We start from the raw sequence: 57,671 nt of genomic DNA on the forward strand, positions 1-57,671 counted from the left end.
AGTTGTGCAATTAACCCTCACCATTAACGATTTATGATTCACAGTTAACAATTCAATATCAACGATCAACCATTAACCATCAACAATTCACCATTCACCATTCACAATTCACCATTCACAATTAAAAATCCTACCCATCTTTCAACAACAAATTCTGTTCTTTTCTAAGTTTTACAACTAATTGGTCAACATAGGTTTTTATTTTCTGCGGAAGCGTATTCCAATTTTGATCTTTCTTAAAACTTCTGCAATCATCTAAGTCACATTCAACTGCACGAATTACGTATTTTTTATTTTTGTAAATCGTAATAATTTTTACGCGTCTTATATAACCATCTTCATTGCGAGTTCCATAAACAATAATAGGTTCAATATAACCGTCACCATCAATATCTTTTGTACTGCAATATTTTGTCCAGAACCAAATGTTTATTTCTTTCGGAATAGTATTTTCAAGCAAATCATTAATTTTCCATTTTTCTAAGAATCCGCCGTGGTCATTCATTACACAGACAGCTTGTATTTTGGTGTTCAAAGTGTCCTTTTTAGAAATTGTTTTATGGTTTTCACCCAAAACCAATTCGTATACACCTCCTTTATCTTGGTATTCAAATGCTTTGTAAATAGGGAAATCATTAACGTTATCAAGTTCTCTTTCTGAAATTTCTTGTTTGGTTAATCGACGGCTGTCCGTTTTTTGAGAAAAAATAAATGTAGAATAAAAAGAAAGAAGAACTAAAATATACTTTTTCATGTTGGCGCTATACTTTTAATACATCAAAGATATTTAAAAGCTTTCGAGTTCTGCTAACTTTATGTTTTTTAAAAACAGTTTTTGTTGTATTTTTCTAAATTAAAACTACAACAAATATTTTTATTAAAATTCATCAATTAGAACCAAAAAATTGAAACTTATAAAATGACTACAACAAACTGCCGAAATTTTCTTTTAGGAATATCAATTTCAATACTTGGTTTTACTAATTTTTTAAACGGTCAAAATAAAGTAAGTGAAAAACGAAATCTTATTCAATATGTTGACCCGATGATAGGAACCGCAAAGATGGGACATACCTATCCTGGAGCAACAGTACCTTTTGGAAGTGTACAGCTTAGCCCGGAAACCGATACAATTGCCTACAGTTTAAACGGAAAATATAATGGAGAAGTCTATAAATATTGTGCAGGATATCAATACGAAGACAAAACAATTGTAGGTTTAAGCCATACGCATTTCAGCGGAACAGGACATTCTGATTTAGGTGATTTTTTAATCATGCCGACGACGGGCAAATTACAATTAAATCCTGGAGTGGCTTCAAAACCTCTGTCGGGTTACAGATCGGCATTTTCTCATTCTACAGAAAAAGCAGAACCGGCATATTACAGCGTTTTTCTAGAAGATCATAAAATAAAAGCAGAACTTACAGCGACAACTCGTGTTGGAATGCATCAGTATACTTTTCCAAAGTCAGATGAAGCGCATATTATTTTGGATTTAACTTCCGGTATTTACAATTACGACAAAAAGAATGTCTGGACCTTTGTACGAGTAGAAAATGATACTTTAATAACAGGTTATCGCCAGACAAACGGCTGGGCAAGAACCAGAACGGTTTATTTTGCCATGTCGTTTAGTAAACCTATTAAAAGCTATGGACAGGCTGCACAGGAAAAAAGTGTTTACAGAGGCTTTTGGGGAAGATTTGACCAAACCAAAAATTTCCCAGAAATGGCAGGTCAAAACTTAAAATTGTTTTTTGATTTTGATACCAATGAAGGAGAAAAAATTAAGATCAAAATGGCTTTGTCTCCAGTTAGTTCCGCTGGCGCATTAGAAAATATGAAAAAAGAAACTCCAAATTGGGATTTCGAAAAAGTGAAAAAACAAAGCCAGGAAGTTTGGAATACAGAACTGAATAAAATTCAGATAGAAACTATTCAAAAAGAGGATTTGGTTAATTTTTATACTGCGATGTACCATGCGTTTCTTGGACCAACAGAATACATGGATTTAGACCGCAATTATAAAGGTTTGGATATGAATGTTCATAAAGCAGAAAACTTCACAAATTACACCAGTTATTCGCTTTGGGACACTTATCGTGCTCTGCATCCTTTATTTAATATTGTACAGCCCAAACGAAATGCAGATATGGTAAGTTCCATGCTTGTACATTCAGATCAAAGCGTTCATAAAATGCTTCCAATATGGTCGCATTATGCCAATGAAAACTGGTGTATGATTGGCTATCACTCTGTATCTGTAATTGCCGATGCCATTGTAAAAGGAAATATTAATTTTGATGCTGAAAAAGCTCTGCAGGCTTGTGTAAATACGGCAAAAGTCCCCTATTACGATGGATTGGAATATTACATAAAAAAGGGCTACGTTCCAGAAGATAAAAACGGTTCATCGGTTTCTAAAACTTTAGAATATGCTTATGATGACTGGGCAATTGCTCAGGCAGCGAAGAAATTAGGAAAAACGGAAATCTATAATGAGTTTATAGAAAGATCTAAAAACTATAAAAATGTTTACGACGAAAAAACAGGTTTTATGCGTCCTAAATTAAACGACGGAACTTTCAAAAAAGAGTTTGATCCACTAGACACGCACGGGCAAGGTTTTATTGAAGGAAATTCATGGAATTACAGTTTGTATGTACCGCAAGATCCAGCCGACATGATTAAAATGATGGGTGGAAATGAGAAATTTAAAGTTCGTTTAGATTCATTGTTTAATATGCATCTTCCAGACAAATATTTTGAAAACACTGAAGATATTACAAGAGACGGAATTATTGGAAATTATGTTCATGGAAATGAGCCTTCACACCATGTAGTGTATTTGTACAATTGGACAGATTCTCCATGGAAAGCACAGGACAAAATAAGAATGATCTTGAAAAAAATGTACAGAAATGGAGCAGACGGTTTAGGAGGAAATGACGATTTCGGACAAATGAGTGCTTGGTATATTTTCAGCAGTTTAGGATTTTATCCTGTTGCGCCTGGCTCTGATGAATATGCTTTAGGAAGTCCGCTGGTTAAAAAAGCGATTTTTAATTTAGAAAATGGAAAAAACTTTGAAGTAGAAACCGTTAATCAATCGGATAAAAATGTATTTGTGAGCAAAGTACTTCTGAATGGAAAACAATTAGAAAAACCATTTTTAAAGCATAGTGATGTTTTAGCTGGCGGGAAGATTACGTTTTATATGAGTTCAAAACCGAATAAGAAGAAGTATTAGTTATTAAGGTGTTGAGGTTCTAAGATTCTAAGATTCTAAGATACTAAGGTGCTAAGTCTAAGGGTTTACTCATAATGAAAATACAACCTAACAGTTTTTTTTAAAACCTGTTAGGTTTTTAATATCACTGTCACCCTGAGCGAAGTCGAAGGGCTTTTGCAGTTAATAAGAGGCTTCGACTTCGCTCAGCTGACAAATGAGTTTACAAAGCCTGACAATTCAAATTAATTAGTATAATTCGTGAATTCGTGGCAAATAATTAAAAAACTTCACGAAATTTGCATTTCAAATAAAGACAATTAAATATGAAAATAAATTTAAAATCAGGAATTGATAAACTGCTTTTCGGAATGAAGCAGAATGATGTAACAGCTGTTTTAGGAAAACCTGATAAAAACTATAAAGACGAAGATGACAATGTAATTTTTGTGTACAATGCACACAAAATGAGATTGACTTTTTATGAAGAAGAAGATTTGAAATTAGGATACATTGTCGCTTCAAGTACTGATTTAGAAGTTTTCGGATTCAAATTAATCGGAAGAAAAATTGCTGATGTAAAGAAAGATTTAGCCACTAAAGGTATTACGAAATACAATCAGGAAACTTTTGATACTTTCGAGAATTATTTCAACGAAGACAATTGGTTTATTCTCCAAACAGAATTTGATGAGGTTGTAAAATTCGAAATCGGGGCGATTATCAATAACAAAGACGAATTTGACTGGAAGTTTCCAGTGAAGAGATAAAGCTTTAAAAAACATACAAGAATTAAATAAAACATTGTCAGACTGAGCGAAGTCGAAGTCCTTTGAGATAAAACACTTTGTGGTGGCTTCGACTTCGCTCAGCCTGACAAACTTAAAACATAAAAAAAAAACCGACAATCACTTGTCGGTTTTTTTATATTTGAAAAAGAAATTATCCTTTTAACCATGCATTTTTAAGTTTATCTTTTGAAGCATCAGTTGCTTTAAAAGTTTCAGACTCTTCGTATGGTAATTTTACAGTTCCTTTAATTGTTTCTTCTTTAGTACCGCGTTTTACTTTCAGAGTAATAGGATCATTTTCTTTCCAGTTTTCACTTTCCGTAATCAAATCGTAGATATTATCTAAAGAATATGGTTTGTTATTAACAGTTAGAATTTTATCCCCGCCTTTTAAGTTTAAGTTTTTAAAGAATTCGTTGGTTTCGATATCAGAACGAACAGCGATTTCTTTAGTAGCTTTATCAATAGTGATATATGGATTTTGTCCTTTTATGAAAACACTTCCAGGTTTTTTCTCAGTCGCTTTGGTAACACCAACTTTAGCCAAATAGAAATCGTAAGGAATTGGAGTAGTTCCTGCTACATATTTGTTCAAGAATTCGCCCACTTCTGGGTATGTTAATGAAGTAATTTTTGCAAAAAGCTCATCATCATTAAATGGTTTTTCAATACCATATTCAGTAGATAATTTATGCATTAAGTCAAGAATACCTCTTTCTCCGTTGCTTTTCTCTCTAATGATAATATCAATACACATTCCGATTAAAGCTCCTTTTTGATATACGTTTAGGTATTGGTCTTTATACGGCTGCTCTAATACATTTTTACTCATCAAAGTAAATGACATAGTATCGTTTAGCTGTTTAGATTGTTGAATTTTATCAGCAATACGAGTGTAAAATTCTGCTTCATCAATTAAACCTTGGTTGATTTGGAAAAGATTTGCAAAGTATTCTGTTACACCTTCATACATCCATAAATGCTCAGACATTTTAGGTGCGTTATAATCAAAATACTGAATTTCTTTTGAGTGAATTGTCAATGGCGTAACAATATGGAAGAATTCGTGCGAAACAACATCTTTCATAGTCTCAACCAATTTTTCTTTTGGCATTGATTCTGGAAGAACTACTGTTGTAGCTGTAGGATGCTCTAATGCTCCAAAACCATGTGCATCGTCTTTTGCCATGCTTGATAGATAAACTAAAACACTGTACTTTTTAGTAGAGTTTACTTTTCCTAAAAAGTTTTTCTGTGCCGTCATCATCGTTTTCATTTCTGGCGTGATACTTTCTGCAGTAAATTTTCCAGTAGGAGAGTATACAGCAATCAAAATATCCATCCCGTTTACATTAAATGTAGTGTAATCAGGTTTAGAATACATAATTGGATTCTCTACTAAAATTGCATAACGAGAAGTTTTAAATACATCAGATGTATTGCTTGCATCTTCATCTGTCATAGAAGTAGCGCCCCAAAGTGTTTCAGGATGTGTAATTGTAACTTTGTAAGGAACATCTAATTTATTTTGAAAATACCCCACAAAACCATGGGTATTAACCATAAAATTTTTCCCGGCATCAATGTTAGTCCCTGCAGGAGAGAAAACATCATCATTACCAAATCCAGTTCCTTTTTCAGTATCAAAAGTATCGTTTACTAAATACGTTACCTTTTTTAATGCTTTTGCATTAGAAATCGACCAAGAATTATCATCTATTCTTTTTACAGTAAGAGCGGCTCCTTTAGCATCAAATGCTTTAAAGTCTTCAGAATATTTTCCATAATTATCTGTAGAATAAGTACCTGGAACTGTTTTAGGAATGCTATAAACAATTTCATCTGTTTTAATGGCTGGCGGAGTAACGGTCACCAAAACTTTATCGTCTTTAACGTCAGTCAAATTGATGTTAACCTCTACGGTATTGCTTTTTGCGGCTCCAGTGCTACCTGTTTTACAGCTCCAAAATGTTACCGCTAGAGCTAAGGTGTAAAGTATTTTTTTCATATGTATATGTTTAGTTATTTGTATTTGTCACAAAAAACATAGAAAAGTTACTAAAAAAATTACATTAATTTAGAAATAAAAAAAAACTCCTGAAAAACAGGAGCTCTAGTTTAGTCTAGTTTATTTTTTATATAATATTTTCCGTCCAAATCTTCATCAAAATCATCTATTTTTACTGGTTTTGGTTTTGGTTTGTTTGCTACTGCCTTCTTTTTCCACATTTCAAATTTTTCAAGAGGCATTTTCTTCTTCATGATCTCCAAGACTTCTTTTTCTGCTAATCCAAATTCTTTTTTTATAATTTCGAATGGATTTCTTTCTTCTAAAGCTAACGAAACAAGTTTTTCAGTTTGCTCCCAAGTCAATTCTTTACGGTTACTCTTTTTCATCTCGTGAAAATTAATTCAAAATAGGGTGTTAATGATTAATAGATTGATTTTCAATTTCTGTATCAATATTAAAAAAAAAATTAATAAGTTGTTTCAGTAAAGTACACTTTTTTTAGTGATTTTAACTGTTTTTGAAAGATCTTGATTTTTGAAATGGAATTTTTAGCAGATTCTTCAATTTGTTATTTTCCTCAGGCTGCATATGTGTATCTACACCATAAATAAGTTGTTCTTTGGGCAGATAAGTAAAAGTTCCGAAAATTCTGTCCCAAACAGAAAAAATATTTCCATAATTACTGTCCGTATATGGCAGTACATAATGATGATGTACTTTATGCATATTTGGAGAAACGATAAAATAACTCAAGAGAACATCTAATTTTTCGGGAAGCGAAATGTTGGCATGGTTAAATTGTGAAGCGATAACTGATAAAGATTGATAAAGAAATACCATCCACATTGGTGTTCCGATAATTAAAACTCCTAAAGTGGTAAATATAAAACGAACAACGCTTTCGCCGGGATGATGTCTGTTCGCAGTCGTGGTATCGATCCAAGTATCGGTATGATGTACCAAGTGAAACTGCCAAAGAAATTTTACTTTATGTTCTACTAAATGTGCTAAATAAGCACCAATTAAATCGAGAAGCAATAAACCAATTATGGTATAAAGCCAGATTGGCATTTTAGGAAGCCATTGCAAAAGACCAAAATTATGTTCAATTGTCCATGCCGCGGTTCTAATTAGAATAAATGCTAAAATAAAATTGACAACAATAGTTGTGAAGGTAAAAAAGAAATTTATTCCCGCATGTGGCCATTTTTTATACTGCATTCGGAACAGCGGGAAAGAGTTTTCAATCAACCAGAAAATGGTTATACCGCCAACTAGAATCAAACTTCTATGAGAAGATGGAATCGTACTGAAGTAAGAAATAATTTCGTTCATAAATATAAATATTTGAGTTGAAATACTGTTTTCTTATCGATTTTATCCAAAGCAAAAAAGAGAAAATCAATTATAAATATATTTGATTTTCTCTTTTGAAATTAATTATAGGCTAATTTATAATTATTATTAACTAATTATAAAACTATTTTTTCGGGTTCGCCCTCTTGCTGTAATAAATTTTTGTAGATAAATCCTGCCGCTATTGCACCCAAAATTGGAGCTGCCCAAAAAAGCCAGACTTGAGATAATGGTTCGCCTCCCGTAAAAACTGCCTGAGAAAGTGATCTTGCAGGATTTACAGAAGTATTTGTAATTGGAATACTAACTAAATGGATTACAGTTAGTGTTAAACCAATCGCAATACCGCAAAAATTACTATTAGCAAATTTGTCTGTTGCACCAAGAATAATTAAAATAAAGAACAAGGTAAGAACAAATTCTGCAATAAAAGCAGCTTGTAGAGAATAGCCGTCAGGAGAAAATGCTCCAAAACCATTTGATGCAAATGCTCCAGCTTTAGTGTTGTCAATTACGAAACCAGCTTTTCCAGAAGCGATTGTATACAATGTACCAGCTGCAGCTATAGCTCCAATACATTGAGCTATTATATATGGGATAAGATCTTTAATTGGAAATTTTCCTCCTGCCCATAATCCAAAAGAAACCGCAGGATTAAAATGTCCTCCAGAAATGTGTCCAACTGCATAAGCCATTGCCACTACTGTTAGACCAAAAGCAAGTGCAACACCGGCAAAACCGATTCCTAATTCTGGATAACCGGCAGCAAATATGGCACTTCCACAGCCCCCAAAAACAAGCCAATAAGTCCCGAAGAACTCTGCAAATAATTTTTTCATAATAAATTAAATTTAATGGTTAAAGTTATAATGTATACTGGTAAGCCCAATAAATTAAAACAATTTGTAAGGGCAAACGTACAAATAAAATCCATAATGGTAAACCAAAACCTGCTTTTTTATTTAGAAACATGTAGATATTTGCAGGAAAAACAGCGATCAGTAAAGCTATAATTCCCCAGGCGGCGAAAGTTTTTGTGGCAGGTAAAATCAGGAGAATGCCTAAAATGATCTCGGCAGCTCCGCTTAAATTATTTATTAATTTTGGGTTTTTAAATGCGGGTGGAATGATTCTTATGTACATTCCAGGTTTTCTAAAATGATTAATTCCAGCAAGTATATACAATAAAGCCATTAAATATAAATGCCAGGGTAAACTCATAATAATTGATTGTTTATCACGAATTTATAAAAAAATTAACAATTATTACATTACAGAAGATCTTTTTTTAATAATGCTCAAATTCGGCTATTTTTTTGACTTGAAATTTACGTTCATAATGATTATTGCAAGTATAATTAAAACGATTCCAACCCATTGAGAGAAGATAACTTTTTCATTCAATAAAACGTACGCCATCATCACAGAAACGGGTAATTCTAAGGCAGAAACAATACTTCCAAGTCCTATACCAGTAAGAGGAAAACCAATATTCATTAACATAGGCGGAATTATGGTGCCAAATAAAGCCAGCACAATTCCCCATTTTAAGAAAATTTCGAAATTAAACGCGGTAACCTGAGTTACAAAGGCAAATGAAAAAACAATAATAGAACCGCCCAAAAGCATATAAAGACTTCTTTGAGCAGATGAAATTTCTGTAGCAACACGATTTGCAGTAAACATAGTTGTGGTAAAAGACGCAGCGGCCAAGATTCCCCAAACCAAACCTCTCCAGTCTAGTTGTATGTCATTGTTAATGATATTTGTCGCTAAAACAGTTCCAAAAAGCACAATCAAAACTGCAATTACTTTTTGTTTAGAAGGTAGTTTTTTTTCTAAAATCATTTCTAATAAAACGCCCATCCAAACAGTCTGCATTAATAAAACGATCCCAATAGAAACTGGAATAAATTTTACAGCTAAATAGTAAAATAAACTTGTCATTCCTAATGAAGTTCCGGCAAGCATTAAACTGAAAATATTTTTTGGAGTTGCTTTTACAGCTTGATTTTTATTTTTTATTCTTTGAAAAAGATTGATTAGTAGAATTCCTGTAATTCCATAAATAAATTGTGATGTCGTAACTTCTGCGGTTGTATATCCTTCAGAATATGCCATTTTTACAAATGTTGCCAGCATTCCGTATGTAGTAGCACCTAGAGCAACCAGAAAAACACCTTTTAATACATTATTTTGCGACGTCATAATTTACTTGTTTTAAAAAATTAAAGCCGGCAAAGGTAAGTTATTTTGTTTAGGATTTAATAGAAATAAAGGCAAAATCGTGAACTTAATAATGAAAATAGTTGATTTTCAACGTTCAAAATAATAATTCTTTAAAGTTTTACATGGTCTTAAAACAAAAAAACACCAAAAGTATCTTTTGATGTTTTTTTGTATTTAATAGAAATTGAATTCTAGTTATTTAGTTGGCTGATTTTGATAAGTTTCAATTTCAAAAACTAAAGTTGCATTTGGAGGAATTACGCCGCCAGCTCCTTTTTCGCCATACGCTAAGTTAGAAGGAAGAAAGAAAATAGCTTTTTCTCCGTCTGTCATCATATCAAGAGCTTCAATAAAACCAGGAATCATTCCGTCTTTTTTACCAACTGTAAAAGGAAAAGCTTTGTATCCGCCTTGTGCATCTCTGTTTGCATCATACTTTCCGTAAGCTTTTGCAACTTCAGCGATACTGCTGTCGAATAAAGTACCATCTTCGAAGTATCCAGCATAATGAAAATAGATATTTGAACCTTCAGCGCCTTTTACACCAGTTCCTTTTTTGGTAATAACATATTTTAAACCAGATGCAGTTGCTGTAGCTTTTGCTTTTGTTGCAGTAAAATAAGCAGCTTTGGCAGCAACTACTTTTTTAGCCTCTTCTTTTTTAGCTTCACCTTTTTTCATTTCATCACTAAAAACTTTTACAGCATCAAACTTTTTTGCTGCTGCGCCTTTGCGTGTAATGGTAATCTTGTTCATGATATCATCTTGAACAATTTTATTGACATTGTCCATTCCAGAAACTACATGACCAAAAATAGTATGTTTACCGTTTAACCATGGCGTGTCTTTATGTGTAATGAAAAATTGGCTTCCGTTTGTAGCAGGTCCAGAATTTGCCATTGCCAAGACACCGCCTTTTTCAAATTTCAATTCTGCAACAAATTCATCTTTAAATGAATATCCTGGATCTCCAGCCCCAGTTCCCTGCGGATCACCACCTTGAATCATAAAATCGTTAATTACTCTATGGAATTTTAAACCATCATAAAATGGCTTTCCTTTTAATTTTTCCACTTTTACATAAGGATTTGTTCCTTCTGCCAAAGTGATAAAGTTGGCAACAGTTACGGGTGCTTTTGTGTATTCTAAAGAAACAACAATATCTCCTTTTGAAGTTGAAATTGTAGCAAAAATCCCTTCGTTAGGATTTGTATTTGGCTTAGCAGCAGGTTTTGCTGCAGTTGTTGTTTTTGCTTTTGCAGCAGGTTTTGCTACGGGTTTTTTAGTTTGAGCCTGAATATTTACTATTGCTAAGCAAAATAAAAATAAAAATTTAAACTTCATTACTTTTCAGATTTAAGTCTATGATGAATTGTTTTATTGTTTCTCTAATAATTGAACTTCGAAAATAATATTTGCATTTGGCGGAATTACACCTCCTGCACCAGTTTCTCCGTATGCCAAGTGAGATGGAATAAAAAGAATTGCTTTATCGCCAAAAGAAAGCTGCTCAAGTCCTTCAATAAAACCAGGAATCATTCCGTCTTTGCTTCCTGCTTTAAATGGAATTGGCTGATAAGCTTTTGCTGCAGCTCTTGCAGGATCAAATTTTCCGAATTGTTTTGCAACATCTTCTATGCTTGTGTCAAATAAAGTTCCGTCTTCAAGAAAACCAGCGTAAGCAATATATACTTGAGTTCCTGCTGCAGGTTTTTTGCCCGTCCCTTTTTCAGTAATAAAATATTCTAAACCGCTTGTTGTTTTAGTAACTTTTGGTTTAATAGAAGCATAGTAAGCTACTTTTTCTTTCTGAACTCCTGCATATTTGCTTTGTTCTTTTGCGATTTCTGCAAAATAGTCATGAAATACTTTTACAGCATCGAACTTTTTAGCCGCTTCACCATTTCTAATAATAGTTACAGAAACGATATTATCACCTTGAACTACTTTGTTTACTACTTCCTGATCTTTTGCACCCACAACATGACCAAAAATAGTGTGTTTGTTATCTAACCAAGGAGTTTCTACGTGTGTGATGAAAAACTGGCTGCTGTTTGTTCCAGGTCCGTTATTGGCCATTGCTAAAACACCAGCTTTGTCAAATTTTAAATCTGAGAATTCGTCTTTGAACTTATATCCAGTATCTCCAGAACCAGTTCCTAAAGGATCTCCAGTTTGAATCATGAAACTTTCTATAACTCTATGGAATTTTAAACCATCAAAAAAAGGTTTCTTTTTTAAATTTTCATGCGTTACAAATTCGTTTTTACCTTCAGCCAAAGTCACAAAGTTAGCCACAGTAATTGGTGCTTTTTTGTAATCAAGTTCAACAATAATATGACCTTTGTTTGTTTCGATATCGGCATACAAACCATCTGGCAGATTACTGTGATCGTCTTTACAAGAATAAAATGAGCTAACGGCTATTAGTAATAATAAAATAATCTTTTTCATTTTAAGAGATTGTTTTTTATGGAGTTAATGTATCTTTTTTTATTGGAGCTGCAGGTTTTGGAGCTGCAGGTTTTGGTGTTGTTGTTTTAGGAGCTTGTCCTGCTGGAGCTACAGCAGTAGTTTGAGCAGGAGCATTAGTCTGAGCTGGATCTGGAACAAAATTTCTCAATGTAACTGTAACCATCAAAGATTCATTTGTACCAATTTTTTTGTTGTCTCCATGATAACCATAAGCCATATGCGATGGAAATAAAAATGTCACAGTTTCATTTTTATGCATTCTCTTAATTCCGTCGCGAAGTCCCATCATAATGTCTTGTTTGTCTACATAATAAGTCTGCGGACCAAGGTCAGAATCAGAATAAATTATATTGCCTTTTATATCTTTAACTTCTAAATTATAATAAGCAATATCGCCTTTTCTTGGTGATGCAGTTTCTGTAGCATTTTTTTCATCATAATAAAACCAATACCCTTTTGGAGTGGCATAGTATTTTACTTTCGGATTGCTTTTTATTATTTTCTTAATGACATCTTCTTCATTAGCCACTAATTTCTTATTTCGATCTGCAGATTTTTTCATGAATGTTCCTGAAGCGCTGGAAATAGGTCTTCTGGCTTCTTCATGATGCTTACAGCTGATTAACAAAACAGCAAAAAGCAAACTATAAATGCTAAGTTTTAGGTAATTCATGTGGGCTATAGTGTTAGTTTTTTTACTAAATCTTCAAATTTCTTTACAGTTTCTTCCATCGAAACTTCAGATCTTCCGCCGGCTGCATTGCTGTGTCCGCCGCCGTTAAAATGATCTCTTGCAAATTGGTTTACATCAAAACCTCCCTGCGAACGGAATGAAATTTTAATAATTCCTTCGTCTTTATTTTCGATAAAAATAGCAGTAAAAACAATATCTTTTATACTCAAGCCATAATTAACAATTCCTTCTGTATCACCTTTAACATAATTAAAAGAATCTAGTTCTTCTTGTGTTAACGTCATATAAGAAGTTTTATGCTCTTCGAATATTTTCATATTCTGTAAAGCTCGGCCTAACAGTTGTAATCTGCTGAAGGAACTATTGTCAAATAATAAAACTGGAATCTGTGTGTTTTCTACACCCAGATCAATTAATTCAGCGATAATTCTATGAGTGTTTCCTGTTGTTCCAGGGAAACGGAATGAGCCTGAATCGGTTAAAATTCCTGTGTAAATACAAGTCGCGATGGTTTTGTCAATATCTTCTTTTTTGTTTAAGAAAGTGATAAAGTTGTAAACCATTTCGCAGGTAGATCCGTATGAAGGGTCAGAGTAGGTATAGGTAGCATAATCATCAGGTTTTTGATGATGATCGATCATTATGAAAATAGCATTTAGCTTTGCCAAAGTGTGCTCCATTTCACCTGTACGATGAAAAGCATTAAAATCAAGCGTAAAAACGATTTCTGCTTCTTCTAAAATCTTGGTGCAGTTTTCGGTATCTTTTTCGAATATTTTTACAGTTTCTGATCCTGGAAGCCAAGCTAGAAAATTAGGAAAATCATTTGGAGCAATTACTGTTGCCTGATGATTATTTTTAATTAAAAAATGATATAATGCTAATGTAGAGCCCATTGCATCACCATCCGGTCCTCTATGCGGAATGATGACAATTTTTTTTGGAGTGGCGAGTAATAACTGAATCGCTTGAATGTCTTGTATTTTCATAGTGTGCGAATTTACATTTTTTTAATGTAATGCTGAAAATATTTTTAGTACCAGTTTCTTTAGTATTCAGTCTATTTCAATAGATATTGGGTTTTTATTTTGGAATTTAAATTTTGCGTATGAATTTTGAACGCGGATGAAACAGATTCGCTATCGCGAAAACGCAGATTTCAACGGATTTTTATTTTTTTTATTTTTTTTCAGAAACTTTTTAAGTTTCGTAGGTACATTACATTTGTAGCAGCGGATTTTGATCCGTAGGAGAGATTTAAGGTTTTATCTTTATGTTCCGTAGGAACTATAACTAGGAGATTGGAATTTGGAATTTTAAAAATTGGAATTTAACCTTTGATATAATTTATATTTAGCTCCCTTAACAATCTGCGATTTATAAATTCCGATAGAACCCGAAGAAAAATAGGCAATTGTGCAGGCTATTGCAATGAATATTCCAGGAGCAATTCCGAATAATTCCATGCCCATAATAGTGCAGGCGATAGGAGTGTGGGTTGCGCCAGAAAAAACAGCAACAAATCCGATTCCGGCTAAAAGAGCAATTGGCATTGGAATTACTATTGATAATGCGCTTCCTAAAGTTGCACCAACAAAGAATAGAGGAGTTACTTCTCCGCCTTTAAATCCAGCTCCTAAAGTAAATCCTGTGAAAAGAATTTTAAGCAGAAAATCATACCATTCGCTTGTATTCGAAAACGAATCTACAATTACAGGAACTCCCAATCCTGAAAATTTGGTAAGTCCAAAACCTGCAAAAGCTATCGCTAAAATTACGCCGCCAATAACGGGACGAAGCGGCGGATATTTAATGTTTTTGGAAAAAAGAGAACCCCAAAAATGAGTACTTCTTGCGAATAATAAAGCAGCAAAGCCCGAAAGAATTCCGACAATTATGGTAAAAATAATGTTGTTGAAACTAAGTTCTGGAATAATAGGAATGCTGTAGTGAGTATGTTTTATTTCCCAAAATTCAACTGTAAAATAAGCTGCATAAGCGACTAGAAAAGAAAGTACAGCACTTTTAAGATTAATTTTGCTAAAATATAAGACTTCTAAAGCAAAAATAGCACCTGCCAAAGGCGTTCCGAAAACAGAAGCAAAACCAGCACTGATTCCCAGAATAATGAGAATTTTGCGTTCGGAATTATCTAATTTAAAAATTTTGGTGAATTGATCGGCAATTGCGCCTCCCATTTGTACTGCCGTTCCTTCTCGGCCAGCAGAACCTCCAAATAAATGGGTAATTAATGTTCCTAAAAGAACCAAAGGCGCCATTCTAAACGGAATGACTTTTTTAGGATTTTCGTACTCTTCCAGTAGTAAATTATTTCCTTTAACTACAGATTCTCCCCAATAATAGTAACTCAATCCAACTAGAAATCCGCCGAAAGGCAAAAGCCAGATAATCCAATCATGCTGCATTCTAAATTGCGTTACCCATTCTAAAGAAACCAAAAATAAGGCCGATGCAGATCCTGAAAATAGACCTATTAAAGCACAAATTATAATCCATTTTGGAATAGATAATAGTGTTTCTTTTAGGTCTAAAGTCATGGATGTTTTTTATGAAAAGTTTTTTCAGCCACGAATTTCACGAATTTTCACGAATTAATATATTTTTAATTGAAAGAATTATAAATGAATTTTTAAAATCCTTTAATCTGTGGCAATATATTAGTTTAAATTAGTGGAATTCGCGGCAAAAAAATTACTGCACAACAGCAGTGAATTCTATTTCTACCAAATATTCTGGTGCAACTAATTGATTGATTCCGTAAAATCCGGTTGTTGGTTTTACATCTCTAAAGAAAGCAGAATGGGCTCTGGCTACTTCTTCAAAAGTTGAAACATCGGTTGTAAATATTCTTGTTCTAATGACATCTTTCATGCTGACATTTAGATCTTCTAAAACTTTTTCAACTCGCTCTAATATATTATAAGTTTGAGCATAAGCATCATCTGCTTTTACTTTATCACCATCAACAATTGCTACAGTTCCAGAAACTTCAATAATATTACCAATTCTTACTGCGCGGCAATATCCCATTTTGTCTTCCCACGGAGATCCAGTTAAGATGTTTTCTCTTTTCATTTTTTATATTTTGCGAATTTGTCTGTATGGTTTTAAAAGAGCAAATTCAGGTTAATTAAGATGTCGCAATTTAAGAATTCTGCTTTTGGCATCCATAAAAAAAAGCTTGAAATCAAATCGGAAATCAAGCTTTTTTGTGATATTAAATTGTTAGTCGATATGTCTTTCTTCGTAAAGACGAAGTTTGTTGTGTGCCGTATTTAGACTCTGCTGTAAGTTTTCTATCTTGTTTAATAAGTGGGCTATGGCATCGATTCCTTCCAGATTAATTTTGAGGTCGTAATGCATGCGAATCATTTTTTCGACCGTTGGCAGCTGCTCAGGCTCCAAATATTCATCGTCTTCTTCGCTAATAATTTGGATTAAACCATAGTTGTTAAGTTCAGTTATAAAAGTATTTTCAATTTCGTGATACAAACAAAACTGCTTTATCTGGATTAAATTTTTATTTTTCATGACTTCTTAGTTTTGCTAATTCTTCAAATAATTCTTTCTCTTTATCCGACAATTTTGTTGGAACTTTTATCGTATAAGTAATATACAAATCACCAAATTGATTTTCTTTTTTGTAAACAGGAAAACCTTTTCCTTTCAGTTTTACTTTGGTTCCCGGCTGTGTTTCTGCAGGAACTTTGATTTTTACCTTTCCGTCAAAAGTGTTGATGTACGTTTCGCCTCCTAAAACCGCAGTATACAAATCAAGCGGTGCATCGGCGTATAAATTATTGCCTTCTCGTTTAAATTCTGAATTGTTGGCAATAGAAAAAGTGATAAATAAATCACCATTTGGACCGCCGTTTACACCAGGTCCGCCATGATTTGGAATTTTTATAATCTGGCCATTTTCAACTCCGGCTGGAATAGTAATTCTGATATTTTTTCCGTTTACCGTTAAGCTCTGTTTATGTGTGGTGTAAGCCGATTTGAGGTCTAATTCTAGTTCGGCATTAAAATCCTGTCCTCTATATTTAGACTGCGATCTGCTTCTGCCTCCGCCATACATCGAATTGAAAAAATCTGAAAAATCACTTCCAGAGAAATCGCCGCCTCCAAAACCTGAGAAATCACTATCAGCATATTGAGAACTGGTTTGTCGTCTGCTTTGCTGCTGATTAGGATCGTAACCCGCTTTTTCAAATTCATCAGCATGTTTCCAGTCTTTACCGTATTTGTCGTATTTTTTTCGGTTTTCAGGATTACTTAAAACTTCATTAGCTTCATTAATTTCTTTGAACTTTTTTTCGGCTTCTTTATCATTCGGATTTAAATCGGGATGATATTTTCTGGCCAGTTTTCTATATGCTTTTTTGATCTCTGCTTCGGTCGCAGATTTTGTAACATCTAATACTTTGTAATAATCGATATAATCCATTTTATTGAGTTTTTGTAAATGGTAAAATAAAGTCTTGAAGTTAAGAATAAGTTATTAATTATCAAAATAGTAAATTTAAAGAAACTCTATATTAAAGACAGAGATATTGGAATTTGAAATTTTAAAATTTGAAATTTATTTTTATCAGAAAGAAAAATTTTGGCAGGTTTTTTGATTCCAAAAATTAGCTTAATTTATTGTTATAAAAGTCCTAAAGTTGCAATGCCTAATTAAATTATGCTATTTTTGTGATGCTGGACTATTATTTAAGACTAATTATAAAAGCCGATTCGATAATACTTTTTCAATGAAGCACATTTTATTTTTCATATTGTTTTTTACTGCGTTGTCAGTATCAGCCCAAGCCGAATTTAATTCTAAATTCAAAGCTATTCCCGCACCAAAGTTTAGTGCAAAACCAAAAAAAATTCCAGCTCCTGAGACAAAAGATCCACAGGCAGAATTAAATGATATTCCAAGTATTAAAACCCCAAACGTTTTTGAAAATACAACGATAACTCAAAAATCTAAATTTCAGATTGGAGAAGAAAAAAGCAAATTTACCATGTCTACAGAAACCGATTTTGCCAATCCAGGCGATCGTTATGTGGCAAAAATGGAAAAGGATCTTGATAAAGCTTTAAAAGATGCCGGTTTAAGAGAAGGAAGAGGTGTTTTGGTGAAGAAAAACATCTCACTGGGAGATTTTAAAACTAAATCGGAATATTTTATTGTGAAGTTCCGTGATTTTGGAGCAATCGATGGAGATTTAGTTAAAGTTTCTTCAAATGAACTTGTAGTGCGAGATCGACTTTTATTAGATTCTAATTTTCAACAAGTAAAAATTAATCTTAATCCAGGTTTTAATAAATTAGATTTCGAAGCTTTAAATATTGGAACGCTTGGCGGAAATACTGCCGAGATCCAAGTATATGACGATAAAGGTACAATGGTTACCAGTGATTACTGGGATAATCTAGCTGCCGGCTTTAAAGCTTCAATTGTAGTTACAAAAGAATAAGATAAGATCATTTTCTTGATCCTATCTTTATCTTATTGATGTTTGTTATCTTCTTATATAATAACTTTTTCAGCATCTGTTTTTTTTCCGCTCCCAGTTTCTTTCAATAGAAAACTCACTAAAATGGCTATTGAAATTCCGATAATCCAAAATAGTCCTGCCTGCTGAAAGTGATTTGTTTTATCCAAAGTTCCGTCAAGAGTTCTGCCGAATAAGCGACTGAATAAAGGACTTAAGAGCGTTGTTACACCAAAAGTTATAAAATTGATGGCTCCTGTAGCACTTCCTTTTACATTATCTGGATTAGCTTCTTTAATGATAGAATATGGAATCATAGCAGCGCCAGAAGCAACGCCTAATGAAAACATACTGTATTTTGCTGGAAGTAGATTTGGAAAATACAGCAATTGAATTAAAGCTACAATCATAAAGACAGCGCCAAATACCAAAACTGGTTTTCGTTTATTTATTTTGTCTGTAATATATCCTAATAGCGGACATCCGAAAACCCAGCCAAAAGCTACCATGGCGCTCGATATTGTTGCCGTATGAAAGTCGAAAGCACGGTCTTTTTGAAAGAAATCTACTGCCCAAGTCATCGCAAATATAGTTGTCGGCGCAAATAGCAATCCCGAAATTATGCCGCAAAACCAAGATTGCGGATTGCTAAAAACGATTTTATAGGGATTTAGCAGACTTTGTTTCTTTTGTGTACTTTCTATATTTTTATCTGTGATGTTGGAAGGAGTTATAAACCAAAGTCCGAAAGCCACAATGATTGTGAAAATTCCAGTCGAGAGCCAAAACGTATTGATATTCATTCCTTCTTCAATCAACGGCCCAACAACAAATTGTCCTGCAGAACCACCAAGCATTCCGAGGCATTGTGTAAATCCAATGGCTGTTGCGAGTGATTTTGCAGAAAATCCTTTACTGGCCAAATAGACACAGCCCGGAAAAGCAAAAGCGCATCCCGCACCTTGAAACAATCGGCCGACAACGCCGCTAAACTGACTCGAAATCATAAATAATAAACAGCCGATTCCTAAAATAAGTGCTCCTGCAAAAAGTGAATATTTAGCTCCAAATCGGTCCAGAGCAATTCCAGCAATTAAACTGCAGGTGGAATAGGTATAATAATAAGTGCCGACAATTTCTACTAGCCTAATTTCATTCACAGAAAAACTCTGCGAAAGTTCTGGGAACATTACTGCTGGAGCAGAACGAATTACATAATCTAAAAAATAGAAAATCAAACCAAATATCCAGGCAATAACATAGTATTTGGTGTATGATTTATTGGTATTTATATCCATGATTCTTTAATTAAGCTTAAATGCCTTCTTTTAAATGTTTATAGTTGGATTTAATGGTGTCTAAAACTTCTTCCATTTTACCGCCCAGCATTAATCTTGTCATCGATTTTGCCATTCCAATTACTTGTTCCCATTCTACTTTTGGAGGCATTGCCAGCGCATTTGGATTGGTGAAAATATTTAATAAAACAGGACCATTATGGCGGAAAGCATTTTCAATTGCTCCCTGAACTTCTTCAGGTTTATGAACATTTACGCCCTGAAATCCCATTGCTTGAGCAATTAGACCAAAATCAGGATTCACCATATCTGTTTCGTTATCAGGTAAACCGCTAACTTCCATTTCAAGTTTTACCATTCCCAAAGCACGGTTGTTGAAAACAATAATTTTAATCGGAATATTATATTGATGAATGGTTGCCAAGTCCCCTAAAAGCATAGAAAGACCTCCATCGCCGCACATGGCAATAACTTGTCTTTCAGGATGCGCTAGAGCAGCCCCAATAGCCATTGGCATCGCATTGGCCATAGAACCGTGGTTAAAAGAACCTAACATTTTTCGCTGTCCCGTTCCTTTAATGAAACGAGCTCCCCAAACACAGCTCATACCAGTATCTACGGTAAAAACTGCATCTTGATCTGCCAGTTTATCAATAATGTGCGCCACATATTCAGGCTGAATAGTATCTTCTCCGCCATTATCATTAATGTAAGTATTCATGCTTTCTTTTACACTGCTGTATAATTTTAACTGCGCTTGTAAAAAACTATCATCTGTTTTTGCTTCCAAAAGCGGCAGTAAAGCTTCTATCGTATCGGCAACATCACCGCATAGACCCATATAGAGATTGGCTCTTCTTCCTAAACGTTCTGTGCTTGTGTCAATTTGAATGATTTTATTGTCTGAAGGCATGAATTTATCATAAGGAAAATCAGTTCCTAATAATAAAACCAAATGTGATTCGTGCATACTGTGATAAGCAGAAGGCTGACCGAGTAAACCTGTCATTCCTATTTCGTTAGGATTATTCGGCTGCATGCTCATTTTTCCCCTAAAAGAATATCCAACAGGAGCTTTAATATGTTGTGACAACTGCACCACCTGATCATGAGCTTTTTCAGCTCCGATACCGCAGAACAAAGTTATTTTAGAACTTTCATTAATAGCTTTTGCTAAATGTTGTAACTCACTATTAGAAGGTCGGATAACAGGATTACAATGGAAATATTGAGTAGAAATATTGCTTTCAACTGCTTCTAATTGAGAAACGTCGCCAGGTAAACCAATAACAGCAACGCCTTTTTTGCCTAAAGCATGTTGTATGGCCGTTTGGATAATTCTAGGTGCTTGCTCCGCCGTCATAATCATTTGATTATAGTGGCTACAATCGTCAAAAAGTTTAATGGTATTGGTTTCTTGGAAATAATCCATTCCCATTTCGCTGGTATTAATCGTAGAAGCAATTGCTAAAAGAGGAACATGCGAACGATGCGCATCATACAATCCATTAATTAAATGAACGTGACCGGGACCACAGCTTCCAGCGCAAACAGCAAAACCGTCTAATTCTGCTTCGGCCGCTGCAGCATACGCGCCGACTTCTTCATGGCGTACATGAATCCATTTTATTTTTCCGCTTCTGCGAATGGCATCATTAAAATGATTTAAACTATCGCCGGTAACCGCATAAACGCGTTTCACTCCAGCTTCTACCAACATGTCTACTAATTGTTCGGCAACTATTTTACTCATGAGTTATATTTTAAAATTAATATTTCGAAAGTGCACATTGGTTATGGTTTACTTCTTAATAATTATATTTTAAAGTATTTGGCAGTGATCTGAAGGGGTTTTATAAAATTAAGGAAAAGATTTGGTTTATTTTAGGTTCAAAGGGACAAAGGCTCAGAGGTACAGAGTTTTTTGTTTTTTAGTAGTAAAAAAGGTTAAAAGGAACAAAGGCAGAGTGTTTACTTTTTAGTAATTAGAAATAGGTTCAAAGAAGCAAAGGCTCAGAGAGACAAAGTTTTTACTCTTCGTTTACCTCTGAACCTTTGTTCCTTTGTAACTTTGAACCTTTGTAACTTTTGACTAGAACGGATCCGCAGTCACTCTAAACTTCATATCTGCTTTTACGGTCACATCTTTTGTAAGGGTTTCTTTTAAGGTTACCTGAGTTCTAATTTTGTAGCTGTCTGCTTTTATGTACTGATCTAATTTTTTATCGGTGCAAATCAAATCGATTGTATTTGCACTTGTATTAATGTTTTCTTGGTAAGCTAATTCAACTTCATCAGAATTGGTTGTCGAAATATATAGATGAACCGACTTTAAAAACGTAAAAGTTTTATCAGAAGGTTCGGAAATGGATAATTTAAGCGATCTAATTTTTACATCTTTTACCAAACTCGCTTTCGTTTTATTGTTTTCAAATTCAGCTGAAGAATTGGTTGTGACATCTGGAGTGATTATTTCCGATGGTAGATTGATAGGAGATGTGCTCTTGATTTTAATAGAAGTCTCATTCGAAATATTGAAACTTAACAAATCATCAACAGCATCACAAGAAGTTAAAACTAAAGATAATAATAGGGTAACGGCAACAAATTTTGATTTCATAGTTAAATTATAATTGGGTTCTTCGTTAGATACGAGATATTTTGATTTTTAGATTTATTTTTTAGAGAAACTAAGTTGCTAAGGTTCTGAGGTGCTAAGTTTTTTCTTTTTTAGGTTATAAATAAAACTCAGAACCTTAGTATCTCAGAACCTTAGAACCTTTCTAAAAAAAAATCAAAATTCCATTTTTCAATTTCGAATATAAAAAGTATTTTTGCGCATGCAACACAACGTACTTATTTTAGATTTCGGATCGCAATATACTCAACTTATTGCGCGTAGAGTTCGCGAATTAAATATATTCTGCGAAATTTTTCCTTACAATCACATTCCAAGTGATTTATCAAGTTATAAAGCCGTAATTTTAGGAGGAAGCCCTTTCTCTGTTAGAGGAGAAGACGCACCACATCCTGACTTATCGCAAATTAGAGGCAAACTTCCAATGCTTGCCGTTTGTTACGGAGCGCAGTATTTAGCGCACTTCAGCGGTGGAGAAGTAGCAGCATCAAATACCAGAGAATATGGTAGAGCAAACTTGTCTTATATTAAAGAGAATGAAACTTTTTTTGAAGGAGTTTCAGAAAACAGTCAAGTTTGGATGAGCCACAGTGATAGTATCAAAGCGCTTCCAACAAATGCTGTAAAATTAGCAAGCACGCATGATGTAGAATTTGCAGCTTACAAAATTGAAGGCGAAACTACTTATGCCATTCAATACCATCCAGAGGTTTACCATTCAACAGATGGATCAAAAATGCTGGAAAACTTTTTAGTTAAAATTGCCGAAGTTCCTCAAAACTTTACACCAAATGCTTTCGTAGAAGAAATGGTGGGAGAATTAAAAGAGAAATTAGGAAATGATAAAGTTGTTTTAGGATTATCAGGCGGTGTAGATTCTACTGTTGCTGCAGTTTTATTGCATCAGGCAATTGGTAAAAATCTTTACTGTATTTTCGTAAACAACGGTCTTTTACGTAAAAACGAATTCCAAAATGTATTGAACCAATATAAGGGAATGGGATTAAACGTAAAAGGTGTAGATGCAGGAGATCGTTTTCTTTCTGAATTAGCAGGAATTAGTGATCCTGAAACTAAACGTAAAACTATTGGACGTGTTTTCATCGAAGTTTTTGATGACGAATCGCATTTAATTGAAGACGTAAAATGGTTAGCACAAGGAACAATTTACCCAGACGTTATCGAGTCTGTTTCTGTAAAAGGACCATCTGCAACTATTAAATCGCACCATAATGTTGGTGGATTGCCAGATTATATGAAATTAAAAATTGTAGAGCCGCTTAGAATGTTGTTTAAAGACGAAGTTCGTAGAGTTGGAGCTACTTTAGGAATAGATCCTGAATTATTAGGAAGACACCCTTTCCCAGGACCAGGATTATCAATTAGAATTTTAGGAGATATTACTCCAGAGAAAGTACAAATTTTACAAGATGTTGATTCTGTTTTTATCGAAGGATTAAAATCTTGGGGATTGTACGACAAAGTTTGGCAGGCTGGGGCAATCTTGCTTCCGGTAAACAGTGTTGGAGTTATGGGCGATGAGCGTACTTACGAAAAAGTAGTAGCGCTTAGAGCAGTAGAATCAACAGATGGTATGACTGCTGACTGGGTTCACTTACCGTATGATTTCTTGATGAAAGTATCGAACGATATTATCAACAAGGTAAAAGGTGTGAATCGTGTAGTTTACGATATTAGTTCAAAACCACCTGCAACAATTGAGTGGGAATAGCAGCGTATTTTAAAATTAAGGTCTTACATTTGTAAGGCCTTAATTTTTTATAACCTACTATTTATGAGAGAACTTTTAACAATTTCTCTTGTCTTTATTTTGTCTTTTAACAAAATAACTGCGCAAGATTCAATTATTGAGCACAAGATTCAAAAAGGAGAAACTGCTTATTTTATTGCCCAAAAGTATAAGGTTTCTATAGATGAGATTTACAAACTCAACCCCGAATCGCAAAATGGAATCAAGGATAATCAGATTATAAAGATTCCAGTTCACAACTCCCAAACCATAATTAAAGAGCAAAGTAAAACACATATTGTTGCGCCCAAAGAAACGCTCTTCGGCTTATCTAAACAATATCATGTTTCTGTAGAAGCCATTCAAAATGCTAATCAAGAAATTCTTGCCAGCGGACTTCAAATCGGTCAAGAATTAATAATTCCTCAAAATTTTGAACATTCATCTAAGCAGGAAACTGTTGTTTCATCTAAAACCACTCATCAGGTTTTGGCTAAAGAATCTTTGTTTAGTATTGCGAGACAATACAATGTTTCGGTTCAGGATTTAGAAAACTTAAATAAAGAAATACTTCAAAACGGACTGCAGATTGGTCAGACGATTGTCATTCCAAACAAAAGAAAAACTTTAGACGGAAGAGTTCGTGTCATTAATCAAGAAACTGTTTTTCATGTGGTTGAACCAAAAGAAACAAAGTTTTCTATTGCAAAGAAATACGGAATCTCTATCGATCAGCTTGAATCTCAAAATCCAGAAATTGTAAACGGATTGGTAGTTGGCAACAAATTGGCAATTAATACAACAGCAATAAAACCAGCCAACGAAAGTGAAGAATTGATGCTGGCTTTGGCAGAAAAGCAGGTTGTGGTTGAAAAGACAAAAGCAAAAACAGTTGAGATAGATGATTTAAAAGATCGTCTTATTGTTCAGAAAGAAATGAATCAGAAAATTATAAAAATTAATGATTTGAAAGTCAATCTGAATGACATGAATGGTTCCAAAGAAAATTCGGTAGAAAAACTGCGTTTGGTATTAGAAGCCAATAAAAATGTTCAGGATATTTTAATGGCAAAATTAGATTCGTTAGTCAATTCGATGAATAATGATTTGAAAGAATTGAAGAGAATGGATATTTTAAATGTTGATGAATCAAAAAGACTGGAAAAACAATCTTCTGAAGGAATCAATAAAACCAATGAATTATCTTCTCAATTAAAGAAAGAACTGGCAGAAAATAGAAAAGCTTATGCCGGTTTGATGAATAAAGTAGAACGAATTGCAGTTGAGGAAAATCAGGAGTATAAGAAGAAAATCCGCGAAAGCGAAAAAAATAATAATGCAGCTTCTTTGCAGCAGCGTTTGTCGTTAGAAGAAATTAAACGTTATAAAATAGAGCAGGAGCAGGGCGATGCACAAAATCAGCTTTTGATTGCAAAAATTGACTCGCTCGATATTCAGAAAAAAATAGAAGTAAAAAGACACATCAGTAAAGCTGCTTATTACAGTATGGAAGCTAGAAAATTTGACGACAAGCTGGCTTTGGTTAAATTGAAAAAATATCAGGATGAAGCGGTTAAAAAACAGAATAAAAATTCTTCTTCTGAAAGTTCAAAAACAATTTCATTGGAAGAGATGAAACAAGAATTGAAAGACAATCCGTTAAGAGCTGATAAAACAGTAAAAGTAGAAGTTTATGATAATCTTAGAGAAGTTTCGAATGGGTATTACTTAGTTTTGGGTATATTTACAGACGCAGTTGAGCGCGATAAGTTTATTATGAAACTCATTGATTCTGGCGATTTTAACGCTAGTTTCTTCTTTAATATTAACAGCCTTTCGTACTATGTTTACAGTGATAAGTTCGAAAACATGGAAGAAGTGCTTTATCAATGCAAGAAAAAAGAAGAAGATGAGTTATATAAAGAAGTCATTATTGCCAAAGTAGAAATTGATTTGAGGTAATTTTTGAACGATTAAACAAACGGCGCGAATTTTGCTTTAAGGAAAATTTGTAACTTGCTTTTAGAATTAGAAATTAAATTGTTTTTAAGCCTTATTATGAAATATTATTTAACATTATTGTCTTTTGTATTCTTTATCTCTTCAAATGCTTTTTCTCAGGAAAAGGTGGTTAAGTATAAGGTTTCCAGTGGAGAAACTATTAATCAGATTGCGCAGAAATTTAAGGTAACGCCTTTTGATATTTATCAATTAAATCCAGATGCAAGAACAGGTTTGACTCCTAATTCGGTATTGTTGATTCCGACGAAAACAGGTGAAGCCAAAAAGGAAGTTTCTGAAACAAAAGCTCCTGTAGCTTCTGGAAAAGAAGTGATTCATGAAGTGCAGCCAAAAGAAACTTTTTACAGCATTGAGAAGAAATACGGAATTTCGGACGAAGCTTTAAAAGCAGCGAATCCATTTTTAGAAAAAACAGGTGTTCAAATTGGACAAAAATTAGTCATTCCTGCTAAAGGATCTGCTCCAAAAACAGCAGCAAAACCTGCAAAAGAAAAAGGTTCAGAAAAATATGTATATCATGATGTACAGCCAAAAGAAACTAAATTTGGTATTGCAAAACAGTATAATATGACTGTGGAAGAATTAGAAAAACGCAATCCAGATATTGTTGCCAGTCTGCCAGTTGGTTATAGATTGACAATCAAAGGAAAAGCGCCGAAAACTGAAACTGCTTCAGTTGAAACAGCAAAATCTGTAGAAAGTAAAAAACCTGCTGAAACTTCTAAAAAAGCAGTGACTTACATGGAATATCAGGTAAAGCCAAAAGAAACTTTTTATAGTTTAGGAAGAGTTTTTCATTTAACGCAAGATGAATTAGTGGCATTAAATCCTTCACTTTCTGAGGGTGTAAAAGAAGGAATGGTTTTAAAAGTTCCTGCAGGATATGTGGCACCGGCTCCAATTATTGCAGCGCAGGTTCCAGTTGAAAAAACAGCTGATTCTGCAATCGACAAACCTATTGAAAGCACTGGCGGAGGAATTAAAATTATTGACAAGGTAAAATCATCTGAAAATGCTAATCCAGAAATTGTAGAGCTGAGCAAAAAAAGAGGTGCCAATGAACGTAAAAAAGTAGTTTTGTTACTTCCTTTTAATTTGGCTAAAGTACAAAGCGATACTTCTGGAACTGCTAACAGAATTAAAAACGATAAGTTCTTAAATATGACTTTAGATTTTTATTCTGGAGCTATGATGGCAATTGACTCTGCGAAAACATTGAAACTGCCAATTGATGTGGCTATATATGATTCTCAGGAAACAAAAACGACTTCAAATGTGCCTAGTTTAATTAGTAAACTTCAAGATGCTGATGCAGTTATAGGACCATTTTACCAAAATAATGCTGAATCAACAGCTAATACACTTCGTTTATATAATGTTCCTGTTATTTCTCCATTATCAAAAGACAGTGCAAACCCGATTGAGAATTTGTATCAGTCAATACCGTCAAATGATGTAATTAAAAATGCTGTTTTTGATTATATGCGTTCTAAAAACGGAAATATTGTGGCTGTTGTAGATAAGAAAAAGGAATCTGTTGTTAATTATATTAAACAAAATCAGAAAGGTGTTGCATTTGCATCTTTAACTGAAACTGGAGGTCTGGATGTTGCGAATTTAAAAAGCCTTTTAATTCCAAACCGAATGAATTATGTGGTGATGGAAACGGCAAATACTGCAATGATTAAAACTACAATTAAAGCACTAATTGATTCTCAGAAAACGTGTCAGGTTCAACTGGTAATTCTAGAACCGAACAGTACATTGGATACGGATGAAATCAGTTTTGATAACTTAGTGAAATTAAAATTAATGTATCCTTCTGTAACTCGTGAAAGTGACGAACAAGCAGTTTTAATTTATGAAAAGCAATACCGTCTGAAAAACAAAATAAATCCAACTACTTATGCAACAAGAGGTTTTGATGTTACTTTTGATACAATGATGCGTTTGGTACAGGGAAAAACTTTTCAGGAAACAGCAGATTTAATGACTACACAGCAAGTAGATAATAAATTTCAATATTATAGAAAAGAAGATGGCGGACACGCTAACAAAGGTGTTTACATCTTATACTATGACAGTGACTTAACTTTAAAAGTAGCAAATTAATGACATCAAAAGTAACCTATTTAGGAGATTTAAGAACAAAATCAATTCATGTGCAGTCGGGAAGCGAAATCATTTCTGACGCACCATTAGATAATAACGGAAAAGGCGAAGCTTTTTCTCCAACAGATACAGTTGCAAACGCTTTGGCAAGCTGCATGATGACTATTATGGGAATTAAGGCCCGTGATTTAGAAGTTGATTTTGTTGGCTCTACAGCCGAAGTAACAAAAATCATGAATGCAGAACCAAGAAGAATCGGCGCAATAGAAATTGTATTTGAAATGCAGGGTGTTGCTGATCAAAAGAATAAAACTATTCTGGAGCGTGCAGCAATGACTTGTCCTGTATTTTTAAGTTTGAGCAGTGAAATCGAAAAGAATATTACTTTTAACTGGAAGTAATTTTTAAAGCAATAACTGGAGCCATCTGAATAAAATCAGGTGGCTTTTTTTTTGGGATGGATAGACCTAAAATAAACAAGAGAGCAGTTTTTCAATGATGCTCTCTTGCCTTCTTTAACTAACCAATATTTATTCTGAAAATTCCAATTTTTTCAATTTATTCCAGCCGCCGCGGGTGAAATCTGGAATTTCTACTGGAGCTGAATTATTATCTAACGAAATTTCAGTCAACGGACCTAAACAAGACCATTCTGCTAAATCATATACATCCATATCCAGCGGTAATCCTTTTTGCAGGCAATGAATTAAACGATAGTCCATAATAAAATCCATACCGCCGTGACCGCCTACTTTTTTGGCTTGTTCTTCGATTCCTTTTGCAATTGGATGTTTGTATTTTTCCATCAATGCCTTTTTCACTTCTTCAGGAACAAAAGAGTGTGCGCTTAATTTTTCGTGATTTGGCTTTACATCATCGCTTAATTCTTTTCCGTCCAAAGCATAACCTTCTAACGGGTATTTATTGGCAAAACCTTTTGTGCCACTCAATTGATACATTCTGCTGTATGGGCGAGGAGAAGTTACATCATGCTGAATATGGATTGTTTTACCATTTTCAGTACGAATCATCGTCATGGTATGATCTCCGTTTCTAAAATCTTTTATTTCTTTACCTGATTTTTCTTTGATGTAAGCGGGATTTCTAACCGCTTTTGTATCCATAGAAACCAAGAAATTCATTTTGTCACCACGATGAATGTTGAGTGCCTGACATGCTGGACCCATTCCGTGCGTTGCATATACATCGCCTCTGTGTTTAATGTTGTAATCCATTCTCCAGTTGTTCCAGTATTCGCCCCAAAATGGCTGTAAACCATGAATATAAGAACCTTCTGCATGAAGAATTTCTCCAAACAAACCTTGCTGTGCCATATTTAAAGTCGTTAGTTCAAAGAAATCATAAACGCAATTTTCAAGCTGCATACAATGTTTACGTGTTTTTTCAGAAGTATCAATAAGTTCCCAAATTTCTTTCATGGTTAGAGCTCCAGGAACTTCAATAGCAACGTGTTTTCCGTCTTTCATTGCCTGAACTCCAATAACAGCGTGATGCAGCCAGTCTGTTGCTACGTAAACTAAATCTACGTTTGGCAATGCCGTTACTTTTCTCCATGCATTTTCATCGCCGTAAAATTCTTGCGCTTTTGGGAAACCAGCTTTGGTTAAAATCTCATTTGCTTTCGACGTGTTTTCTTGAGTCATGTCGCACAACGCTACAATTTCTACACCGGGAATATGTGTCATGCGTTCTACAGCTCCGGGACCCCGCATTCCAAGGCCGATAAAAGCAACACGAACGGTCGGAATCGGGTCTGCTGCCATTCTCAGTACATCTTGCTGTCCTTTTGCTCGTGCAGGTGTTTTAGTCTTAATCATTTGTGCCGTTGCAATTGTCCATCCGAACAAAAGAAAAAGAGCTATAATAGATTTAAAAAATGTAGTTTTCATGAGTGATTTTGTTAGATAATTTTTAAAAATAACCTCTCTAATGAACTAGATTAGAGAGGTTTTCAAAAACAAAACAGATTCAAAGGATTCTAATAATTATTTTTGACTACTAAATCTTTTCATTAATGGCGTTACATGTTTTTTAGTATCGTCATCTAATGAAGCTAATGCTTTATCTGCTTCGACTGGGGTATATTTTGTTAATCCTGTAATTCCTGCCGCAATTACGTTGTACGATTGTTCTTTAGTACTTTCTTCCATCAATGTTTTATAAGAAGCATCGGCAGTAGAAGCTAATTTTACAATAGCATTTGCTCTTGCAATGGTCTTTTTATCGTTTTTAGCAATGTCAAGAAGTGTTTTTAAAACCTGATCTTTAGTTTCTTTTTCATTTAAATCAATTGCTTTAATACTTAGTACTCGTAAGTCTTCTTGAGGATCTTTCAAACCTTCCAATAAAATAAGTTGTGACTCCTGACTTCTGTCTTTTGAAGCAAATTTTATAGCTTCAATTCGGTTGTAATACGATGGCGCATTTTTATATTGAAAAAGATAATCAGCAGGAGTTTTTTTATCTACATTTACTTCGCCGACTAGTATTTTATCTGGGTCTAAATCTATAAATTCAGGTTTTGAAGGAAGGTCAAAACTGAAACTTTGTTCTCTTTTAGTAATTAAAATATCCTTTCTTATCTTAGTTCCGTTTACGTAAAAATCAACTTTTAAAGGCAACGTAAAGGTTTGCACTGCACTATCCTGAGATTGACTAATCGTAATAATAATTTTTCCGTTGGTGTATTTGTAAGTCACATCCAGAATCGGACTTCCAGCATTGTAATACCACTGATCAAAATAAGGAAGCCAATCTTTTCCAGTCACTTCTTCCATCGATAAGCGCAGTTGATGCGGTTCGCCAGATTTGTAAGCATTAGTGGTTAAATAATGATTCAATCCTTTAAAAAAGGCTTCGTCACCCATTTGGTTTTTCATGGCATACAAAATAATCGAGCCTTTAGAATAGCTGATATTGTCAAACATATCGTCTGCATTTTTGTAATGAAAACGTGCTAAAATTGGACTGTCTCCATTTTTTTGTGAACGAAGATAATTCTGCAATTTTTCATAACGAGATCTGTCTTCTGCATCTTGTCCAGCGTCATGACCGTGCCAAAGAACTTCTCCAAATGTGGCAAAAGATTCGTTCATTGTTAAATTTGACCAGGATTCAGCAGTTACTAAATCTCCAAACCATTGATGAAAAAGTTCGTGTGCTACGGTACTTTCTTCGTTATTGTCTAATAATTCTCTTTCGGTTTTTTGTACATATCCGCCGTGAACAGTTGCAGAAGTATTTTCCATTGCACCTCCAAAAAAATCTGTTACAACAATCTGCGAGTATTTTGCCCAAGGATATTCTACACCAAGCATTTTCCCGTAAAAGTTCATCATATCAGGCGTTTTGCCAAAAATCTGTTTCGCAAATGGCGCGTATTTAGGTTCTAAATAATAGCTTACTTCTTTTCCATTATAAGAATCTTTATAGATTTTAAAATCTCCAACTGCCATCATAAATAAATATGGAGCGTTTGGCTGATCCATTTTCCAAATATCAGTACGAGTTCCGTTTTTATTTGCTTTTTGTGAAGTTAATTTTCCGTTAGACAGCGTAGTATATTTTGATTCTACTGTCATTGCAATTTCAGAAGTTGTTTTTTGATTTGGTTTATCAATCGTAGGAAACCAGCAAGACGAAGCTTCTGTTTCTCCTTGAGTCCAAATTTGTGTTGGTTTGTCTCCTTTTCCGTCAGGATTTACAAAATACAAACCTTTTGAATCCGTAATTGATTCGCCAGCTTTAGTTTTTAGTTCTTCAGGTTTTGCTGCATAATCGATGAAAATCGTATACTTTTCGTTTTTTTTGTACTTTCTGTTTAATTGAATTGAAAGCTGTTCGTTATCGTAAGTATATTTTAGCGGAATAGTTTTTTTTCCATCGACAATAGCAATTTCTTTAAAATCCATTCCTTTTGCATCTAAATGCAGCGAATCGGTTTCATAAAAATGAGGTTTTAGAGTAACCCATTCTTTTCCATACAAATAACGTTTTCCGTAATCAAATGAGACTTCGAGTTTGGTATGAATTAAATCATTAGTTTTTAAAGGTGTAACTCTATAAACACTTAATTCATCTGGTTTTTCCTGTTTGTTTTGCGCTTCAATTTTTGGGCTTACAATGAAAATAAGACCTAAAAAAGTATATTTTAAAAAATGCTTTTTCATTTTATTGTTTTAAAAGTTCTTTACAATTTTTCGATAATTCTGACTTCTCCGTCTTTTTCATCTTCATTTAAAATATTCGATTGTTTTTTCGTGTAAACGAGTAAACTCCACTGAATAATTTTGTTTTCTGGATATAAATCGGCTTGATTTTTTAACCATTTTTCTGCTTCTTGAGAAGAGGATGTTTTTTCGATTGCCCAAGCCGACACAAGATCATTTGCTGGTAAAAAGTTCATAACCGTATTATCAACCTTTGGAGTAAAAGCAACGATTTTTTGTAAAGATTTAGCAGCCATTTCTTTGTTGCCAAGATTGGTATAACATTGATAATCCAGCCAGTTTTCAAGCCTTTCATCGATGTTTTCATCGTAAGGTTTTCCAACTCCTAAATTTTCTGGAAACAATTTTGCATCGCCAATAAATTGTAATGCTTTTTTATATTGCTTGTTTTTAATTTCTGCCAAAGCCTGCATCAATTTCGCTTCGTGGTACAATTGTCTTCCGGCAGTTGCACCTTCAAAAGGAAGAATTTGCAATTTGGTTAGAAATGCATCTGCAGCAGCATATTTTTTATTTAACAGCAGCGTTTTTGCATACAGCATTCCAATTAAATAATTCTCTTTATGTTTTTTGTAGAAAGATTCTGTTGTTGAAAGTGCTTTGTCAAATTGTTTTTGAACGATATAATGTTCTGCCAATAATTTATGATATCTCCAGCCTTGTGGATCTAGTTTTAAAGCCTGCTGAAGACTTGCCTCAACAGTTGCAGCGTCATCTTTAAATAAAGAAGATTTCGCACCATAAAAAGCTGGATCATTAGGTTTTGAGCCGCATTGTGTAAACAATTCTTTTGCCTCAGAAATACTATTGCGATTCCATTCGATTAGACCTAAATGGTATTTTAACTGCCATTGATCATTAGTTTTAATTAATGTTTTGAGAATGGAAGCCGTTTCTGCGCGGAACGGAAAACTAGTTCCAGGTTTGATTTTAGATAAATCAACAGTTTTGTTTTCTAAAAAAGCTTTCCAATATATAATTTCTGCACTTGGAACTGCGATGTTAAAAACTTTTAGAGCTTCTTCTTTTCGGCCCAGATTCTCGTACCAAATTCCTAATTCCAGATAAGTCTGCTCTGGCATTTCATTTTGAATTGCAGCTGTAAAATTAAGTTTGGCATCATTTGAACTGTTCCAAAGATATTTTTCAAAATCTGCAAAATGATTTAACGGATCAAGTGCACTAATTGTTTTTAAAGCTGCATTTGCTTTGTCTGAATTATTTTGAAGACGATACAAAACCGCCAATACTTGCAGACTTTCTAAATTGTATTGATTGTTTATTAAGCTCTTTTCGGCATATTCAATAGCTTTAGGTAAATCATTTTCAGCTAAATAAATTTTACTTAGTGATGTATAAGCAGCGCTTCTGTATTCTACACCAGCTGCTGCAATATCGAAACCATCTTTTGCATCGGTTGTGTTTCCTAAATGAAGATTTGCCAAAGCATAATTGTAATTTGCACCAGCATCGTAAGTATCAATTGCTAAAGCTTTTTTAGCAGTTTCTACAGCTTCTTTGTATTGAAATTTTCTAATTTGTAAAGAAGCTAATTCAGAAAGGGCAGGAGCAAAGTTTGGATCATTTTGTAAACAAGCTGTAAGGTTTTCTTCTGCTTTTACATAATCTTTAAAACTGATATAATTTTTGCCTTGCAGATATAATCCGTAAACTGAATTATGATCAAAACCTTTCGGAATCTCCATAGGACGATTAATATTTCCATCTTGTGGATCAGCATTCCAAACCAATTTATTTTCGCCCAAAACGAGTTTCAGCTTGTTTGGATCAACAGAAACCTGAATGGAATCTTTGAATAACTGCATGGTGGTAAGCGCAACATCTTTTGAATAGATTTTCTTTTCACCTTCAAAAACTTCTAATTTTTCATTTAATTTTTGAAGCGGAGAGAAATAGATTTTCAGCCAGCCATTTTCGTTTTTCACATTAACAGCCCCGTAATTATTGGCTTTTACAAAACCTTTGGTTTGTTTTACAGGAAACCAGTATTCTGTCCAAGTATCAGTTTGATAAGGCGCAAACGAACGTTGTTTAAAAGGGGTTAAATTACTGCCTTCGCTTGCCTGATTAAATAATCTGCCGCTTTGTACTTCTGTATATTGTCCGTCAGTATCGGTCAATAATTTTTCCCAAATCATTCCTTGCTGTGATAATCCCCAAATCCATATTTTTTTGCCGGGTTTATCATCGTGATTACCATATCTTGCCATTCCGAAATCTTCGTCATGCCAATATCCTCCGAAGAAATCATTGTATTTTCCGAATACGTGATATGATTTGTAACCGCCAAAATCATTGTTTTTGTAATAAGATAAATCTTTGCCGTTTTCTTTATCAATCGGCCAAGAATTGTATTCGCCGTTATGGCCAATATACGTCTGTCCAGGATAAATAAATTGCAGGTTTCCAGCCGCTTTAATTCCTGTATTCATCCAAGTATAATAAGGCTGCTGTAATTCTGTCGAATTAGACCAAAACGAATTGGTTGTAAAATAAGCTTTGTCTTTTGGTAAATTGATGTCTAGTTTCCAAGAAGTTCTCGTTAATAAATCTAAAACTCCAATAACACAGCTGATGCTTCCGTCTTCACGGTTTATAATTTTATAATCTACTGGAGTAGCACAATTTGGGGTATGACCGATAATTCCATAATTGCCTTCAACGCCGCCGCTGGTCCACGGTCCGCGCATGGCAATGTCTCTAAATTTGATTACATGATTATTGTAAACAAAGTCTTTTCCAGTTGATTTTTCTACAGCCGACCAAACTTTTCCGCCTATTTCAGGCAAAATCATCAGTTTGATGTAATCGTTTTCTATCTCAATTACTTTCCATTCTTTCTGAACTGGTTTGTCTGTAAAGCCGTCAAAACGGAAATAAGGATAAAATTTTGTGTCTGGTTTCGGAATCGGGTCAGGATCTGAAAAAGGGTAGGTGGTAAATACTTTTTTGTATTCTTTTATAGTGGGTTTGTTTTGTGCTGTGACAAAGAGGCTTCCAAAAAGTAGAATTGATAAGAAAGGTTTAAGTTTCATATGGAGAGCTAGTGTTTTGTGGTTGTTTTTTTGCCAGAGATTACACAGATTAAAATGATTTTTTTTAATCTGTTTAAAAATTAATCTGTGTAATCTGTGGCTTATTTTTTTGAGCTTTTTGTCATTTCGACGAAGGAGAAATCTTCGCAAGAAACTCCGCATAGTATATCGTCAATCTTTGTCGAGCTACTTGTGGAGATTTCTCCTTCGTCGAAATGACAAATAGGACCGGTAATCGTTATTGTCTTTAAATTACTTAACAATTAACAACCATCCTTTTCCCTTAGGAACAGTTATTTCATCTTTTGCTGTAAACGTTTTTGCAGGCTGAAAATTAAGAACTTCAGGAGCTGTAATTGTCGCTTTAGACGGATTGATTCCTAGTTTTTTCCAGTCAATATTCAATTTTACATTTACATCAGCTTCTGTCCAGCTTGCAATAGAAATTAATGCTGTTCCGTTCTTTTTGTAAACTGTAGCCAGCACTTTATCATTGTTTGTTTTTACAGGACAATTTTCGCTCCAGTAACCAATCATTTCAGAACCTTTAATTCCGAAAGAATCCCATAATTTCCAGATTTGTCTTGGGTCAGCACCATCGCTCCACGGTAATCTGTTCGTCATTCCGAAAACCATTCCACGCCAAGGATTTCCACCATCTTGAAGCATTTCGCCCATTAATCCAAAAGGAATTCCGCTAACTTCTGTTAAGAAAAAGTCCGGCTGATTTTTCTCATAATCAAAATATTCTCCAAACCATAACTTATTGATGTACGGAAAGTGTTCCATATATAAATTGGCACTGTTATTAAATCCGTCGCTTTTGTTGTATTGATTCGCACTGTGTAAATCGATAATTCCAGGATGACCATCTTTAGTTAAAACTCTTTTGATACGTTTCATGGTGATTCTGTCAAAAGCAACGTCATCTAGATAAATTCCGTCAATACCAACATTTTGAGTCAGCCAATTCATTCCTTCAACATAATAATTATGCCAACGGTTCATACCGCTATTTACAATTGCAGCATCTTTAATTTCAGGAACAAACCATGCAGCGATATAATCGTCTCCAACGTGTTCTTGCAGCCAAGAGAATCCGCCGCCTTTTCCTGGAGAATAAATTTCGTGGCCTAAACTTCTTAAAGCGAAAGTCTCATAAGCTTTGTTTGAAACCTCTCTAACGGTATTATAGATTTTTACTTTTAGTCCTTTTTCATGTGCTTCATCGATATACGTTTTCATCTTTTTAAATTCAATAAAAGGATAATTGATATAAGGATTAATAGCATTAGCGTGGTGAATATTAATCACAGTTGCACCAGTTTTTGCGATTGAATCTATCGGACTGTATTTGTGGTAAAATTTCGTATCCCATTGAAAATCTGTGTTGATTGTATGGAACGGTGTGATTAATAAGTTGAAATTATAATACAATACATCGCCTTTTTTCATCGTTCTAGCGCCGCTGTATGCATTTACTAAAACTGATTTTTGGTTTGGTGTAATGGTTATTCCTCCTTTGTTTTCATTACCCCAAGAAGTTGGCAGTAATAATGGTTTCTGCAAATAGAAATTAGTGTTTAACGGACGGCTGTATTTTTCATCTCTAAGAGAAAATTGCAATCCAGAATTTACAGCACCAATCCAAGCACCATCTTGGTTTTTATGCGCAACATCCCATTTCCAGTCAAAAGTTGCAGGACGATCTCCGCCTTTTTGACCTAATCCCATCATGTATTTTGCAGAAGCTGGCTGCATTGGCATTTGGAAATTGATATCATTAAAAGAAACATCTTCAAGAGCGGTAACTTTTACTGTATAATGTACAAAACCGTCAAATTCAACAGAAGCGTTAACATCCATTTGAACTGATTTTGAAGTCGAGGTATTTTCCCATGAAACCGTTCCAGCTTCTTTTTTAGTAAATTTTACACCGTTGTTTTTCCATTGCGCTTCTTTTCCTGAAGCATCAAGAAAATGAAAATCAATTGGAGCACTTAAAATATCATTGGCTTTTGTAGTTACTGAAGTCATTTCTGGAGTGAAGAAAGTCTGAATTTGCGCTGGGAATCCATTCGCAGCCAAAATCAATTTTCTTCCTAATAATGAAATTTCGGAATTATTTACAACTAATGGAGTGTAAGGCGCAATAACCGTATTTTCCTGAGCTAAAGTTGAGTTTAGCCAATTTAAACGCGTCATTTTTTCTGGACTGTCAATTCCGCCATTTTTAGTAACTTCATTAGTAACAGTAATTTGAAGTTCAATTTCTTTTGATTTTCCGTCAGCATTCACTGTCGCTTTCCCTTTGTAAGTTCCAGCAGTTGCAGTTTGTGGAACTTCAATTCCGCACCACATTGCTTGAATTTTTCCTTTAGAAACCGAAACAGTATTCGTGAAAATAGATCCATCGTAACGAATTCCGTCAGTATTTATACAGCTGATGTTTTTTGCATCAATTGTTCCAGAAGGACTTACTAAATTCGAAAAGGTAATTTTTACATTCTTTACATCTTCAAGAGCGTAAATACCTAATTGAAATGCTAAATATTCGCCTTTTAAAGCGGTATCTGAAAAAGTATTTTGAACACCTTTTTGAATCCAGCGCTGTGGCAAATCGGTTTTCATTTTGATTGAATGCAATCTGTCTTCTGGAAAAACTAAAAATGAGTTTCCGCTGTTTTTTGCAATAAGAGCTTTTGTTTCTGCAGCCGTTGCAATGACTTCCATTGGATAAAAACTATTGAAAGCATTTACACTTTGAATTTCTGTAACTGCAGCATTATCTGTCGTATTTGTTTTAATTTTAGATAACCATTGTGCATCGGCTTTGTTTTCTGGTTTGGCATAAATTCCTTTCGGATAATTTGCCGTTCCTTCGTCTACATAAGGCATATAATAAACGTAATATGTTCCTTTTCCCGAAATAGGTTCAAAGAAAATAGTACCGTTTTCTCTATTGATATTTTCTGTTTTTATATTTTGAATTTCTTTTCCTGATGCATCTTGAACAATAATTTTTTTAAGTTCTGGATTTTGATCTCTTCTTCGCCATTCAATAGTTGTTTTGGCAATATTTCCTGAACCGGAAAATGCAATTACAGCGCGGTGATTGCCAAGTAAATTAGGATTCCAGCTGTCATTTCCGTCAGAATATTTTATTTGTGCCGCCATTGGAATAGTGAGAATGAAAAAGCACATTATCATTATTCTGCTTAAAAGAGGTTTGTTTTTTAGGTTTAGTTTCATTGTAATGTATGTTCAGGTTTAAATAGTCTAAAATTTAAAATTAATAAACAGCTTTCCAGCCATTCTTTTTCCAGTACGCAATTATCGGTTTGTAAGGTCCGTATTTATGCTGTTCTTCAGAAAAATTATCTACAAAAGGACTGTGCGCATAGTCGATAGGTTTGCCTAGTTTATTTGGATAATCGAATGTTTTAGGGTTTGGTCTTGTGTGAATCTTATCATCATTTACATAAGCAGCGATATCAAGTGCTTCTTTGTCTGTGAGATAAGGTTTTCCTAAAAGTACTTTATCGTAAGGCATATTATTTTTTAACCATTGTGCTTGTTTAATAACTCTGTGCATGCTTGAACCTGGCTGATAACCGTATTCTCCCCAAAGAGGCGGGTAGATGTAACCCGATTTATCAGCATTATATACGCCTTCGCCATTATTGCCATGACAGCGTGCACAATTTTCAGTAAACAATGCTTTTCCTCTTTCTGGACTTGCAGCGACATCTGGAAATTCGATTTCTAAATTTTTTGCTCCTTTAAAATTACCATCTTTAGGCACAAATTTGCTGATCCATTTAAAATAAGATAAAAAGGCCACCATCTCCTTACTGTCCAACGGAAGCGGTTTTCCAGAATGCGGGCGCATAATGCAGTTATTAACTCTTTCTGCCAGTGTAAGCACTTTGTTTTCGCGCCCGCGATATTGTGGATAATTATCGTGTGAAGACATTAAGTTGAATGCATGTGGTTTTGTACCGGCATCTTGGTGACAGTTGGTGCAATTCATTTTGTTGCCCAAATATTGTCCGTTTTTACCGTTTGGTCCAATATAATAGGCTGTTTTCAACATTAATTCTCTTCCGTAGCGAACAGATTCTCCGAATTGATCTTCTGGAATTTTTGAAGTATCAATTGTAATATAACCTTCATCATCAGCTTCAACTGTTTTTGCTGCCGCTAATGTCTGTGAAGTCGAAGTATTGCAAGAATTGAAAACAACCATTGGCAATGCTGCAAATAGACCAATTAGAATTATTTTTTTCATGTTTACTATTTTTATCCTAACAGGTTCTAAAACCTGTATTTATTATAACTTATTTTATGCTTACAAGATTTAGAAACCTTGCAGGAACGTCATTTTCTAATTTTGAATAAAAGGTTTCAATTTTTCTTCGGGAATAAACTGTGTACGATAAGGCGGAATCTCAGATTCTAATGCCCATAAAAGCACTCCTTTTTTATTCGTTAAAACCGTGATATGTCTTTTGGAGCAGCAGCATAATATGGCATCTTTATCAATCATATAAGCGCTTCCCATTCTGTCATTGTAAATGTCTTTTGGTAATTTTATTTGATAATCCAGTTTAACTGCATTGTTTTTTTCGTCGACTTTTAAGGCAAATACAGAAGACTGTTTTTTGTCGACACCATTATCAAAAAACAATAAACTTCCTTCTTGATTAATGTGTGCGGCATGCGCCTGAGAGAAATTGGTATCTGGAGCCATTTTCATAGTTCCTCCTTTTCCTAATTTCCAGATCACTTTTCCAGTTTTAGAATTGATCTTCCAAATTTGTCCGTTATTGTAAAATGAGATCAGGAAATTTCCATCAGTATCGTAATTTAAACTATTGGCATGAGTCCAATCTTTTTTGGTTTTTAGTAAATCTTTATCTTTAAAGGGATCTAAATCATCAAAAACACTCCATTTCCAAAGTTGTTTTCCTTTTTTATCTAAAATTAAAATTCCATCTCCGTTGATCGTATCTTGTTTTTTTCCTCCAATAGAAGTTAAGTCGATTATTTTTTGATCAACAGTTAAAGTAACAATTTCATTAGCCGATTTTTTTATAATTTCGTGGTGAAGAACTTGTTTTAAATCGCCTTGTCCTTTTTTGATGTGTGTTAAAGTATCTCCTTGTAAGTTGATTTCTAGAATTTCACTTCCATAACTTGTTGGTTCGTCATTTTTGCCAAGAATAGAAATGATGGTTTGTTCCTTTGTAAAATGAGCTACTTTAAACCCAGTTCCTTCAATAGTATGATACCATCTTAAGTTTCCTTTGTAATCTATTATATAAGCTGTTCCAGGTGTTTCTCTTTTTGCCAAAAGCATAAAACCCTTTTTGAAATTTTGAGGCAGTAATTCTGGTTTCGGGCAATTGGCTTTAAATTGTTTTTGAAGCCATTCTGGAAGTTTTCTCGATTTAAAAGTATAGACTTTACTGGGCTTTTTTTCGCCGTCTGCAACTGTAACAAGCTGATAGCTATAATTCGTTTCTGGAGTAATATTGCAGAGAACTAAAGTATGTTTAAGCCCTGATTTTGAAATAGGAGTGGTTATTTTGCTTTGAGTTCCTTTTTGGTCAGACCAATATTCTGCATATACCTGTACATTGTCATTCGTAGTAACATCGATTTGAATTTTCAATTCGTTGTTGCCATGAGTCCCAATATTGATATTTACTATATCCTGATTTTTAGAACAACTTACCAATGCAAGTAAGGCTAAAATAAAACTTCCTTTAAGTAATAGTTTTTTGATCATCTGAAAAGCTTCTTTTGTGAAACAGAAAAGTACTTCATCTGTATTAAAAATCAAGAATAGACAGACATTTTTTACTGTCTATTCTTGATTGGGTATTCTTTATTGTCTATCAGCGTTGCTTAAATTAGGATTAAGATCAACCTGGCTTTGTGGATAAGTGTAATATTTATTTTGCGGCATTTTGACTAGTGCAGCTTCTCCAACTCTAAGGTGATATGCGTTTACAAGAACATCATATTTGTTCATTCTAATTAAATCCTGACGGCGTTTTCCTTCATAGAAAAGTTCCCATCCTCTTTCTTGCAAAATAGCATCTCGTAGTGAATTTTGATTGTAATCGGCTAAAACCAATTGTTTGGCATGCGATCTCGCTTTTACTTTATTGATAAGATCAATTGCCTCACTTGTTGGTCCGTTGAGTTCATTTAATGCTTCAGCTCTGCTCAATAATACATCTGCGTAACGAAGAATATTTACGCTATGACCATCATAATAAGTCGTTGTTTCGTCATCTGCATATTTTCTAGTAGATACATCCGGCATATACAATTCTCCTTCTGGCGGTTCTGCGCCTAATGTTGGAGCTTGTTTGTGTAGTAAACCATCTGAACCCATAAATTCTGGAAAGAAACATTGTTTACGATCATCTTCATCACCAAAAGTGTTGTAGAAATCCCAGTTTACAGTGTAATATTGCCATCTGTTTGCCACAACTGGATGATCAGTAGGCCCAAAGTGATTCAATAGCTCGGTTCCGTTGGTATTTGCATCACTTAATGAAGAGAAAATATTTTCGCTGCACCATTTGTTACTTTCTTTAAACAAACCTAAATACGATGGATACAGGCTGTATTCGCCAAGATCCATAACTTGTTGTGTCAGCGTTGCTACCTTTTGCCAATCGTGGCTTCGTAGGTATAATTTTGCTAATAAAGTAAGTGCTGCACCTTTTGTAGCGCGACCAACATCATTAGATCCATAGATTACGTTTTCCTTATAGTTAACAGGTAAAACAAGAGCAATTTCTGTAAGGTCTTTGATGATAAATTCATCAATTTTTTCAACAGATGTTGGTGGTGTTTGTTCCAGATATTTTGGATTTGCCAGATTATCTTCGGTCATTAAAATAACTGGTCCCCAAGCATCTGTTAAATCCATATAAGCTGATGCTCTTAAAAATTTAGCTTCAGAAATAAATTGAGCTTTTTCAACTTCTGAAATTGAAGTCATTTTTTGTATATAATAAATAGCGGTATTAGCATTGGAAATTAATTTGTACATGGCATTCCAGTCTTCCAAAAGTAAACCATTCGCTGAATTCCATGTTCCTAATGATAATTGTCCTGGATCACCGCCAAATTGACAATGACCTAAATCTGTTGCAATGTCTGTTAGTGCAAAATGTCGGGTTGCCCAATACGAAAAGTTATCTCCTACAGAAGGTCCTTTTAATCTGCCGTAAATAGAATTGACTGCAGCAATAGCATCTGATTTAGTTTGATATCCATTCGTAGTAGTCAAACTGCTGTATACTGTAGGATCTAAGTCCTCATTGCAGGAATATTGTAGACCTGCACCAAGTAAAAGCAATAATATTGTATATTTTTTCATTTTGATGAATTTAATGTTAGTGAAAAAGCTATTAATGAATTGCTATTTTGATTCCTAAAATAAACGTTCTCGAAGCTGGGAAAGAGTTGAAATCGATTCCTCCACCTAGATTTTGTGCTGTGGCACTACTAGTATGTCCATTTATTTCAGGATCGTTTCCAGAATACTTTGTAATTGTCAATAAATTTTGACCTATAGCATACAGTCTTATGTTGTCAATAAATTTGGTAGGTTTTAATAGACTTTCTGGAATAGAATATCCAATAGATAAATTTTTAAGACGTAAATAAGAAGCATCTTCAACAAATCTTGAATTCACATAACTTCCGTATGTACTTTTGTAATAACCGTCTCTAGGAATATCTGTGTTTTCATTTGTTCCCGCAACCCAACGATTCAAAGCATCTGTACTGGTAGTTGATTCTCCAACCATTCTGGTCATATTGTAAACAGAATAGTCAAGAGCTCCTTGGAAAAATACATTCACATCAAAATTTCCGAATCTGAAATCATTATTGAAACCAACAATGTAATGCGGTGTAGAATTTCCTAAATAAGTTCTGTCATCAGCGGTAATTTTTCCATCTCCGTTTATATCCTCATATTTTGGATCTCCAGGTTTAGATAAAGGTTGTGGATCATAAACTTCTCCCGTTTTGATTACTCCGGCATATTTAAATCCGTATAGAACACTCATTTCTTTTCCAGGTTCCAATCTTGTAAATTCACGACCAGAAACAGTCCCACTTGGATTAGAAGTATTGTAACTAATTATTTTAACATTATCTGCTAGTGTCACTACTTCTTGTTTGTTGTAGGCAAGATTTAAAGATGTTCTCCAGTAGAATTTATCATTTTTAAAGTTTTCACTGCTTATACCAAGTTCAATCCCTTTATTGTCAACTGTACCCGAGTTAAGTGTTTGGGTATTAAATCCCCACCATCCTCCAACAGGAACATTCAAAAGGGCATCTGTAGTTCTCTTTTTGTAAACATCAATTGTAGCGGTTAGTCTGTCGTTAAAGAATCCCATATCTAAACCAATATTAGCTTGGGCTTGTTGTTCCCATTTTAAATCAGGATTTGATAAATTTTTAGGTTCAGTACCTCCTACAAAAGAACCATCAGAAATAGTAACATTCCAAGGAGCAAGATTAGCCAGATACAAATAATCTGGAATTCCGTCATTTCCTGTAATACCATAACTAACTCTTAATTTTAGTTCTGAAAGTGTTTCTACATTTTGCATAAATGCCTCTTTTGAGATTCTCCAGGCTACAGCTCCAGATGGGAAAGTTCCGTATTTATTATTTGGACCAAAACGAGAAGAACCATCACGTCTAATTGTAAATGAAGCTAAATATTTGTCATCCAAAGAATAACTTAACCTTCCAAAATAGGAAGTAAGTTTTGTTTCTTGTTTTTGAGTTTCAGGTTTTAGATAAACAGCAGCACTTTCAAGATTATAATAGGTAAGTATATCATTAGCAAAACCAGAACCAGATGCTTTCATTCTTTCGTAAGTATCTTTTTGATTTGATGTTCCAATCATTGCTGTAAAAGAATGCTGCTCTTTTATATTAAATTTATAAGTTAAATATTGTTCTGTACTCCATCTGAAATATGTTTTGTTTTCCTCAGATCCTGTACCGTTTAAAGCTGCTCCTGCAACCAGAGTTCGTGGAGTATATTTACCTTGAATGTTTTCCTGCCATTCTGCACCAGCTCCAAAGTGATAAGTAAGTCCTTTAATGATTTCATAATCCATAAACATGTTTCCGTTTACCAATCTGTTGATAGTATGATCTGTAGGCTCAAGTAAAAGAGCTAACGCATTATCCTTTCCTTGATATTTATAGTACGAACCGTCAGGATTATAAATAGGAATTGCCGGCGGTGCAGTCTGGATAGAAAACATTGGAGATAAAATATTATCACCAAAATCACTATTATGTCCTTCGCTTGCAGCACCATACACATTGGCTCCTACTGTTACTTTTTCAGTGAATTTTTTCTCACTTCCGATACGAACACTATATCTTGTATAATCTGTGTTTTCTATAGCCCCTGTTTGTTTCAGGTAATTTCCAGATAAGAAAAATTTGGATGTTTTGTCGCTTCCGCTAAAAGTTAATGTTCTGTTTAGAACTTCACCTGGACGAGTTGCTGCTTCAAACCAATTGGTGTTTGCAATCGGAAAACTTGAAGGGAAAACTGCAGGTCTGCCGTTTTCAGCAGCAATCGCATTTTGAATGCTGGCATATTGCTGTCCATTTAACAATGAAGGCTCCTGAATTATATTTTGAAAACCATCTGAAATTTCACCTTCAATCTGCATTTTTCCTGATTTTCCTTTTTTGGTAGTAATTAAAATAACCCCATTTCCACCTCGTGAACCGTAAATTGCTGTAGAAGCCGCATCTTTAAGAATCTGAATACTTTCTATATCATTCGGGCTGATAGACGCACCAGTACCTGTAATAAATCCGTCAACTACATATAAAGGTGCATTTGAGGTTGTAATAGAGTTTCCTCCCCTTACAACAATAGTAGGAGTTGTTCCAGGAGCATAACTATTTTGCTGTACCTGAACTCCAGAAGCACGACCTTGTAGTGCCTGACCAACGTTGGAAACCGTACCGCCTAAGTTTAAGTTGTCTTTACCAACAGAAGTTACAGCGCCTGTAATATCTTTCTTTTTTGCCTTTCCGTATCCAATAACTACTTCCTCTAATTTTTGTCCAGCTTCTTTCATGACAATTTTTAGCGGTGCATTTCCAATAGTTACTTCTTGATCTTCCATACCAATATAAGTCACCACAAGTTTAGTAACATTATCGGCTACAGTAATCGAAAAGCTTCCATCAACATCTGTTTGAACACCTTTATTGCTTCCTTTCACCACAACATTGGCACCAGGAAGAGGCAAACCATCTTTGTCTGTAACCTTACCTTTTACTATTTTTTCGAAAAATAATGCGGTATAGTTTTTATCTGAAGTATTTATTGAAGAAGCTGCCGAAGCTTGAAATGTAAAAACGAGTAACGATAGAATTGTTAGTTTAATTTCTTTGCGGGATAAATTGTTAATCCGAAAATCTCTTGGTTTTTTTTGGGTTAATAATTTCATACTTAAAATTGGTTTTGGTTAATGTTTAATTGTTTTTTTCTTGTTTGTAGGTTTTAGATTTCTTTTTTGATCAGGAGAGTCATTTTGGTGTTTAATTGAGTTTTCATTTGAATTGATTTTTACATAAAAACAGTGTCTTATTTTCGGCTCTAAATACTGCTTATTTAGTTCGTTTTTCTTCGATTTTGAAGCCTTAAAATCACCTAAATTTTTACATAATTAACTTAGTTTTAAGATTAATCTCTGACGAAACTATAGATTATATTTTTATAAAACAAGAAAAAACACAAAAAATGTGCTCGAACACACAAAATTTATGTTCTCGAGCACATAAAATTGTGCGAAACGTTTTTTTTGACTTAAAATGATGTGATTTTTTTAAAATATTTTGGTAATAAGGATACTTAATAAATTGAGGCTTTTTTGAATTATAAATGACGATTTTGTAAAAACTTATGAATTTCGCAATCATGATTCGAAAAACGTAAAAATTAAGCAGTCTTTTCTGATGAGTTTTATGGACTGAAAATTTGATTTTTATTTGTAAAAAGAAGAGTGTTTTTGTCTTCAATTTTAAACTATCTTGGTCATCTCGAAAAAAGCCAAAATCTGAAACTTAATTTATGGTCATTTTGACTTTTTAAGAATTGAGAATTAACAAAATTTTAGAGTCAAAATTGTGAAAGAATATCAAGTAATTTTAATAGATAAAAATCAAATAAATGAAGTCGAAATTTTAGATTCAATTTTCTGGAAAAAAGCTAATTGTCTTACCGATTTTTCGTCTCCTTGGAAAACGGAAACATTTTCAAAAATTGAATTTCGAGCCCTTTGGGATCAGCAAAATTTCTATTTCCATTTCAGGGTTTTTGATACAGATGTTTATATCGATACAAAAGACGATAGTGCGGACAGTATCTGCAATTCTGATCGTGTTGAGCTGTTTTTTCGTCAAAACGATGCTATAGATCCGTATTACTGTTTAGAAATTGATCCGTCAACAAGATTGTTAGATTTTGAAGCACGCCCCAATAAAAAATTTGATTACGAATGGAAATGGCCTGAAGAACATATTAAATTATATTCTTCAAAAGATGAAACATCATTTACCGTTGCCGGAAAAATCAGCATAGCATCTTTAAAAGGACTTGATTTAATTCATAATAATAGTATTGAAACCGGAGTATATAGAGCGAAATTCTCTAAAGGCGAAAATCAAAATTATGAACCAACTTGGATCACATGGGTAAATCCAAACACGCCAGAACCCAATTTTCATATTGCTTCATCTTTTGGGAAGTTTATTTTGGCTTCAGAATAAATATGGTTTTAATCTCGCGGAATCGTAAAGTTTTATTCACGCAGATTTTAATTTATTGCAATTTCGAAAAGTCGAATATTTTAATTTAAATAATTGAATAGCGTCCAGCTTTAGCTGGATGAAATAATGTTGAAAAGAAAAGGCTTTAGCCAAAAACAATAAATATTTTAGATAAAGCCTTTTCAAATTAAACCTTTGCGACTCTGCGCCTTTGCGAGATTAAAAACCTTCAAACTTTGCACCTTTGAGCCTTATCTTTGTCCCTAGAAAAAAAATCAAGACACATAAAAAGAAGCATTTTCGACATTTATAATATCGATAGGAAGCAAAATTGTTTCTGGGATATCTTTTCTAAATATAAAATGTTCTGCCAAAGTACTGATTCCTAAATAAGCCTGTCTTTTTTGATTTTGGTGAATTAAAAAGTGAACAAGACCTTGATTTAAAAAATTGACATTCTTCTCAATTAAATCGTAACCAATTAAGGCTATTTTTTTATTTTCTAAAGTAGATAGAATAGAGGCAATTTGATAAGCCTTAGAAGTAGTAATAAAAATACCGCTTAAATCTGGATGCTCTTCTATAAAAGCAGCAAATTTAGTTTCGATATTAGAATATTTGAGTTTCAGTGTAAGCAAAGAGAAATCAGAAAGTTTTTTTTCATCAAAATAACTTCTGAAACCTTTTTCTTTTTCCTGCATGTGAACAGCATTCTTCAGACTTTCATCAATATGAATAATCGCAATCTGGCCTTTAGGCAAAATCAAATTCATTAAACTCGCAGCAACACGGCCGCTTTTGTATAAATCCTGTCCGACGAAACTTTTAATAGAAGAAGATTCTACCTGGTTATTAAAAGTATTTACCATAATTCCCAATTCATCATATTGTTTGATGATTTCTATAGTTTCTTTATGAAACAGCGGAGCCAGCAAAACAGCATCTGGTGATTGAGCAATAATTGCCTCGTGGGTTTTTAAAAAAGATTTGGTGCTTTCTGGATTAAAGTAATGAGTTTGAATTACGACACTGTACGCTTTAAATTCTGCTGCAGCATCTTGAATTCCGTTAACGCAAGGAAGCCAATACGGATCAATTTCAGGATCTGGAAGTAAAACGCAAATGCGGTAAACCTTTGTGTTTTTTAAATTTCGAGCAATTAAGTTGGGCTCATAATCAATGACATTCAGCACTTCATTAATTTTTTCTAGCGCCGCAGGAGAAACTTTTCCTCTATTATGCAGCACGCGATCTACAGTTCCTTTAGAAACTCCAGCCATTTGCGCAATATCCTTAATTGTGTACTTTTTATCCATATAAGCAAATATAAAAACTTTGATTTAATAAACGTAAAAATTTTAGAAGAATTCATGTTGTGTGCTCGAGAACATTATTTTAGTGTGTTCGAGCACATTTTTTTGTTTTTTCTTGTTTTATAAAAATATAATATATAGTTTCGTAGAATCAAAACCGAAAATTTAAAATAAAACCATAACCTAATAATGTTGTAATTTATTGGATTACAATGTTTTAATACAAAGTTCTTAAGTGAGAAAAATTACTTCATTAGCTCCCGGCCGAACCTGTCTTTTTGGAGATCATCAAGATTATTTAGGACTGCCAGTTATAGCCTGCGCCATAGATCGAAATATTAAATTAATTGCCAAAGAAAATCAGACCGAATCGTTTGTTCTAAATATGATCGATATAAACGAAATTCGAGTAATAGATATTCATGCATCTTTCGAAAAATTAGAACCCAGAGATTATTTTGCATCCTCGCTGCGTGTTTTACGCAGATACGGCTGTATGCCTACAACTGGTTATACCATAACAATTACAGGAGATATTCCAATTAATTCTGGAACGTCGAGTTCATCAGCTTTATTAATGGCTTGGATTCGATTTTTGATTGAAGCTTTTGGAATCGATCACGAAGTTACGCCCGAATTCCTTTCTAAATTAGGATACGAATCTGAAGTTTTAGAACATGGAGAACCTGGCGGAATGATGGATCATTTTAGTATTGGCGTTGGAAATATTGTGTACATTAATACTAAAAAACCTTTTTCCTTTGATGTGATCGGAACTGGATTAAAAGGTTTAATAACAGGAGTTTCTGGAGTTCCCAAAGAAACAATTGGCTTAATTGGCGAGTTGAAAGGAAATGCTTTAATGGCAATTGATATCGTAAAACAAAACTATCCTGATTTTGATCTCAATACATCAGAAATAGAAGATTTGGATAAGTATAGAAATTGTCTTCCAGATCGTTTGATTCCGTATTTTGAAGCGGCTATCAAAAATTACCATTATACTAAAGAAGCATTAAAGGAATTTGAAAAACCAGTTTTAGATCTTCAGAAAATTGGTGCTTTAATGAATGGACATCATGAAATCTTGCGGGATCTGCTAAAAATTACAGTTCCAAGAATTGATGCAATGATTAATGCAGCCTTGAAAGCAGGAGCATACGGTGCAAAAATTGTAGGTTCTGGCGGCGGCGGCAGTATTGTAGTGATTGCAGATCCAAAAAAAGAAGACGTAGTGATTGAAGCAATATTAAACGCGGGAGCAGAAGAAGCTTACGCAGTAAATGTTGATCCAGGAGTACGAATTATTGATAATATTGAAATTTAAATAAGATGCACGACAATTTAGTGATTTTAGCAGGTGGAGCTTCTTCACGAATGAAAAAAGAAGCCGTATTAGATAATTTATCTGCTGAAGAAATAGCGCAGGCAAATGAAAGAAGCAAAGGTTTAATTGGAGTAGGAGCAAGCGGAAGGCCTCTATTAGATTATCTTTTATGGAATGCAAAAAAAGCTGGTTACAAAAACATATATATTATAATAGGTGAAAAAGGCGAATTATTTAAGGAGTTTTACGGAAGTCAAATTAAAAATAATGATTTCCACGGTCTTAATATTTCGTTTGCTGTACAATATATTCCAGAAGGAAGAGTAAAACCCTTTGGAACTGCAGATGCACTGTTTCAGGCAGTAGAACAATATCCAGAGCTCAATTCTCAATTTTATTCAGTTTGTAATAGTGATAACTTATATTCGGCAGCAGCTCTTCGTGCTTTAAGAGAAACCGAAAGTCCGAATGCCTTTATTAGTTATGACCGAGATGCAATGGAATTTCCGCAGGAACGTATTTCGCGTTTTGCAATTGCAAAATTAGACGAGAATAATCAGCTTTTGGATATTTTGGAAAAACCTTCTGAAGATGTTTTGGAACAATACAAAGACAGCGAAGGAAAAATACGAGTAAGCATGAATGCTTTTAAGTTTAAAGGCAAGACCTTATATACACATCTTAAAAATTGCCCTGTTCATCCAGAGCGTGACGAGAAGGAATTACCAACAGTACTTTTAAACTCAGTTAAAGAAAATCCGAATACAACGGTCGGAATTCCGTTTTCTGAGCATGTTCCAGACCTAACAGCCAAAGAAGATATTGCCGATGTAAAAGCGTATTTGGCAAAATATTACCCTGATTTAAATTGGAATACCAAAAATTAACAAAATATTCATATCTAAATTAGAGATTAAGGAAAATTAATGTACTACTTTTGTTTTGCAAAAAAAATGCAGATATTTGCATAAATTACGCATAAGGTAATTAAAGCGTTGATTCTAATTTAGATTTTGAAATAACTAAATCTATAACCAATCAACCCAAAAATTATGACAAACATTCAAAGTACATTACTGTTAGAAAAAAAGAATACCGTTGTTCCAATGGTAATTTTAACCTTGCTATTCTTTATTCTAGGATTTGTAACCTGGCTGAACGGACCATTAATTCCGTTTTTTGAATTGGCTTGCGAACTAACTTCTTCTCAAGCCTACTTTGTGACTTTTGCATTTTATATTGCTTATTTTGTAATGGCAGTTCCTTCTTCTTATATTATTGAAAAAGTAGGGTATAAGAATGGAATTTCTTTAGGATTATTAATCATCGCTGCTGGAGCATTTATGTTTTATCCTGCTGCTGCAAGTCGAACATTTCTCTTCTTTTTATTAGCATTGTTTGTAATGGGAACTGGCTTAGCGGTTTTGCAGACAGCTTCAAATCCGTACGTTGTGGTAATTGGACCAAGAGAAAGCGCTGCGGCTAGAATCAGCGTTTTGGGTATTGCTAATAAAGTAGCAGGATTCGTAGCGCCACTTGTACTTACAGTTCTGGTTTTGTCTAATATGAAGGACTTTACGGCAGACAAAATTGCTTTAATGGATGAGGTGTCCAAGACAAATGCTTTAAATTCACTTGCATTGCAACTGCAAAGACCGTATCTTTATATGGGGTTGATTATAACAGTTTTAGCTTTGTTGGTAAAATTTTCTCCTTTGCCGGAAATTGATCTTGATGAAGAAGGAAATGTATCTCATTTAAACATTTTCAAACAAATCAAAAACGCATTTAAACATCCTCAGCTAGTTTTAGGAGTAATTACTTTAATGCTTTATTTATCAGCAGAAGTTTTAGCAGGAGATTCCATTGGAGGTTTTGGAAAACAGCTTGGAGTCTATGGTAATAATGGAGATTTTTATCTAAAATTAACTTCTTTTACCATGTCGGCAATGGTTATTGGATATGTACTTGGGATCGTTTTAATTCCTAAATATGTTTCGCAGGTTACAGCTTTAAAAGTCTCAGGAATTTTAGGAATTATACTGGTTTTGACAATTGTTTTGATTTCGCCAAAAATATTGGTTACTCTTCCTAGAATTCCACAAATACCATTGGTAATTCTTTTAGTAGCACTTTTAGGATTAGCAAATGCTTTGTGCTGGCCGGCAATCTGGCCAATGGCTTTGCAGGATTTGGGCGGTTATACAAAGATTGGAAGCGCAATTTTGATTATGGGAATTATTGGTGGAGCAGTTTTTCCATTGTTTTATGGAATGATTACCGAAAGTGTGAATGCTGCAAATCTTGCAAAAAATATGCAAAACGTTTCTAGAAGCGGCAATCAGGTAGCTTATTTGATATTATTACCCTCTTATATAATGATTTTGTTTTATGCTGTAAAAGGACATAAATACAGGAAATGGAAATAGTTGAACAAAAATAAAAATTAATATATCATGTTAAAAAGTAAAATCGACAAAGCAACAGGTTTCGAGAAAAGATTCGAAAACATTAATACAGTTGTTTTTGAAAACTCAACAGATGCTTCAAAAGAAGTAGCGCAGGAAATCGCAGCTTTAATTCAATCAAAACAACAAGAAGGCAAACCATGCATTTTAGGATTAGCAACTGGTTCTTCTCCAAAAGGATTGTATGCAGAATTGGTTCGTCTGCATAAAGAAGAAGGTTTGAGTTTCAAAAACGTAATTAGTTTTAATTTGGATGAATACTATCCAATGGAGCCAAATTCAATCAATAGTTATGTTCGTTTTATGAAAGAGCTTTTGTTTGATCATGTTGATATTTTACCAGAAAACGCACACGTTCCAGACGGACTTTTAACAAAAGAACAAATCGCAGATTACTGCCACGAATATGAAGCTAAGATTGAAGCTTTAGGCGGAATTGATCTTCAGATTCTTGGAATTGGAGGAAACGGACACATCGGATTTAATGAGTCTGGTTCGCTTCAAAACTCTAAAACTCGTTTGGTTGCATTAGATCATATTACAAGAGTTGCGGCAAGTAAAGATTTCTTCGGTTTGAACAATACACCAAGAACTGCCATTACACTTGGAGTGAAAAAAATAATGGAAGCCAAAAGAGTAATCTTATTGGCTTGGGGAGAAGGAAAAGCAAACATTGTAAAAAAATCTGTTGAAGACGAAGTTACAAACCGAGTACCAGCGTCATTTTTGCAAGAACATAACAACGCAGTATTTGTTTTAGATAAAGAAGCTTCTTCTAAACTAACAAGAATTAATAAACCTTGGCTGGTTGAAAAAATTATTTGGACAGATAAATTAACTCGTAAAGCGGTTTTAGGATTGGCATTAGATCTTAAAAAACCAATTTTAATGCTTACAGATGCAGATTACATCGAAAATGGTATGAGCGATTTATTAGCAGATTCTGGTCCGGCTTATGACATCAATATTAAGATTTTCAATAAATTACAAAACACAATTACAGGTTGGCCTGGTGGAAAACCAAATGCTGACGACACAAATCGTCCAGAAAGAGCAGAGCCGGCTAAAAAACGTGTATTGATTTTCAGTCCGCATCCAGATGACGATATTATCAGTATGGGAGGAACTTTCATGCGTCTGCAAGAGCAGGGGCACGAAGTACACGTAGCGTACCAAACATCTGGAAATATTGCAGTTGCAGATGATGAAGCACTTCGTTTTGCAAGATTCGTAATTGATTACAATGAAAAATTCGGGATCAAAAGTGAAGAGGCAGATAATATCTATAAAAAAGCAGAAACATTCTTAGAGAATAAAAAGAACAGTGAAATTGATATTCCTGAAGTTCGTTACATCAAAGGTTTGATCAGAAAAGGAGAGGCGAGAGCAACGAGCCATTTTGTTGGTCTGCCAGATAGCCAGATTCATTTTATGGAATTACCTTTCTATGAAACAGGAACAATTGAGAAAAAACCAATTGGACCAGAAGATATTCAATTGACTGTAGATTTAATCGAAAAAATTAAACCGCACCAAATTTATGCTGCTGGAGATTTAGCAGATCCGCACGGAACACATAAAGTTTGTTTAGATGCCATTTTTGAAGCTGTAAAAGTTTTAAAACCAAAAGAATTTATGAACGACTGCTGGTTATGGCTATACCGTGGAGCTTGGCAGGAATGGGGAATTGATGAGGTTGAAATGGCTGTTCCAATGAGTCCAGATCAGGTTTTAGAAAAACGTCACGGAATCTTCAAACACCAGTCACAAAAAGACGGAGTTGTTTTCCAAGGGACAGATGCAAGGGAGTTCTGGCAAAGAGCAGAAGACAGAAACCGCGAAACAGCAGCTTTGTATCACCAATTAGGTTTAGCAACTTATGCAGCGATGGAAGCTTTTGTGAGATGGCATTACTAAGAGGCTGAGGTTCTGAGATACTAAGATTCTAAGTTTTTTTTTCGCTACGAATTACACTAATAAAAAAAATTGTGTGAATTCTTGAAATTCGTGGCAAAAAAAATATACAGATTAGAAAATTATTTTAATCTGTGGTAAAAAATAAATAGCTTTGTACGCGATAAGAAGCAGGAAGAAAGAATGAGTCTATATTCTTTTTTCTTGCTTCTTTTTTTAACTGTAAACAGAGACCGAGACTGAAAACTATTTCTTAATCTGTGGCAAAAGAGAAAAATAATAATAGCTTTGTACCTATGAAGCAAGAAGAGAGAAAATCTATATTCTTTCTTCTTGCTTCTTTTTTCTTTAAAAAAAATGGAACAAGACAAAAAACTTCTCATCAAATTAGCACACACCAAAATGCCTTTCGGGAAATACGAAGGCAGATTTTTAATTGATCTTCCAGAATATTACGTCGTTTGGTATCATAATAAAGGTTTTCCAAAAGGAGAGCTTGGACAGCAGTTGCAATTGATTTACGAATTGAAATTGAATGGGTTGGAAGAATTAATTCGCAATATAAAGAAGCAATATCCAAAGCCATAATAGATATTATTTAGATTGTTGGATTTTTATATAATTGGATAAAATTTTGGTTTTATTCTTTGAAAAAATGATAAAAGATAGATAAAGATTAATATATTGAATGGTTTTCTTTTGATTTGAAAAAGCCAAAAATCTTGCAATCTAAAATTCTAAAAATCTAAGAAGTCTAATGTTCAAATTGTCTAATTAAATTTGTACTTTTGCCAAGTTTTTTACACAACTACTTACAAACAACAACAGAATGAATCAAACAAAATATATTTTTGTTACAGGAGGTGTGACCTCTTCATTAGGAAAAGGAATTATCGCGGCATCTTTGGCAAAATTGTTACAAGGAAGAGGATACCGTACAACTATTCAAAAATTTGATCCATACATTAATGTTGATCCAGGAACACTAAATCCTTATGAGCACGGAGAATGTTATGTGACAGATGATGGAGCCGAAACAGACTTAGATTTAGGACATTACGAGCGTTTCTTAAACGTTCCTACTTCTCAGGCTAATAACGTTACTACAGGAAGAGTTTATCTTTCGGTTATTGAAAAAGAAAGAAGAGGAGAGTTTTTAGGAAAAACAGTTCAGGTTGTTCCTCATATCACAAACGAAATCAAAGACAGAATGCAATTGCTAGGGAAATCTGGCGATTATGATATTGTAATTACTGAAATTGGTGGAACTGTTGGTGATATCGAATCTTTACCTTATATAGAATCTGTTCGTCAGTTAGTATGGGAATTAGGTGAAAATAACGGAATTGTTATTCACTTGACATTAGTTCCTTATTTGGCTGCAGCAGGCGAATTAAAAACAAAACCAACACAGCACTCTGTTAAAACTTTAATGGAAAGCGGTATAAAAGCAGATATCTTGGTTTGTAGAACGGAGCATGAATTATCTCAGGAATTACGCCAGAAATTAGCTTTGTTCTGTAATGTGAAAAAAGAAGCAGTTATTCAGTCAATTGATGCTTCTACTATATATGAAGTTCCAAATTTAATGCTTGAAGAAGGATTAGATGTTGTGGCTTTAAAGAAATTAGATTTACCTAAAAAAGCATCTCCAGACCTTAAAAACTGGAATACTTTCTTAAAAAGATTAAAAAATCCAAAACAAACTGTAAATATTGGTTTGGTTGGAAAATATGTAGAAATGCAGGATTGTTACAAATCTATTTTAGAGGCGTTTATTCATGCAGGAGCTGCAAACGAAACAAAAGTAAACGTAATTTCTATTCACTCAGAGCATATCAATGCAGATAATGTTGAAGAAAAATTAGGAAGTCTTGACGGAGTTTTAGTTGCTCCAGGTTTTGGTGAAAGAGGTATTGAAGGAAAAATTGAAGCAGTTCGTTATGTACGTGAAAACAATATTCCTTTCTTTGGAATTTGTTTAGGAATGCAGATGTCTGTTATCGAATATTCTAGAAATATTTTAGGTTATGCTGATGCGAATTCTACAGAGATGAACGATAAAACGCCTCATCCTGTTGTGAATTTAATGGAAGAGCAAAAAACAATTACCGATAAAGGTGGAACAATGCGTTTAGGTGCTTGGAAATGTGATATTAAACCAAACACTTTAGCACACAAAATTTACGGAGAAAAAACTATTTCGGAGCGTCACCGTCACCGTTATGAGTACAATAATAAATATGCTGATGAATTGCAAAAAGCTGGTTTAAAAGCTTCTGGAGTAAATCCTGATACAGGTTTAGTCGAGATCGTTGAGCTTGAAAATCACCCATTCTTTATTGGTGTACAATATCACCCAGAATACAAAAGTACAGTTGCAAATCCGCATCCTATATTTGTAAACTTTGTGGCAGCTGCGGTAAATGCGCATAAAAAATAATAATTCATTCTAAGAGGTGTAACTTTTTAATTAAACGAATAACTAATAACCTCAAACGAATAACTTTTTTTAAAAATAATGGAAGAAAAAAAATTTGACCTTAATTCAATCATTGGTTTTGTATTGATATTTGGAATTTTGATTTGGATAATGTACCAAAATCAGCCTTCTGATAAAGAAATTGCTGCTGAAAAAGCCAAGAAAGAATTAGTTGCTAAACAAGAGGCACAAGCAAAAGCTGATAAAGCTAAAACAGCATCATTACCAGCTGCAGCGGTAACTCCTGGCGATACAGTACAATTAGCTCAATTGCAAAAAACTTTAGGCGGATTTGCTTATTCTGCAACACTTCCTTCTGCGAAAGAAGCTTTTACTACAATCGAAAACGAAAAGATTAAACTTAAAATCGCTAATAAAGGTGGTTATATTGTTGAGGCTACTTTAAAAGAATTCGAAAAAATTAAAAAAGGTTCAGGTCAATTAGTTGAATTAATCAAAAACAATAATTCAAACTTAAATTTACAGCTTCTTACTACAGACAATAGAACGTTAAATTCTAAAGATTTGTATTTTGAACCAACTTTAGAAAAAATTGGTGCAGATCAAGTTTTATCTATGCGTTTAAAAGCAGGTGCTAATGAATTTTTAGAGTACAAATACATTCTGAAACCAAACGATTATTTAGTTGGTTTTGATATTCGTTCTCAAGGATTAAACAGAGTTTTAAATTCTGCTAAACCAGTTGATTTACAATGGGATTTAAAAACGTATAGAAATGAAAAAAGTATTTCTTACGAAAATCGTTATGCTCAAATTGATTATAAATACAACGAATCAAAATACAGCAATGTAAGTTCTCATGGACAAGGAAAAGAAGAAACTCCTGAAAAAGTAAGTTTCGTAGCTTTCAAGCAGCACTTCTTTACGAC

The 57,671-nt window shown here is 34.0% G+C and carries 42 protein-coding genes (1 of these 42 running past the window's edge); 15 read left to right on the forward strand and 27 right to left on the reverse strand.

Annotation, left to right across the window (positions count from 1 at the left end; translation table 11 throughout):
- Positions 1-130: 130 nt before the first annotated feature.
- Positions 131-754 (reverse strand): M949_RS01915 family surface polysaccharide biosynthesis protein, encoded by a 624-nt coding sequence (locus EDB96_RS11070; RefSeq protein ID WP_134140790.1) that lies wholly within the window; start codon positions 752-754, stop codon positions 131-133.
- Between the two features lie 165 nt (positions 755-919).
- Between EDB96_RS11070 and EDB96_RS11075 the strand changes: the two genes are divergently transcribed.
- Together EDB96_RS11075 and EDB96_RS11080 are read left to right on the forward strand one after the other, a co-directional pair.
- On the forward strand, positions 920-3,253 hold the full coding sequence (locus EDB96_RS11075; RefSeq protein ID WP_134140792.1) for a GH92 family glycosyl hydrolase: 2,334 nt from the start codon (positions 920-922) through the stop codon (positions 3,251-3,253).
- A gap of 305 nt (positions 3,254-3,558) precedes the next feature.
- Entirely contained in the window at positions 3,559-4,002 is a 444-nt protein-coding gene (locus EDB96_RS11080) for a hypothetical protein (RefSeq protein ID WP_134140793.1), read from the forward strand.
- A 172-nt stretch (positions 4,003-4,174) separates the two neighbouring features.
- On the opposite strand, the gene EDB96_RS11085 is transcribed toward EDB96_RS11080, so the two are convergent.
- The 14 genes from EDB96_RS11085 to EDB96_RS11150 all read right to left on the reverse strand — a co-directional run bounded on the left by EDB96_RS11085 (position 4,175) and on the right by EDB96_RS11150 (position 17,256).
- Positions 4,175-6,031 carry a peptidase M61 gene (locus EDB96_RS11085; RefSeq protein WP_057118912.1) on the reverse strand — a complete coding sequence of 619 codons (1,857 nt, stop codon included), beginning with the start codon at positions 6,029-6,031 and terminating at the stop codon, positions 4,175-4,177.
- Positions 6,032-6,141: 110 nt separating this feature from the next.
- Entirely contained in the window at positions 6,142-6,420 is a 279-nt protein-coding gene (locus EDB96_RS11090) for a DUF2805 domain-containing protein (RefSeq protein WP_057118909.1), read from the reverse strand.
- A gap of 121 nt (positions 6,421-6,541) precedes the next feature.
- On the reverse strand, positions 6,542-7,369 hold the full coding sequence (locus tag EDB96_RS11095) for a sterol desaturase family protein (RefSeq protein ID WP_134140794.1): 828 nt from the start codon (positions 7,367-7,369) through the stop codon (positions 6,542-6,544).
- Positions 7,370-7,506: 137 nt separating this feature from the next.
- On the reverse strand, positions 7,507-8,229 hold the full coding sequence (gene aqpZ, locus EDB96_RS11100) for an aquaporin Z (protein WP_134140796.1): 723 nt from the start codon (positions 8,227-8,229) through the stop codon (positions 7,507-7,509).
- Positions 8,230-8,254: 25 nt separating this feature from the next.
- Positions 8,255-8,611 carry a DoxX family protein gene (locus tag EDB96_RS11105; protein WP_134140797.1) on the reverse strand — a complete coding sequence of 119 codons (357 nt, stop codon included), beginning with the start codon at positions 8,609-8,611 and terminating at the stop codon, positions 8,255-8,257.
- 87 nt (positions 8,612-8,698) lie between these two features.
- The gene (locus EDB96_RS11110) at positions 8,699-9,598 is read right to left on the reverse strand and encodes an EamA family transporter (protein ID WP_134140799.1); all 900 of its coding nucleotides are present in this window, start codon (positions 9,596-9,598) and stop codon (positions 8,699-8,701) included.
- Between the two features lie 216 nt (positions 9,599-9,814).
- On the reverse strand, positions 9,815-10,963 hold the full coding sequence (locus EDB96_RS11115) for a peptidylprolyl isomerase (protein ID WP_134140800.1): 1,149 nt from the start codon (positions 10,961-10,963) through the stop codon (positions 9,815-9,817).
- A 33-nt stretch (positions 10,964-10,996) separates the two neighbouring features.
- Positions 10,997-12,073 (reverse strand): peptidylprolyl isomerase, encoded by a 1,077-nt coding sequence (locus EDB96_RS11120; RefSeq protein ID WP_134140802.1) that lies wholly within the window; start codon positions 12,071-12,073, stop codon positions 10,997-10,999.
- Positions 12,074-12,089: 16 nt separating this feature from the next.
- The gene (gene gldI / locus EDB96_RS11125; protein WP_134140803.1) at positions 12,090-12,767 is read right to left on the reverse strand and encodes a gliding motility-associated peptidyl-prolyl isomerase GldI; all 678 of its coding nucleotides are present in this window, start codon (positions 12,765-12,767) and stop codon (positions 12,090-12,092) included.
- A gap of 5 nt (positions 12,768-12,772) precedes the next feature.
- Positions 12,773-13,777 carry a DHH family phosphoesterase gene (locus tag EDB96_RS11130; RefSeq protein WP_134140804.1) on the reverse strand — a complete coding sequence of 335 codons (1,005 nt, stop codon included), beginning with the start codon at positions 13,775-13,777 and terminating at the stop codon, positions 12,773-12,775.
- A 327-nt stretch (positions 13,778-14,104) separates the two neighbouring features.
- Positions 14,105-15,346 (reverse strand): voltage-gated chloride channel family protein, encoded by a 1,242-nt coding sequence (locus EDB96_RS11135; RefSeq protein WP_134140806.1) that lies wholly within the window; start codon positions 15,344-15,346, stop codon positions 14,105-14,107.
- Positions 15,347-15,500: 154 nt separating this feature from the next.
- Positions 15,501-15,884, reverse strand: a complete 384-nt coding sequence (locus EDB96_RS11140) for a RidA family protein (RefSeq protein ID WP_134140808.1) — start codon at positions 15,882-15,884, stop codon at positions 15,501-15,503.
- 150 nt (positions 15,885-16,034) lie between these two features.
- Complete coding sequence (locus EDB96_RS11145; RefSeq protein WP_057118887.1) at positions 16,035-16,340, reverse strand: chaperone modulator CbpM; 306 nt, start codon at positions 16,338-16,340, stop codon at positions 16,035-16,037.
- Positions 16,330-17,256, reverse strand: a complete 927-nt coding sequence (locus EDB96_RS11150; protein ID WP_134140809.1) for a DnaJ C-terminal domain-containing protein — start codon at positions 17,254-17,256, stop codon at positions 16,330-16,332. Before EDB96_RS11150 ends, EDB96_RS11145 begins: the two co-directional genes overlap by 11 nt.
- A gap of 307 nt (positions 17,257-17,563) precedes the next feature.
- Between EDB96_RS11150 and EDB96_RS11155 the strand changes: the two genes are divergently transcribed.
- Positions 17,564-18,277, forward strand: coding sequence for a hypothetical protein (locus tag EDB96_RS11155; protein WP_134140810.1), 714 nt, complete (start codon positions 17,564-17,566; stop codon positions 18,275-18,277).
- Between the two features lie 53 nt (positions 18,278-18,330).
- Here EDB96_RS11155 and EDB96_RS11160 read toward each other — a convergent pair whose 3' ends face one another.
- From EDB96_RS11160 to EDB96_RS11170, 3 genes are all read right to left on the reverse strand, one after another.
- Positions 18,331-19,593 carry an MFS transporter gene (locus EDB96_RS11160; RefSeq protein WP_134140811.1) on the reverse strand — a complete coding sequence of 421 codons (1,263 nt, stop codon included), beginning with the start codon at positions 19,591-19,593 and terminating at the stop codon, positions 18,331-18,333.
- A gap of 16 nt (positions 19,594-19,609) precedes the next feature.
- Complete coding sequence (locus tag EDB96_RS11165; RefSeq protein WP_134140813.1) at positions 19,610-21,346, reverse strand: thiamine pyrophosphate-dependent enzyme; 1,737 nt, start codon at positions 21,344-21,346, stop codon at positions 19,610-19,612.
- A 339-nt stretch (positions 21,347-21,685) separates the two neighbouring features.
- Positions 21,686-22,213: a hypothetical protein gene (locus EDB96_RS11170; RefSeq protein WP_134140814.1), complete on the reverse strand. Its 528-nt coding sequence runs from the start codon at positions 22,211-22,213 to the stop codon at positions 21,686-21,688.
- A 220-nt stretch (positions 22,214-22,433) separates the two neighbouring features.
- On the opposite strand from EDB96_RS11170, the gene guaA reads away from it, so the two are divergent.
- The 4 genes from guaA (at position 22,434) to EDB96_RS11190 (ending at position 28,516) form a co-directional block, all read left to right on the forward strand.
- A complete protein-coding gene (gene guaA / locus EDB96_RS11175; protein ID WP_057118875.1) occupies positions 22,434-23,963 on the forward strand; it encodes a glutamine-hydrolyzing GMP synthase in 1,530 nt (509 codons plus the stop codon).
- Positions 23,964-24,026: 63 nt separating this feature from the next.
- Complete coding sequence (locus tag EDB96_RS11180; RefSeq protein WP_134140816.1) at positions 24,027-25,943, forward strand: LysM peptidoglycan-binding domain-containing protein; 1,917 nt, start codon at positions 24,027-24,029, stop codon at positions 25,941-25,943.
- A gap of 96 nt (positions 25,944-26,039) precedes the next feature.
- Positions 26,040-28,115, forward strand: a complete 2,076-nt coding sequence (locus EDB96_RS11185) for a LysM peptidoglycan-binding domain-containing protein (RefSeq protein ID WP_134140817.1) — start codon at positions 26,040-26,042, stop codon at positions 28,113-28,115.
- A complete protein-coding gene (locus EDB96_RS11190; protein WP_113678082.1) occupies positions 28,115-28,516 on the forward strand; it encodes an OsmC family protein in 402 nt (133 codons plus the stop codon). The genes EDB96_RS11185 and EDB96_RS11190 overlap by 1 nt, the downstream gene beginning before the upstream one ends.
- A gap of 129 nt (positions 28,517-28,645) precedes the next feature.
- On the opposite strand, the gene EDB96_RS11195 is transcribed toward EDB96_RS11190, so the two are convergent.
- The 8 genes from EDB96_RS11195 to EDB96_RS11230 all read right to left on the reverse strand — a co-directional run bounded on the left by EDB96_RS11195 (position 28,646) and on the right by EDB96_RS11230 (position 45,956).
- Complete coding sequence (locus tag EDB96_RS11195; RefSeq protein ID WP_134140818.1) at positions 28,646-30,025, reverse strand: Gfo/Idh/MocA family protein; 1,380 nt, start codon at positions 30,023-30,025, stop codon at positions 28,646-28,648.
- A 96-nt stretch (positions 30,026-30,121) separates the two neighbouring features.
- A complete protein-coding gene (locus EDB96_RS11200) occupies positions 30,122-32,305 on the reverse strand; it encodes a M1 family metallopeptidase (protein WP_134140819.1) in 2,184 nt (727 codons plus the stop codon).
- 20 nt (positions 32,306-32,325) lie between these two features.
- Complete coding sequence (locus EDB96_RS11205; protein ID WP_134140821.1) at positions 32,326-35,421, reverse strand: DUF5107 domain-containing protein; 3,096 nt, start codon at positions 35,419-35,421, stop codon at positions 32,326-32,328.
- A 252-nt stretch (positions 35,422-35,673) separates the two neighbouring features.
- Entirely contained in the window at positions 35,674-38,673 is a 3,000-nt protein-coding gene (locus EDB96_RS11210) for a glycoside hydrolase domain-containing protein (RefSeq protein ID WP_243839337.1), read from the reverse strand.
- Between the two features lie 40 nt (positions 38,674-38,713).
- A complete protein-coding gene (locus EDB96_RS11215; protein ID WP_134140822.1) occupies positions 38,714-39,712 on the reverse strand; it encodes a c-type cytochrome in 999 nt (332 codons plus the stop codon).
- 96 nt (positions 39,713-39,808) lie between these two features.
- Positions 39,809-41,215 (reverse strand): aryl-sulfate sulfotransferase, encoded by a 1,407-nt coding sequence (locus tag EDB96_RS11220; RefSeq protein ID WP_134140824.1) that lies wholly within the window; start codon positions 41,213-41,215, stop codon positions 39,809-39,811.
- A gap of 99 nt (positions 41,216-41,314) precedes the next feature.
- Positions 41,315-42,826, reverse strand: coding sequence for a RagB/SusD family nutrient uptake outer membrane protein (locus EDB96_RS11225; protein WP_134140825.1), 1,512 nt, complete (start codon positions 42,824-42,826; stop codon positions 41,315-41,317).
- A gap of 31 nt (positions 42,827-42,857) precedes the next feature.
- Positions 42,858-45,956 (reverse strand): SusC/RagA family TonB-linked outer membrane protein, encoded by a 3,099-nt coding sequence (locus EDB96_RS11230; protein ID WP_134140826.1) that lies wholly within the window; start codon positions 45,954-45,956, stop codon positions 42,858-42,860.
- 679 nt (positions 45,957-46,635) lie between these two features.
- Here EDB96_RS11230 and EDB96_RS11235 point away from each other — a divergent pair.
- The gene (locus EDB96_RS11235) at positions 46,636-47,277 is read left to right on the forward strand and encodes a carbohydrate-binding family 9-like protein (protein ID WP_134140827.1); all 642 of its coding nucleotides are present in this window, start codon (positions 46,636-46,638) and stop codon (positions 47,275-47,277) included.
- 275 nt (positions 47,278-47,552) lie between these two features.
- Here the strand turns inward: EDB96_RS11235 and EDB96_RS11240 are convergent, their stop codons facing one another.
- The gene (locus tag EDB96_RS11240) at positions 47,553-48,593 is read right to left on the reverse strand and encodes a LacI family DNA-binding transcriptional regulator (RefSeq protein WP_134140829.1); all 1,041 of its coding nucleotides are present in this window, start codon (positions 48,591-48,593) and stop codon (positions 47,553-47,555) included.
- A 232-nt stretch (positions 48,594-48,825) separates the two neighbouring features.
- Here EDB96_RS11240 and EDB96_RS11245 point away from each other — a divergent pair, with 232 nt between their 5' ends.
- From EDB96_RS11245 to yidC, 7 genes are all read left to right on the forward strand, one after another.
- On the forward strand, positions 48,826-49,917 hold the full coding sequence (locus EDB96_RS11245) for a mevalonate kinase (RefSeq protein WP_134140830.1): 1,092 nt from the start codon (positions 48,826-48,828) through the stop codon (positions 49,915-49,917).
- A 5-nt stretch (positions 49,918-49,922) separates the two neighbouring features.
- Positions 49,923-50,804: a sugar phosphate nucleotidyltransferase gene (locus EDB96_RS11250; RefSeq protein ID WP_134140831.1), complete on the forward strand. Its 882-nt coding sequence runs from the start codon at positions 49,923-49,925 to the stop codon at positions 50,802-50,804.
- A 165-nt stretch (positions 50,805-50,969) separates the two neighbouring features.
- On the forward strand, positions 50,970-52,346 hold the full coding sequence (locus tag EDB96_RS11255) for a sugar MFS transporter (protein ID WP_134140833.1): 1,377 nt from the start codon (positions 50,970-50,972) through the stop codon (positions 52,344-52,346).
- A 27-nt stretch (positions 52,347-52,373) separates the two neighbouring features.
- On the forward strand, positions 52,374-54,302 hold the full coding sequence (gene nagB, locus EDB96_RS11260) for a glucosamine-6-phosphate deaminase (RefSeq protein ID WP_134140835.1): 1,929 nt from the start codon (positions 52,374-52,376) through the stop codon (positions 54,300-54,302).
- A 354-nt stretch (positions 54,303-54,656) separates the two neighbouring features.
- A complete protein-coding gene (locus EDB96_RS11265) occupies positions 54,657-54,887 on the forward strand; it encodes a DUF3820 family protein (protein WP_057118843.1) in 231 nt (76 codons plus the stop codon).
- Between the two features lie 241 nt (positions 54,888-55,128).
- Positions 55,129-56,742, forward strand: coding sequence for a CTP synthase (locus tag EDB96_RS11270; protein WP_057118841.1), 1,614 nt, complete (start codon positions 55,129-55,131; stop codon positions 56,740-56,742).
- 78 nt (positions 56,743-56,820) lie between these two features.
- A protein-coding gene (gene yidC, locus EDB96_RS11275; RefSeq protein ID WP_134140837.1) for a membrane protein insertase YidC crosses the window boundary here: on the forward strand, positions 56,821-57,671 show its 5' portion. The gene runs 1,063 nt beyond the window's last position; 851 of the gene's 1,914 nt are visible here — the first part of the coding sequence; it begins with the start codon at positions 56,821-56,823; its stop codon lies off the right edge, out of view.

This window comes from Flavobacterium sp. S87F.05.LMB.W.Kidney.N (genome assembly GCF_004366435.1).
Taxonomy (GTDB): Bacteria; Bacteroidota; Bacteroidia; order Flavobacteriales; family Flavobacteriaceae; genus Flavobacterium.

What these genes read in the sequence shown, in the direction of transcription:
- EDB96_RS11130 (WP_134140804.1), bottom strand. Translation starts at nt 13,777, where the DNA reads ATGAAAATACAAGACATTCAAGCGATTCAGTTATTACTCGCCACTCCA.
- EDB96_RS11135 (WP_134140806.1), bottom strand. Translation starts at nt 15,346, where the DNA reads ATGACTTTAGACCTAAAAGAAACACTATTATCTATTCCAAAATGGATT.
- nagB (WP_134140835.1), top strand. Translation starts at nt 52,374, where the DNA reads ATGTTAAAAAGTAAAATCGACAAAGCAACAGGTTTCGAGAAAAGATTC.
- EDB96_RS11115 (WP_134140800.1), bottom strand. Translation starts at nt 10,963, where the DNA reads ATGAAGTTTAAATTTTTATTTTTATTTTGCTTAGCAATAGTAAATATT.
- EDB96_RS11140 (WP_134140808.1), bottom strand. Translation starts at nt 15,884, where the DNA reads ATGAAAAGAGAAAACATCTTAACTGGATCTCCGTGGGAAGACAAAATG.
- EDB96_RS11070 (WP_134140790.1), bottom strand. Translation starts at nt 754, where the DNA reads ATGAAAAAGTATATTTTAGTTCTTCTTTCTTTTTATTCTACATTTATT.
- EDB96_RS11150 (WP_134140809.1), bottom strand. Translation starts at nt 17,256, where the DNA reads ATGGATTATATCGATTATTACAAAGTATTAGATGTTACAAAATCTGCG.
- EDB96_RS11160 (WP_134140811.1), bottom strand. Translation starts at nt 19,593, where the DNA reads ATGGATATAAATACCAATAAATCATACACCAAATACTATGTTATTGCC.
- EDB96_RS11110 (WP_134140799.1), bottom strand. Translation starts at nt 9,598, where the DNA reads ATGACGTCGCAAAATAATGTATTAAAAGGTGTTTTTCTGGTTGCTCTA.
- EDB96_RS11120 (WP_134140802.1), bottom strand. Translation starts at nt 12,073, where the DNA reads ATGAAAAAGATTATTTTATTATTACTAATAGCCGTTAGCTCATTTTAT.
- EDB96_RS11205 (WP_134140821.1), bottom strand. Translation starts at nt 35,421, where the DNA reads ATGAAACTTAAACCTTTCTTATCAATTCTACTTTTTGGAAGCCTCTTT.
- EDB96_RS11155 (WP_134140810.1), top strand. Translation starts at nt 17,564, where the DNA reads ATGAAGCACATTTTATTTTTCATATTGTTTTTTACTGCGTTGTCAGTA.
- EDB96_RS11185 (WP_134140817.1), top strand. Translation starts at nt 26,040, where the DNA reads ATGAAATATTATTTAACATTATTGTCTTTTGTATTCTTTATCTCTTCA.
- gldI (WP_134140803.1), bottom strand. Translation starts at nt 12,767, where the DNA reads ATGAATTACCTAAAACTTAGCATTTATAGTTTGCTTTTTGCTGTTTTG.
- EDB96_RS11200 (WP_134140819.1), bottom strand. Translation starts at nt 32,305, where the DNA reads ATGAAAAAGCATTTTTTAAAATATACTTTTTTAGGTCTTATTTTCATT.
- EDB96_RS11080 (WP_134140793.1), top strand. Translation starts at nt 3,559, where the DNA reads ATGAAAATAAATTTAAAATCAGGAATTGATAAACTGCTTTTCGGAATG.
- EDB96_RS11145 (WP_057118887.1), bottom strand. Translation starts at nt 16,340, where the DNA reads ATGAAAAATAAAAATTTAATCCAGATAAAGCAGTTTTGTTTGTATCAC.
- EDB96_RS11265 (WP_057118843.1), top strand. Translation starts at nt 54,657, where the DNA reads ATGGAACAAGACAAAAAACTTCTCATCAAATTAGCACACACCAAAATG.
- EDB96_RS11270 (WP_057118841.1), top strand. Translation starts at nt 55,129, where the DNA reads ATGAATCAAACAAAATATATTTTTGTTACAGGAGGTGTGACCTCTTCA.
- EDB96_RS11255 (WP_134140833.1), top strand. Translation starts at nt 50,970, where the DNA reads ATGACAAACATTCAAAGTACATTACTGTTAGAAAAAAAGAATACCGTT.
- EDB96_RS11075 (WP_134140792.1), top strand. Translation starts at nt 920, where the DNA reads ATGACTACAACAAACTGCCGAAATTTTCTTTTAGGAATATCAATTTCA.
- EDB96_RS11215 (WP_134140822.1), bottom strand. Translation starts at nt 39,712, where the DNA reads ATGAAAAAAATAATTCTAATTGGTCTATTTGCAGCATTGCCAATGGTT.
- EDB96_RS11225 (WP_134140825.1), bottom strand. Translation starts at nt 42,826, where the DNA reads ATGAAAAAATATACAATATTATTGCTTTTACTTGGTGCAGGTCTACAA.
- EDB96_RS11085 (WP_057118912.1), bottom strand. Translation starts at nt 6,031, where the DNA reads ATGAAAAAAATACTTTACACCTTAGCTCTAGCGGTAACATTTTGGAGC.
- aqpZ (WP_134140796.1), bottom strand. Translation starts at nt 8,229, where the DNA reads ATGAAAAAATTATTTGCAGAGTTCTTCGGGACTTATTGGCTTGTTTTT.
- EDB96_RS11180 (WP_134140816.1), top strand. Translation starts at nt 24,027, where the DNA reads ATGAGAGAACTTTTAACAATTTCTCTTGTCTTTATTTTGTCTTTTAAC.
- EDB96_RS11240 (WP_134140829.1), bottom strand. Translation starts at nt 48,593, where the DNA reads ATGGATAAAAAGTACACAATTAAGGATATTGCGCAAATGGCTGGAGTT.
- EDB96_RS11090 (WP_057118909.1), bottom strand. Translation starts at nt 6,420, where the DNA reads ATGAAAAAGAGTAACCGTAAAGAATTGACTTGGGAGCAAACTGAAAAA.
- guaA (WP_057118875.1), top strand. Translation starts at nt 22,434, where the DNA reads ATGCAACACAACGTACTTATTTTAGATTTCGGATCGCAATATACTCAA.
- EDB96_RS11170 (WP_134140814.1), bottom strand. Translation starts at nt 22,213, where the DNA reads ATGAAATCAAAATTTGTTGCCGTTACCCTATTATTATCTTTAGTTTTA.
- EDB96_RS11095 (WP_134140794.1), bottom strand. Translation starts at nt 7,369, where the DNA reads ATGAACGAAATTATTTCTTACTTCAGTACGATTCCATCTTCTCATAGA.
- EDB96_RS11220 (WP_134140824.1), bottom strand. Translation starts at nt 41,215, where the DNA reads ATGATCAAAAAACTATTACTTAAAGGAAGTTTTATTTTAGCCTTACTT.
- EDB96_RS11195 (WP_134140818.1), bottom strand. Translation starts at nt 30,025, where the DNA reads ATGAAAACTACATTTTTTAAATCTATTATAGCTCTTTTTCTTTTGTTC.
- EDB96_RS11190 (WP_113678082.1), top strand. Translation starts at nt 28,115, where the DNA reads ATGACATCAAAAGTAACCTATTTAGGAGATTTAAGAACAAAATCAATT.
- EDB96_RS11210 (WP_243839337.1), bottom strand. Translation starts at nt 38,673, where the DNA reads ATGAAACTAAACCTAAAAAACAAACCTCTTTTAAGCAGAATAATGATA.
- EDB96_RS11165 (WP_134140813.1), bottom strand. Translation starts at nt 21,346, where the DNA reads ATGAGTAAAATAGTTGCCGAACAATTAGTAGACATGTTGGTAGAAGCT.
- EDB96_RS11230 (WP_134140826.1), bottom strand. Translation starts at nt 45,956, where the DNA reads ATGAAATTATTAACCCAAAAAAAACCAAGAGATTTTCGGATTAACAAT.
- EDB96_RS11250 (WP_134140831.1), top strand. Translation starts at nt 49,923, where the DNA reads ATGCACGACAATTTAGTGATTTTAGCAGGTGGAGCTTCTTCACGAATG.
- EDB96_RS11105 (WP_134140797.1), bottom strand. Translation starts at nt 8,611, where the DNA reads ATGAGTTTACCCTGGCATTTATATTTAATGGCTTTATTGTATATACTT.